The 57,671-nt window shown below is 56.6% G+C and carries 54 protein-coding genes and 1 tRNA gene (2 of these 55 cut by a window edge); 24 read left to right on the top strand and 31 right to left on the bottom strand.

Going from position 1 to position 57,671, the window contains the following annotated elements; genetic code table 11:
* Positions 1 to 479: the 5' portion of a DUF2165 family protein gene (locus OS189_RS10015; protein ID WP_267167176.1), read on the bottom strand. 13 nt of this gene lie to the left of the window's left edge; the window shows 479 of its 492 coding nt (coding positions 1-479); it begins with the start codon at positions 477 to 479; its stop codon lies off the left edge, out of view.
* On the opposite strand from OS189_RS10015, the gene OS189_RS10010 reads away from it, so the two are divergent.
* Positions 478 to 729: a hypothetical protein gene (locus OS189_RS10010; protein ID WP_267167175.1), complete on the top strand. Its 252-nt coding sequence runs from the start codon at positions 478 to 480 to the stop codon at positions 727 to 729. The genes OS189_RS10015 and OS189_RS10010 overlap by 2 nt on opposite strands.
* 8 nt (positions 730 to 737) lie before the next feature.
* Here the strand turns inward: OS189_RS10010 and OS189_RS10005 are convergent, their stop codons facing one another.
* Positions 738 to 1,193, bottom strand: a complete 456-nt coding sequence (locus OS189_RS10005; protein WP_267167174.1) for an Lrp/AsnC family transcriptional regulator — start codon at positions 1,191 to 1,193, stop codon at positions 738 to 740.
* 141 nt (positions 1,194 to 1,334) lie between these two features.
* Between OS189_RS10005 and ald the strand changes: the two genes are divergently transcribed.
* A complete protein-coding gene (gene ald / locus OS189_RS10000; RefSeq protein ID WP_267167173.1) occupies positions 1,335 to 2,450 on the top strand; it encodes an alanine dehydrogenase in 1,116 nt (371 codons plus the stop codon).
* A gap of 57 nt (positions 2,451 to 2,507) precedes the next feature.
* Here ald and mscL read toward each other — a convergent pair whose 3' ends face one another.
* The 7 genes from mscL to rpmI form a co-directional block, all read right to left on the bottom strand.
* Positions 2,508 to 2,939: a large conductance mechanosensitive channel protein MscL gene (gene mscL, locus OS189_RS09995; RefSeq protein ID WP_267167172.1), complete on the bottom strand. Its 432-nt coding sequence runs from the start codon at positions 2,937 to 2,939 to the stop codon at positions 2,508 to 2,510.
* 132 nt (positions 2,940 to 3,071) lie between these two features.
* A complete protein-coding gene (locus OS189_RS09990; protein WP_267167171.1) occupies positions 3,072 to 3,524 on the bottom strand; it encodes a YtoQ family protein in 453 nt (150 codons plus the stop codon).
* Positions 3,525 to 3,619: 95 nt separating this feature from the next.
* Complete coding sequence (gene pheT / locus OS189_RS09985; protein ID WP_267167170.1) at positions 3,620 to 6,019, bottom strand: phenylalanine--tRNA ligase subunit beta; 2,400 nt, start codon at positions 6,017 to 6,019, stop codon at positions 3,620 to 3,622.
* Entirely contained in the window at positions 6,016 to 6,723 is a 708-nt protein-coding gene (locus OS189_RS09980; protein ID WP_267167169.1) for a hypothetical protein, read from the bottom strand. Before OS189_RS09980 ends, pheT begins: the two co-directional genes overlap by 4 nt.
* A complete protein-coding gene (pheS, locus tag OS189_RS09975; RefSeq protein WP_267167168.1) occupies positions 6,720 to 7,793 on the bottom strand; it encodes a phenylalanine--tRNA ligase subunit alpha in 1,074 nt (357 codons plus the stop codon). The genes OS189_RS09980 and pheS overlap by 4 nt, the downstream gene beginning before the upstream one ends.
* A gap of 1,340 nt (positions 7,794 to 9,133) precedes the next feature.
* A complete protein-coding gene (gene rplT, locus OS189_RS09970) occupies positions 9,134 to 9,499 on the bottom strand; it encodes a 50S ribosomal protein L20 (RefSeq protein WP_267167167.1) in 366 nt (121 codons plus the stop codon).
* A gap of 11 nt (positions 9,500 to 9,510) precedes the next feature.
* Positions 9,511 to 9,711 (bottom strand): 50S ribosomal protein L35, encoded by a 201-nt coding sequence (gene rpmI / locus OS189_RS09965; RefSeq protein ID WP_267167166.1) that lies wholly within the window; start codon positions 9,709 to 9,711, stop codon positions 9,511 to 9,513.
* Positions 9,712 to 10,008: 297 nt separating this feature from the next.
* On the opposite strand from rpmI, the gene OS189_RS09960 reads away from it, so the two are divergent.
* Together OS189_RS09960 and OS189_RS09955 are read left to right on the top strand one after the other, a co-directional pair.
* Complete coding sequence (locus OS189_RS09960; RefSeq protein WP_267167165.1) at positions 10,009 to 11,637, top strand: calcium-binding protein; 1,629 nt, start codon at positions 10,009 to 10,011, stop codon at positions 11,635 to 11,637.
* An 18-nt stretch (positions 11,638 to 11,655) separates the two neighbouring features.
* On the top strand, positions 11,656 to 13,278 hold the full coding sequence (locus OS189_RS09955; RefSeq protein WP_267167164.1) for a calcium-binding protein: 1,623 nt from the start codon (positions 11,656 to 11,658) through the stop codon (positions 13,276 to 13,278).
* A gap of 18 nt (positions 13,279 to 13,296) precedes the next feature.
* On the opposite strand, the gene OS189_RS09950 is transcribed toward OS189_RS09955, so the two are convergent.
* The gene (locus OS189_RS09950) at positions 13,297 to 13,521 is read right to left on the bottom strand and encodes a hypothetical protein (RefSeq protein ID WP_267167163.1); all 225 of its coding nucleotides are present in this window, start codon (positions 13,519 to 13,521) and stop codon (positions 13,297 to 13,299) included.
* A 32-nt stretch (positions 13,522 to 13,553) separates the two neighbouring features.
* Complete coding sequence (pyk, locus tag OS189_RS09945) at positions 13,554 to 14,999, bottom strand: pyruvate kinase (RefSeq protein ID WP_267167162.1); 1,446 nt, start codon at positions 14,997 to 14,999, stop codon at positions 13,554 to 13,556.
* Positions 15,000 to 15,195: 196 nt separating this feature from the next.
* Between pyk and OS189_RS09940 the strand changes: the two genes are divergently transcribed.
* Together OS189_RS09940 and OS189_RS09935 are read left to right on the top strand one after the other, a co-directional pair.
* Positions 15,196 to 15,513, top strand: coding sequence for a DUF1244 domain-containing protein (locus OS189_RS09940; RefSeq protein ID WP_267167161.1), 318 nt, complete (start codon positions 15,196 to 15,198; stop codon positions 15,511 to 15,513).
* Between the two features lie 118 nt (positions 15,514 to 15,631).
* Complete coding sequence (locus OS189_RS09935; RefSeq protein WP_267167160.1) at positions 15,632 to 16,510, top strand: calcium-binding protein; 879 nt, start codon at positions 15,632 to 15,634, stop codon at positions 16,508 to 16,510.
* 49 nt (positions 16,511 to 16,559) lie between these two features.
* On the opposite strand, the gene OS189_RS09930 is transcribed toward OS189_RS09935, so the two are convergent.
* From OS189_RS09930 to dgcN, 3 genes are all read right to left on the bottom strand, one after another.
* Positions 16,560 to 17,420, bottom strand: a complete 861-nt coding sequence (locus OS189_RS09930; protein ID WP_267167159.1) for a D-amino-acid transaminase — start codon at positions 17,418 to 17,420, stop codon at positions 16,560 to 16,562.
* Positions 17,421 to 17,424: 4 nt separating this feature from the next.
* Positions 17,425 to 18,390: an N-acetyl-D-Glu racemase DgcA gene (gene dgcA / locus OS189_RS09925; RefSeq protein ID WP_267167158.1), complete on the bottom strand. Its 966-nt coding sequence runs from the start codon at positions 18,388 to 18,390 to the stop codon at positions 17,425 to 17,427.
* Between the two features lie 109 nt (positions 18,391 to 18,499).
* Positions 18,500 to 19,501, bottom strand: coding sequence for an N-acetyltransferase DgcN (gene dgcN / locus OS189_RS09920; protein ID WP_267167157.1), 1,002 nt, complete (start codon positions 19,499 to 19,501; stop codon positions 18,500 to 18,502).
* Positions 19,502 to 19,747: 246 nt separating this feature from the next.
* Between dgcN and OS189_RS09915 the strand changes: the two genes are divergently transcribed.
* Positions 19,748 to 20,707, top strand: coding sequence for an L-malyl-CoA/beta-methylmalyl-CoA lyase (locus tag OS189_RS09915; RefSeq protein WP_267167156.1), 960 nt, complete (start codon positions 19,748 to 19,750; stop codon positions 20,705 to 20,707).
* 32 nt (positions 20,708 to 20,739) lie between these two features.
* Here OS189_RS09915 and OS189_RS09910 read toward each other — a convergent pair whose 3' ends face one another.
* Positions 20,740 to 21,192: an Lrp/AsnC family transcriptional regulator gene (locus tag OS189_RS09910; protein ID WP_267167155.1), complete on the bottom strand. Its 453-nt coding sequence runs from the start codon at positions 21,190 to 21,192 to the stop codon at positions 20,740 to 20,742.
* 72 nt (positions 21,193 to 21,264) lie between these two features.
* Between OS189_RS09910 and OS189_RS09905 the strand changes: the two genes are divergently transcribed.
* Complete coding sequence (locus tag OS189_RS09905) at positions 21,265 to 21,858, top strand: LysE family translocator (RefSeq protein WP_267167154.1); 594 nt, start codon at positions 21,265 to 21,267, stop codon at positions 21,856 to 21,858.
* Here the strand turns inward: OS189_RS09905 and OS189_RS09900 are convergent, their stop codons facing one another.
* Positions 21,859 to 22,296, bottom strand: a complete 438-nt coding sequence (locus OS189_RS09900) for a hypothetical protein (RefSeq protein WP_267167153.1) — start codon at positions 22,294 to 22,296, stop codon at positions 21,859 to 21,861. It lies immediately after the preceding gene.
* Between the two features lie 102 nt (positions 22,297 to 22,398).
* On the opposite strand from OS189_RS09900, the gene OS189_RS09895 reads away from it, so the two are divergent.
* Positions 22,399 to 23,361, top strand: coding sequence for an acetyl-CoA carboxylase carboxyltransferase subunit alpha (locus OS189_RS09895; protein ID WP_267167152.1), 963 nt, complete (start codon positions 22,399 to 22,401; stop codon positions 23,359 to 23,361).
* Positions 23,362 to 23,415: 54 nt separating this feature from the next.
* Here the strand turns inward: OS189_RS09895 and OS189_RS09890 are convergent, their stop codons facing one another.
* Positions 23,416 to 24,066, bottom strand: coding sequence for a GntR family transcriptional regulator (locus OS189_RS09890; protein ID WP_267167151.1), 651 nt, complete (start codon positions 24,064 to 24,066; stop codon positions 23,416 to 23,418).
* A gap of 123 nt (positions 24,067 to 24,189) precedes the next feature.
* Here OS189_RS09890 and OS189_RS09885 point away from each other — a divergent pair, with 123 nt between their 5' ends.
* A complete protein-coding gene (locus OS189_RS09885; protein WP_267167150.1) occupies positions 24,190 to 24,504 on the top strand; it encodes a DMT family transporter in 315 nt (104 codons plus the stop codon).
* Here OS189_RS09885 and OS189_RS09880 read toward each other — a convergent pair.
* Positions 24,501 to 25,187 (bottom strand): M48 family metallopeptidase, encoded by a 687-nt coding sequence (locus OS189_RS09880; protein WP_267167149.1) that lies wholly within the window; start codon positions 25,185 to 25,187, stop codon positions 24,501 to 24,503. The two genes, OS189_RS09885 and OS189_RS09880, sit on opposite strands and share 4 nt — an antisense overlap.
* Positions 25,188 to 25,296: 109 nt before the next feature.
* Here OS189_RS09880 and OS189_RS09875 point away from each other — a divergent pair, with 109 nt between their 5' ends.
* Together OS189_RS09875 and OS189_RS09870 are read left to right on the top strand one after the other, a co-directional pair.
* The gene (locus OS189_RS09875; RefSeq protein WP_267167148.1) at positions 25,297 to 25,626 is read left to right on the top strand and encodes a TIGR02300 family protein; all 330 of its coding nucleotides are present in this window, start codon (positions 25,297 to 25,299) and stop codon (positions 25,624 to 25,626) included.
* A 156-nt stretch (positions 25,627 to 25,782) separates the two neighbouring features.
* A tRNA-Ala gene (locus tag OS189_RS09870) sits at positions 25,783 to 25,858 on the top strand.
* 218 nt (positions 25,859 to 26,076) lie between these two features.
* Here the strand turns inward: OS189_RS09870 and OS189_RS09865 are convergent.
* From OS189_RS09865 to OS189_RS09855, 3 genes are all read right to left on the bottom strand, one after another.
* Positions 26,077 to 27,870 (bottom strand): LuxR C-terminal-related transcriptional regulator, encoded by a 1,794-nt coding sequence (locus tag OS189_RS09865; protein ID WP_267167147.1) that lies wholly within the window; start codon positions 27,868 to 27,870, stop codon positions 26,077 to 26,079.
* Between the two features lie 273 nt (positions 27,871 to 28,143).
* Positions 28,144 to 29,409, bottom strand: coding sequence for a glycerate kinase type-2 family protein (locus tag OS189_RS09860; RefSeq protein ID WP_416237472.1), 1,266 nt, complete (start codon positions 29,407 to 29,409; stop codon positions 28,144 to 28,146).
* Positions 29,406 to 30,902, bottom strand: coding sequence for a malonate--CoA ligase (locus tag OS189_RS09855; RefSeq protein ID WP_267167146.1), 1,497 nt, complete (start codon positions 30,900 to 30,902; stop codon positions 29,406 to 29,408). The genes OS189_RS09860 and OS189_RS09855 overlap by 4 nt, the downstream gene beginning before the upstream one ends.
* A 192-nt stretch (positions 30,903 to 31,094) precedes the next feature.
* On the opposite strand from OS189_RS09855, the gene OS189_RS09850 reads away from it, so the two are divergent.
* Positions 31,095 to 33,218 (top strand): DEAD/DEAH box helicase, encoded by a 2,124-nt coding sequence (locus OS189_RS09850; RefSeq protein WP_267167145.1) that lies wholly within the window; start codon positions 31,095 to 31,097, stop codon positions 33,216 to 33,218.
* 79 nt (positions 33,219 to 33,297) lie between these two features.
* On the opposite strand, the gene OS189_RS09845 is transcribed toward OS189_RS09850, so the two are convergent.
* From OS189_RS09845 to OS189_RS09830, 4 genes are all read right to left on the bottom strand, one after another.
* On the bottom strand, positions 33,298 to 34,557 hold the full coding sequence (locus tag OS189_RS09845; protein WP_267167582.1) for an ABC transporter permease: 1,260 nt from the start codon (positions 34,555 to 34,557) through the stop codon (positions 33,298 to 33,300).
* A gap of 5 nt (positions 34,558 to 34,562) precedes the next feature.
* Positions 34,563 to 35,369, bottom strand: a complete 807-nt coding sequence (locus OS189_RS09840; protein ID WP_267167144.1) for a taurine ABC transporter ATP-binding protein — start codon at positions 35,367 to 35,369, stop codon at positions 34,563 to 34,565.
* A 119-nt stretch (positions 35,370 to 35,488) separates the two neighbouring features.
* Positions 35,489 to 36,487 (bottom strand): taurine ABC transporter substrate-binding protein, encoded by a 999-nt coding sequence (locus OS189_RS09835; RefSeq protein ID WP_416237478.1) that lies wholly within the window; start codon positions 36,485 to 36,487, stop codon positions 35,489 to 35,491.
* Positions 36,488 to 36,814: 327 nt separating this feature from the next.
* Positions 36,815 to 38,101 (bottom strand): NAD(P)/FAD-dependent oxidoreductase, encoded by a 1,287-nt coding sequence (locus tag OS189_RS09830; protein ID WP_267167142.1) that lies wholly within the window; start codon positions 38,099 to 38,101, stop codon positions 36,815 to 36,817.
* A gap of 235 nt (positions 38,102 to 38,336) precedes the next feature.
* Between OS189_RS09830 and OS189_RS09825 the strand changes: the two genes are divergently transcribed.
* The 8 genes from OS189_RS09825 to OS189_RS09790 all read left to right on the top strand — a co-directional run bounded on the left by OS189_RS09825 (position 38,337) and on the right by OS189_RS09790 (position 49,400).
* On the top strand, positions 38,337 to 39,728 hold the full coding sequence (locus OS189_RS09825; RefSeq protein WP_267167141.1) for an aminotransferase family protein: 1,392 nt from the start codon (positions 38,337 to 38,339) through the stop codon (positions 39,726 to 39,728).
* A gap of 212 nt (positions 39,729 to 39,940) precedes the next feature.
* Positions 39,941 to 40,198, top strand: coding sequence for a YMGG-like glycine zipper-containing protein (locus tag OS189_RS09820; protein ID WP_267167140.1), 258 nt, complete (start codon positions 39,941 to 39,943; stop codon positions 40,196 to 40,198).
* A 229-nt stretch (positions 40,199 to 40,427) separates the two neighbouring features.
* The gene (pdxR, locus tag OS189_RS09815) at positions 40,428 to 41,912 is read left to right on the top strand and encodes a MocR-like pyridoxine biosynthesis transcription factor PdxR (RefSeq protein WP_267167139.1); all 1,485 of its coding nucleotides are present in this window, start codon (positions 40,428 to 40,430) and stop codon (positions 41,910 to 41,912) included.
* Between the two features lie 87 nt (positions 41,913 to 41,999).
* Positions 42,000 to 43,778: a sulfoacetaldehyde acetyltransferase gene (gene xsc / locus OS189_RS09810; RefSeq protein ID WP_267167138.1), complete on the top strand. Its 1,779-nt coding sequence runs from the start codon at positions 42,000 to 42,002 to the stop codon at positions 43,776 to 43,778.
* A 41-nt stretch (positions 43,779 to 43,819) separates the two neighbouring features.
* On the top strand, positions 43,820 to 44,818 hold the full coding sequence (gene pta / locus OS189_RS09805) for a phosphate acetyltransferase (protein ID WP_267167137.1): 999 nt from the start codon (positions 43,820 to 43,822) through the stop codon (positions 44,816 to 44,818).
* Positions 44,819 to 44,834: 16 nt separating this feature from the next.
* Positions 44,835 to 47,675 (top strand): molybdopterin oxidoreductase family protein, encoded by a 2,841-nt coding sequence (locus tag OS189_RS09800; protein WP_267167136.1) that lies wholly within the window; start codon positions 44,835 to 44,837, stop codon positions 47,673 to 47,675.
* A gap of 94 nt (positions 47,676 to 47,769) precedes the next feature.
* Positions 47,770 to 48,528, top strand: a complete 759-nt coding sequence (locus tag OS189_RS09795; protein WP_267167135.1) for a 4Fe-4S dicluster domain-containing protein — start codon at positions 47,770 to 47,772, stop codon at positions 48,526 to 48,528.
* Entirely contained in the window at positions 48,528 to 49,400 is an 873-nt protein-coding gene (locus OS189_RS09790; RefSeq protein WP_267167134.1) for a dimethyl sulfoxide reductase anchor subunit family protein, read from the top strand. The genes OS189_RS09795 and OS189_RS09790 overlap by 1 nt, the downstream gene beginning before the upstream one ends.
* A gap of 22 nt (positions 49,401 to 49,422) precedes the next feature.
* Here the strand turns inward: OS189_RS09790 and OS189_RS09785 are convergent, their stop codons facing one another.
* Positions 49,423 to 50,586: a M20 aminoacylase family protein gene (locus OS189_RS09785; protein ID WP_267167133.1), complete on the bottom strand. Its 1,164-nt coding sequence runs from the start codon at positions 50,584 to 50,586 to the stop codon at positions 49,423 to 49,425.
* Positions 50,587 to 50,676: 90 nt separating this feature from the next.
* Complete coding sequence (gene dapA, locus OS189_RS09780) at positions 50,677 to 51,549, bottom strand: 4-hydroxy-tetrahydrodipicolinate synthase (protein ID WP_267167132.1); 873 nt, start codon at positions 51,547 to 51,549, stop codon at positions 50,677 to 50,679.
* 160 nt (positions 51,550 to 51,709) lie between these two features.
* Here dapA and OS189_RS09775 point away from each other — a divergent pair, with 160 nt between their 5' ends.
* Positions 51,710 to 53,683 (top strand): lytic transglycosylase domain-containing protein, encoded by a 1,974-nt coding sequence (locus OS189_RS09775; RefSeq protein ID WP_267167131.1) that lies wholly within the window; start codon positions 51,710 to 51,712, stop codon positions 53,681 to 53,683.
* Here OS189_RS09775 and OS189_RS09770 read toward each other — a convergent pair.
* Both OS189_RS09770 and mnmC2 read right to left on the bottom strand, forming a co-directional pair.
* On the bottom strand, positions 53,648 to 54,517 hold the full coding sequence (locus OS189_RS09770) for a DMT family transporter (protein ID WP_267167130.1): 870 nt from the start codon (positions 54,515 to 54,517) through the stop codon (positions 53,648 to 53,650). The genes OS189_RS09775 and OS189_RS09770 overlap by 36 nt on opposite strands.
* On the bottom strand, positions 54,514 to 55,173 hold the full coding sequence (mnmC2, locus tag OS189_RS09765) for a tRNA (5-methylaminomethyl-2-thiouridine)(34)-methyltransferase MnmC2 (protein ID WP_267167129.1): 660 nt from the start codon (positions 55,171 to 55,173) through the stop codon (positions 54,514 to 54,516). Before mnmC2 ends, OS189_RS09770 begins: the two co-directional genes overlap by 4 nt.
* A gap of 58 nt (positions 55,174 to 55,231) precedes the next feature.
* Between mnmC2 and OS189_RS09760 the strand changes: the two genes are divergently transcribed.
* Positions 55,232 to 56,263: an NAD(P)/FAD-dependent oxidoreductase gene (locus tag OS189_RS09760; RefSeq protein ID WP_267167128.1), complete on the top strand. Its 1,032-nt coding sequence runs from the start codon at positions 55,232 to 55,234 to the stop codon at positions 56,261 to 56,263.
* Positions 56,260 to 56,658, top strand: coding sequence for a VOC family protein (locus OS189_RS09755; RefSeq protein WP_267167127.1), 399 nt, complete (start codon positions 56,260 to 56,262; stop codon positions 56,656 to 56,658). The genes OS189_RS09760 and OS189_RS09755 overlap by 4 nt, the downstream gene beginning before the upstream one ends.
* Here the strand turns inward: OS189_RS09755 and OS189_RS09750 are convergent.
* Together OS189_RS09750 and OS189_RS09745 are read right to left on the bottom strand one after the other, a co-directional pair.
* A complete protein-coding gene (locus OS189_RS09750; RefSeq protein WP_267167126.1) occupies positions 56,655 to 57,197 on the bottom strand; it encodes an NADPH-dependent FMN reductase in 543 nt (180 codons plus the stop codon). The two genes, OS189_RS09755 and OS189_RS09750, sit on opposite strands and share 4 nt — an antisense overlap.
* Before the next feature lie 162 nt (positions 57,198 to 57,359).
* Positions 57,360 to 57,671, bottom strand: the 3' portion of a protein-coding gene (locus OS189_RS09745) for a YiaD family glycine zipper/OmpA-like lipoprotein (RefSeq protein WP_267167125.1). The gene runs 366 nt beyond the window's last position; only the last 312 of its 678 coding nucleotides appear in the window; its start codon lies off the right edge, out of view; the stop codon is at positions 57,360 to 57,362.

Raw genomic sequence — 57,671 nt, 5'->3', positions numbered from 1 at the left:
TCAGGCAGCATCACAAATATCAACACACCCAGAATGGACATATAAAATTTGAACGCCGCATCCTGACCGTTCCATGTGGGTGATTGCCACATCAGGAACCATTCACCGCCGACTACCATAAAGCCGACAAACCAGACCAGAAATCCGGTTGTCGCGCCAACGACGACACCCGTTTTTGAATCCTGAAAAACAATTCCTGCTTCACGCCGCGCCGCGAACATCGCCCACGCGCCGTAGAGCAGCACCAGACAGGTTAGCCCTTCACCCAGAATAATCAGCCAGTACCCTGCATTCCACAATGTCGGACTGGTGATCGCACGGTACATCGCGGCGTTGCCTTCAAACGTTGTGTCCATGCTAAGCACATGTTTGACGAACTGAAAGTTTGAGTCGTAATCGGTGATATTGTTGAAGGTCACCATAAATGCAAAGCTCGCCAAGCTTAACACAAGTACGATCTTACAAAGGCGGATTATCATGGCGGTTTCCTTTCAGGAAGCACAGGTTGGAACAGTTTGCGCATTCATCTGGACCCGTTCGGCACAAGACCGGTGCGACACTCAGGGCATCAATATGGACGACCCAAACGTAAACGCAAGCTCAGCGATGTTGGCGGGCGATCTGGTTGAAATTGGCGGCGAAACATTTCACGTCCTGAAACGCGCCTGGCGGGTCGAGGATACGGGTTTGAACAAATTGATGATCCAGCTTGACTGGCCCGCGCGCTAAAGCAAGCCTTATACCGGCAAAGCTGTCGTCTTGAACACAGTGCGTAAGGCAAAGCTTGACTGCATCTGCCCGACACCGGGCAGACGGGCCAGATGTTGACGGTGGATGCGGGCAAAATCTTCTGTATCTTCTGCCACGACCTTCAACAGGTAGTCGGCTGTTCCCGCCATTAGGTGACACTCCAGCACATCCGGTATCCGTGCCACCGATTTTTCAAAGGCGTCCAGAACTTCATCGGCCTGCCCTTGCAAGGTGATCTCGACGAACACCGTCGTCGGCACGCCAAGCTTGCGGGCATCCAGCAGTGCGACATAGTCGCGGATGTATCCCTCTGCTTCCAGCCGTTGCACCCGGCGGTGACAAGCGGAAGGCGACAAATTTACCTGTTCTGAAAGTTCGGCGTTCGACATCCGCCCCTGCCGCTGCAGGGCCACCAGCAGTTTCTGATCTATACTATCCAGCATGCGCACAATACCTTTGCATCAAACAGGGCTTTCACAAGAGACTATTCGAATAAACTCGCATTTGGCGAGAGAAAATCGCCACCACATGCAGATCACATGATCTATCCTGTGTCATACATTCGGAGGAGGAGAAGAAACGCAATGAAATTAGGTTGCCCGAAAGAGATCAAGCCACAAGAGTTTCGTGTTGGCATAACACCAAATGCCGCCGTTGAAGCGGTCAATCGCGGCCACGATGTCGTCGTTGAAACAAGCGCAGGCACTGGCGCGGGGTTCGAAGACGCCGATTACGTCGCCGCAGGGGCCACGATCGTCGACACCGCTGCCGAGGTTTATGACACCGCAGATATGATCGTGAAAGTGAAAGAACCCCAAGCAGTCGAGCGCAAAATGCTGCGCGAAGGTCAAATTCTGTTTACCTATCTGCATCTGGCCCCTGATCCCGAACAAACCAGAGATCTTATATCTTCCGGTGCGACCTGCATCGCCTATGAAACAGTAACAGATCGCGCAGGCGGGTTACCTCTGCTCGCACCGATGTCCGAAGTCGCAGGTCGCCTTGCGCCACAAGTGGGTGCATGGACGTTGCAAAAAGCCAACGGCGGGCGTGGTGTTTTGATGGGCGGTGTCCCGGGTGTGCGCCCTGCCAATGTCGCCATTATCGGCGGCGGCGTTGTTGGCACGGCGGCGGCGCGTGTTGCTGTCGGCATGGGCGCAAATGTCACCGTGCTGGACCGTTCTGTCGCGCGCCTGTCCTATCTGGATGATGTGTTCATGGGCCGTCTGACAACGCAATACTCCGACGCCGGCGCAATGATCGATCTGTTACCAAAGATGGATATGGTCATCGGCGCTGTGTTGGTTCCCGGTGCTGCGGCCCCGAAACTGATAAGCCGTGAACAACTCGGCCTTATGCAGGCTGGCGCAGTTTTGGTCGATGTTGCCATCGATCAGGGCGGCTGCTTTGAAACATCCCGCGCCACCACACACCAAGACCCGATTTACGAGGTGGACGGCATCATGCATTACTGCGTCGCCAACATGCCCGGTGCCGTTGCGCGCACCTCGACAATCGCGCTGGGGAACGCCACCATGCCCTTCATGCTGGCGTTGGCCGACAAAGGTTGGAAGCAGGCCTGCGCCGATGATCCCCACTTGCTTGCGGGGCTGAACGTCCATGCAGGGCAGCTTACCTATGACGCCGTTGGCAAAGCCTTGGGGATTCACACAATCACACCCGAACAGGCCATCAAATAAACAACAAAGGGGGCCGCATCACTGCAGCCCCCTCCAGACGTCCAAGCCTCTTGCAGCTCAGGCCTTTTTCAGCTCTTTCAAAATATCTGCAAGCAGTTCTTCCTGTGTGGGCCCTGCTGGCGCAAGCTCTTCCGCTTCTTCCTTCTTCGCGGTTGCTTCCTTGATCCGGTTCACCTGCTTGACCAGAACAAACACCACAAACGCAATAATCAGGAAGTTGATCACAGCCATTACAAAGCGCCCGATCGCAAACACGGCAACACCCGCTTCGGTTGCGGCCTCGATTGATGCGTAATCGCTTGCACTGCCACCAATGACGTAAAACCAGCCGGAAAAGTCTATCCCGCCTGTAAACAGGGCTATAATCGGGTTAATCAAGTCACCAACCAGCGACGTCACAATCGCTGTAAACGCAGCACCGATAATAATACCAACGGCCATGTCCATCACATTGCCCTTGGCGATAAAGTCCTTGAATTCATTAAGCATATTTTTTTGTCCCTCAGTTTCATTTCCGGCCGCTGGTTTCCCCACCCGTCGTACCGTTACAAAGGGATTAACATAAGAGCCGAGCACTGAGCAGCCTAAAACTAGGGGGAAAACCGCCCGAACAATAACCCCCTAGGACCTCTGCGGCAATTCGGATGTCAGAACATATCGCAATATATCCACCACCTGTTTTGGCTCCGATGCGACAGCAAGGGCGGCTGCATCAACCTCTTTCAGTGCATGGGCGTGCTCCGTTCCGTGCAGAATGATCAAGGATTTACCCAGCGCTGCAGCATATCCTGCATCAAAGGCCGCATTCCATTGCTTGTATTGCTCCCCGAACCGCACAACAACAACGTCTGCATCCGCAATCCCCTTACGTGTCCGGATCGCGTTTATCTGCGCGCTTTTTCGGTCGTGCCAGAATTTGTCCGCCTCGGCGCCCAGTATCTCGACACCGCAATCATCGCTTGCAGCATGGTCGGTTACAGGCCCCGAAAACACCACATCCAACCCCTGCGCGCCTTGCGTAATCTGCTCACGCCAGTCGGTGTGAATCTCACCTGACAAATACACTTTCAACATCGCAGTCCCCTTCCCGGGCAGACATCAATCACCCGCTTTTTCATTTTTCCAATAAACTCAAATCCCGCGCGCTCAACGCGCGCGACATCTGCTGTTTATCCCCGCAACACACCACCGGTGGCCTTGGTAATCGCCCCGACAACCTTGTTGCTGACGGCGTCGATATCCACGTCCTTCAGCGTTTTATCACGCGGCTGCATGCGAACTGTCAGCGCCAGAGATTTCTTGCCATCTCCCAGACTGCCACCGATGAATTCATCGAACACCCGCACATCCTCGATCAATACTTTGTCCGCACCCATCGCGGCATTCACCAGCGTCAACGCTTCGACATCGGCATCCACAACAAACGCGAAATCCCGCTCCACCGCCTGGAAATCACTGCTGACCAGCGCGGGGCGCGTCGATCCGCTCTTCCGTTTCAGCGGCACCTCTGCCGGCATGATGGTAAAGGCCATGACCGGCCCCTTGACGTCCATCGCCGCCAGAACTTTCGGATGTATCTCGCCGTAAACGCCCAACACTTTCTTCGGGCCAAGGCAGATCATACCATGGCGGCCCGGATGCCACCACGCATCCGCCCCGCGGCGGATTTGCACTTTTGCAGGCGCACCGATTGCGGCCAGAACAGCCTCGGCGTCGGCTTTGACATCAAATACATCTACATCCCGCGCAGCGCCCAGCACGTCCTTGGGGCCGGTACGACCGACCAGAATACCAGTCACCAGCAGATGCTGTTCGCCGGGTTCACCCCCGCTGAACGCAGGGCCAACCTCGAACAGGGCCATATTGGCAAAACCGCGCGCCTGATTGCGCGCCGCGGCCTGCAACAATCCTGGCAGCAGCGCAGGGCGCATGTGGCTCATGTCGTTGCTGATCGGGTTTTCCAGACGCGTGGCGTCGGTGCCGCCACCAAACAGCTCTGCCGATGGCTGGTCGATGAAGCTATAGGTCACACATTCATTATACCCCAGCGCCGCCGCTGTGCGCCGTGCGGCCACTTCGCGCCGCTGTGCGGGTGACATAACGGGGCGTGGCACACCTGCTGTCAGGCGCGGCAACGGGCGGCCTTCCAACTTGGTCAGGGACGCAATCCGCGCGACCTCTTCCACCAGATCGGCCTCGCCCTGCACATCGGGACGCCAGCTTGGCACATGGGCCATATCACCGTCCAAGCGGAAACCAAGCGCGGTCAAGGTTTGGCGCTGCTCGCTTTCGGGAATGTCCATGCCCACCAGCGAAATCACCCGCTTGGCGTTCAAACGGTAGGCGCGGGACGTATCGGGAATCTTACCCGCCACCACCACATCTGATGCCTCCCCACCCGCGTGATCAAGGATCATCCGCGTCGCATGTTCAATGCCGTAGGGCGTCCACTCGGGGTCGATCCCGCGCTCGAAACGATAGCGCGCGTCCGAGTTGATCTTGAGCGCGCGACCCGTGTACGCCGTACGCACCGGATCGAAATACGCCGCCTCAAGGAACACATTCACAGTCTCTTCCGTCACGCCCGAGGGCAAGCCCCCCATCACGCCGCCAATGCTCTCGACACCGTCGGCATCGGAAATCAGCGTCATCCCTTCGGTAAAGGTGTATTCCTTGTCATCCAAGGCCATCAACGTTTCGCCACCCTTGGCGCGATGCACACGCAGCGCATTGCCTGCGACCTTGTCGGCATCGAATACATGCAGCGGGCGGTTGCGATCGTAGGTGAAAAAATTCGTTACATCGACCAGAAAGCTGATCGGGCGTAGGCCGATTGCGCGCAGACGGTCCTGCAACCACTGCGGGCTTGGGCCGTTCTTCACACCGCGAATGACACGGCCAAAGAACACCGGACACTGTTCCAGCGTATCCTCGTCAATGCTGACACTGACGGGGCACGGGAATGTGCCCTCCACCATATCCACATCGCGTTTCTTGAGCTTGCCCAGACCACGCGCCGCCAGATCACGGGCAATGCCGCGCACGCCAAGGGCATCAGGGCGGTTGGGCGTAATCGCAATCTCGATCACGGGGTCCACCTTGGCCGGATCATTTTCGGCCAGCCAGTCAACAAAGCTGTCGCCGACGTTGCCCGAAGGCAGCTCGATAATTCCGTCATGCTCCTCGGACAGCTCCAGCTCGCGTTCGGAGGCCATCATGCCAAAGCTTTCGATCCCGCGGATTTTGCCCACGCCGATGGTGGTATCAATGCCGGGCACATAAACACCGGGCTTGGCGATCACGACAGTAATCCCCTCCCGCGCGTTCGGCGCACCACAGATGATCTGTTGCAGCCCCTCGTCCGTCTCGACCTGACACACCTTGAGGCGGTCCGCATCGGGATGCTTCTCGGCTGATTTCACGAAACCCAGAGTAAAGTCGCGCAGCTTCGCCCCACGGTCCTCAACCCCCTCCACTTCCAGACCCAGATCGGTCAGGGCATAGGTGATCTCATCGACCGAAGCCGTCGTGTCGAGGTGCTCTTTGAGCCAAGAGAGTGTGAATTTCATTTTTTTTCTTCTTCATCCATAGACTGCCGAGGCTCTTTTAATTCTATCTTCGCAAATTGAATCCTAAGCAACTCTGAAACCTTAGCATTAAACAAATCTCGAAATTCGACCATTTCTGCAAAAGCTGTTCGGCGTTTGTCTTGCGCCTCAACATATTCCTTCGGACGCTTAGTCAGCAAGCCGTTATTAAACTCACCTTCCGGAATACCTCGCCGTATTTCCTTTTCGATCTCAAGCATATTTTGATAGTTTTCAATACCATTATTGTAACCCCTAGCTACAGGTTCAATGGCTGACCCGCTATAAGCCCCCGCAATTGCAAGGTGCATTTCCACGTCTATCCGCTCCGTCTCCGTATTAGGCACACAGGCTGTTCGGAGTGGAGATGATAGACGAACTTTAGCCATGTAAGCATCTAAAGCGCCGATTAATTCCGAAAGCGCTTTTCGTTGCTCATCCTCAATTTTCAGAACTCTGTCTTTTTCTTTCTGCCAAGGATAAGCGACAAACGCGATAATAAGTGCAGAAGTACCTGCGACAACTCCCGTTGTCGCGTCCGGAAGTATTATTATCAACAATGCACCAAGTAGTATGAAGAGCGCAAATAAGAGAAAGTTTATCTCTCCAGAAACACTTTTCGCGTCTTCCCAACCTTTATTTACACACTGGCCCAAGTCTTTCAGTCGAATGCGAACTTCACTCACCTACTCAACCCACCATGCAAATTCGGCTGGTCCAAGCTCGCGAAGCCATAGTGCCGCAGCCAACGCAAATCTGAATCAAAGAACGCCCGCAGATCGGGGATGCCGTATTTCAGCATCGCAATCCGGTCGATACCCATGCCAAAGGCAAAGCCTTGGTAAACCTCGGGATCAATCCCGCCAGCGTGCAGCACTTTGGGGTGGACCATGCCGGAGCCGAGGACTTCCATCCAGTCGTCGCCTTCGCCAATGCGCAACTGTCCGTCGATCCATGAACACTGGATATCGACCTCTGCCGAAGGCTCGGTGAAGGGGAAGTGCGAGGCGCGGAAGCGGGTTTTGATGCCGTCGATCTCGAAAAACGCGGCAAAGAACTCCTCCAGCGTCCATTTCAGGTTCGCCATCGAGATGTCTTTATCAATCGCCAACCCTTCAACCTGATGGAACATCGGCGTATGGGTCTGGTCATAGTCAGCGCGGTACACACCGCCGGGGCAGATGATGCGCAGGGGCGCGCCCTCGGCCTCCATCGTGCGAATCTGCACAGGGCTGGTATGGGTGCGCAGCACATGCGGCGGGCGCTCGTCGCCCTCGGCGCGCGCCATATAGAACGTGTCCATCTCGGCACGTGCAGGGTGGTGGCCCGGAATGTTCAGCGCGTCAAAGTTGTACCAATCGGTATCAATGCGCGGCCCCTCGGCCACGGAAAACCCCATTTCGGCAAAAATCGCGGTCAGTTCTTCGGTAACCTGAGACACCGGATGGATTGTCCCCGCAGGGCGCACGCGGGACGGCAGCGTGACATCCAGCCACTCGCTGCGCAAACGCTCGTCCAGCGCGGCATCGCCCAACGCAGCCTTCTTGGCAGCCAGTGCGCTGTTGATCTCGTCCTTCAGCGCGTTCAGCGCGGGGCCTGCGACCTGACGTTCTTCGGGGGTCATCTTGCCCAGTTCGCGCATCTTCAGCGCAACCTCGCCCTTTTTGCCCACAGCGGCCAGACGGATGTTTTCCAATCCGGATTCATCAGATGCATTCGCAATCTGGCTCAGGTACTTTTGCTTGAGATCGTCCATGTCACACGCGTCCTTGAAAATGTGCAATCGTGCTACCAGAACCCCGCGCAAACGCAACCCATAGGGGCACCTGCGCAGCAGCCATAATTGACGTACCCGCATAGCGCGCAAGATATCCTTCAGAACGTGCTGGAACCTGCGTAGCAGCCCAACAATGTCGAACAGTAAAATACCCTAAACCGCAGACGGTCCCGTCGGGTCAATCAGGGCAGATATACTACCGATGATGTATTCACATCGCTTGAAGAGCGTTCTTAAGCATACTGTGGGGGAACAGGGCCTAACCCGGTTATTGACAGATGAAGACTCGCCAATTTTGTTAACCGACCAAGAAGCGATGATCTGACAATCAGCCGCCCTGATGAATATCAAATTTTCGATCACGCATGGTGAAACCGCACCTTATATTTTCTTCACCTACGAACGGGCCTTCGACTGATCTTAGAAAGCATACGCAACAGGTATTTAACAGATCCATGATCGCCTGCATGCAAGGCCTGTGCGCCGCGGGAAAGGCGTGGTCCGGGGGCTGGGAATACTTGCAAGTTCAGCCGCTGCTCTGCTCCTCCGCTTTCGTGTTATCCATTTGGTGATGCTGTCTGCTGGCACTGCAGGCTGTGTTTTGTACTCAGTCGCGCGGAAGAGCATGATGATCCGCGATCGCCTTACTAACATCGGGAATTCAGATAATGCACCATCGATGAATCACGCAGAGGCAGTGGGCCAGCGGACGACAGCGTGATGTCGCCCTGGTAGTGGTCGGGCGCAGTTCGGTGATAAAAAGCGGAAACATTGACACGCCCACCTTCCAGAACCGGCAATAAACGGCCACGATTGCAATGCAACAGACGGGACACGCCCGGCCATCCAATGTTGCGTTGGCATGCTTCTATCAAATCGTCGATATTCAGCATCATAGACGGGTCACATTGGCTATAATCGATCAATCGCGCCAAGTTCATTCAGCTGCTCGTTCTGAAGTTACATCATTTGATATCGAGAATGCAGCTTCGCACCTGCGGATCCCGTTTGCGATACAGCTGCAAGTTGCTACTTTAACGCATGAAGCCGGACGATTTCAAACACCGCCCACTTCCGCGAAATTTACCGCCCCCATCTGGCTGACTCTCCGGTTCATCTGCTCAAGTTCAAGACGCGGGCGAACCCCCGGTGTATACACCGAGCCAAAGATGGAGGTTTTCACCTGCAACAAGCACAATCCCCTGCTTATCGCTGAAGTTTGGCCCAACGCACACAGAGATCATTGCTGACCCACGTCACAAAAGAAAAAGCCGCCCTGAAAGAGCGGCTTTTCTAAATTCGTGTGTCGCTTAACCGTTTCAGGCTGCCAGAGATGCCTGTGCCTGCTTTACGATTGCAGCGAAGGAATCAGGTTCGTTCACAGCCAGATCGGCCAGAACCTTGCGGTCTACTTCGATACCGGCGATGTTCAGGCCATTGATGAAGCGTGAATACGTCAGTTCCGCATCATGCATACGAACCGCAGCGTTGATCCGCTGGATCCACAATGCGCGGAAATTGCGCTTGCGGTTCTTGCGGTCGCGGGTTGCGTACTGGTTGGCCTTATCGACGGCCTGACGTGCAACCTTGAAGGTGTTCTTGCGGCGGCCATAATAACCTTTTGCTGCTTTGACGACCTTGCGGTGACGGGCGTGGGTAACTGTACCACCTTTTGTACGTGACATATCAGCTCTCCTTAGCGGTCATAGGGCATAAAGCCCTTAACGATCTTGGCATCTGCAGCACACAAAACGGTTGTGCCACGTGCGTTGCGCAGAAACTTGTTGCTCCGCTTGATCATGCCGTGCTGTTTGCCAGCCTGGCTCGCGATGACCTTTCCGGTCGCCGACACCTTAAAGCGCTTCTTCGCGCTCGACTTTGTCTTCATCTTGGGCATTTCTGTCTCCTGTCGTCTACAGTGAAAGCGCGACTCGGCATGCCACTCAAGGCCGGCCGCGCAGGGATTGAAACTGGCGTATAGGACGGCATCACCGGTATGGCAAGCCGATTTTGAAGCCACTGGTCAAACGAAATACTCGCAATGGTTGACAAGACCGCAACCCAATGTGTTGAATAATTTATTACAGATGTTAACGATTATTTGCGCGACGGTTGAGGCACTTACCGCCCTGTCGCGCCGCATGAACAAGTGCCCCCGCCATCCACAACGCAACGCCAAGAAAGGACAGACCCGATGGAAAATGAACTCACCTACACCCCTGTTACAGACAACACCCTGCTGGAGTTTGGCGAAACGCGATTTTCTCTGGGTCGGTATCAAGAAACTGCCAATATCGATATCACCGCAGTGTTCGAGGACAATCTGAGCTTCGGTGAAAGCAAAATCGGGTCAATCGCGATAGGTGGTCGCGGATACATAAATCTTATCGGTCCCGCCGGTTTCCATCAAGGAACCCTCGAAGCTATGATGTCAAATCTGTATATGCCGCAGAATCTAGACGCCGACGACGATACCGGCGTGTATTTCGACATTAACGAAGATCGTGACAGCATTGTCGTCACGTGGAACAACCTGATCTACGGCCAGAGTCCGGACGGCCCACGCCAGACTTTTCAAGCTGAAATCATCGACCGAAATGATGACAACGCGGAAATCATCCTGCGTTGGGCTGATACAAATGGCGATACTTACTATAACTCCCAGATTAATTCTTATTACGGCAGCGCCGAACTGAACAATGTGCTTAACGTCAGAAGCAGGGACACCCCGACGTCTGACCTGGATTCGCGGATCGGCAACACCGGCGTTGCCGGGGTGGAGCAGATCCTTCTCGCAAGCGGCGATCCGTTTGGCCTGACTGTGACCGGCACGGACGTGGCTGAGGTGCTGAGAGGCGGAACCTTAGCTGATCTGATCGACGGCGCAGGCGGTGATGACACGATCATCGGCGGCGGCGGGCAGGACACAATCATGGGTGGTGAAGGTAATGACGACATCACCACGTCAAAAAATGATTACTATTATTACTCAAACGACAGAAATGGTGCCTCAATCGATGGTGGCGCGGGCGATGACACCATCCGCACCAGCGACTTGAGCGATACCGTTATCGGTGGTGACGGAGACGACCTGATCAATGGCGGCCACGGCAGCAACGATCTGTCCGGCGGCACAGGTGATGATGTGATCCGCTTCGGCTACAGCGGACAGAGTACTGTCGATGGCGGCAACGGTGATGATTACATTGATGGCAGCTTTCTGGATGATGTGTATCCGGATGTTTACTACTATGGCACGCGGACCTCGGATATTACCGGCGGCCTCGGCAATGACACCATCCTCGGCACACGCTCGGAAGATATAATCGCGGCGCAAGACGGCAACGACAGTGTGCTGGCCGGTGGCGGGCGCGACGAAATCTTTGGCGGCGCAGGTGATGATATCCTGACCGCAGGTTCCGGCAATGACGTAATTGAAGGCGGCGCAGGCGACGATTTTATCTTTGGCGCACTGGGCAATGACACAGCCACCGGCGGCGATGGTGCAGACCGCTTTTTCAACTCGGGCGAACTCCGCGATGAACTGTTCATCACTGATTACAACTATGCCGAAGGGGATGTTTTGGTGATGGATGGTGACATTCACGCGCGCGACGCGTTTGAATTGCGCTATCAGACCGCATTGACCGCCGATGGTATCGCTGTGCGCGGGATCGAACTCGGCATGACCACTGAAGAAGGCCGCTTTCAGAACCTGTTCACCTTCGGCAACGAAAGCGACCTGACGCAGATTCTGCTGCGCCTTCCAGCCGCCGAAGACGGCCCCGTTGCGCCAATCCTTTTCGACCTCACCGAAATCTAGACATATAAGGAGATTCCAATGGCAGACCCCACACTATTCACTTCTGTGACGGACAATTCCCTATTGCCGTTCGGAGAGACGATGGTGCCCCGCGACTTCTATAACCGCGAAGAAGGCCCGTATGATATCACAACGATTTTTGAGGACGGTATCAAGCTGGGTACAGGAACCTACGAGAGTTTGTTTGTAGGCACAAAAGGGAAGGTAAGTTTTGGCTCTGCGCTTGACCAAACGGCGACAGTGAACATCGCCAATTTCAATCTGTTTTCGCGCCCCTCTTACTCTTTCCGTCCCGGCGAACAGGACGCCGTATTTATTGACTTGAACGAAGAACGCGAAAGCGTTGTCATAACATGGAACAACCTGCCCTCCTATCACAGCCGAAGCATCAACCAGCGTTATACGTTCCAGTTGGAAATACTGGATTTAGGCGATGGCGATAGCGAAATGATCTTTCGTTATAATTCGCTGGATGCGCTATCGCACTATATACCTGGGATCGGCATTTTCGGACCCGGAATTGAAGGTTTGGGCCGTTTGAGCGCCGGACTTGGCCGTTTCGACGAACTGGACACAAAAGTTGGAAACACCGGCGTTGAGGGCGTTCTGCAATTCCGTTTTCTCGACGGGCAGGCACAAGCCGCTGTTGATATTGCAGGCGAAACTCTGGTTGGTACGGATCAAGATGATGTGCTGACCGGAACCCCGTTCGGCGACGAGATTTCTTCGGGATCGGGGAACAATACAATCTACGCCCTCGCTGGCAATGACGTAGTCGCTACAGGAGCGGGCGATGACCTGATCGAAGCTTTTGGCGGCAACAACCTCATCACAGCGGGCGAAGGGCACAACACGATCCGCTCCGGTGACGGGAATGACACTATCAGCACCGAAGGTGACGGCAATGATCTGATCAATGCAGGCCACGGCAACAACCTCGTCAACGCCTCCGGCGGGGATGATATCATCCGGTTTGGCGGGACGGGAAAATCCACCATCGACGCGGGGTCCGGTGATGATTACATCGATGGCTCGTTCCTGAACGCAGAGAAACATAACCGGTTTTACGATGGTCCCCGTAGCGCTGGAATCGAAGCCGGTGAGGGCAACGATACCATTCTGGGCACCAACTACGCTGACGTGATTTCCGGACAGGCCGGGAACGATTCTGTGTTGGCTGGTGCGGGACGCGATTACATCTTTGGCGGTGGAGGCGATGACATTCTGACCGGCGGGTTTGGAAGCGATACGATAGATGGTGGCGACGGCGATGATTTCATCTTTGGTGGTGTGGGCCGTGACATCGCAACAGGTGGCGCAGGGCAAGACCGCTTTTTCGTATCAGGTGAATACAATGACGAAATGCACATCACCGATTACAACTACGACGAAGGCGACTTTCTGGTAATCAACGGCGATCTGTTTGATCGCGATGCGTTCGCAATCCGCTACACCATGGAACATACGGCAAATGGCGTTTCAACGCGCGACTTCCAACTTGGCATTACAACGGACGAGGGTTGGTTCCAGAACTTCTTCACCTTTGAAAACCACGCCGATCTTACCAAGATTCTGCTGCGTCTTCCCGCCGAAGAAGACGGCCCCGTTGCGCCGATCCTCTTCGATCTTAGCCCGATCTGATAAATCACCCGTTGCGCGCTATGGCATGTAGCGCGCAACAACATCCACAAACACATCCGGCAACTGTTCCATCTTGTAGCCCCCAGCTTTGCCCTGCATGGCAAAGACAATCAATCCTCCTGCGATCAGGATTGTTATCGCAGATGCGCGCGGCGCGCGGCGATCGGAAAGAGCAGACAGGATCGACGGTATCGATAGAGCCGCGATGATGATGCCCAAAACCAGCGCCAGATCGGTATCCATCGTTGTTCCCTCCAGATCACACTGGTGTGACTTTACTCCGGATCAGAGGCGAAAATCAAACGTTCATCGCAGGGCGCCACACGCAGGATATTGGTGCTGCCGGGCACATTGAACGGCACGCCCGCTATGACCACAACAAAATCTTCCTCTGCGGCAAATCCTTCTCCACGTGCTGCGCGAACGGCACTGACGACCGCCTTTTTGAAACGGTCCATCTCTTCTGTGATCACACAATTTACGCCCCAGCTCAGCGCTAGCCGCCGCGCCGTGCCTTTCAGAGGGGTCAACGCAATGATCGGCACACGCGGTCTTTCCCGCGCAGTCAGCAGGGCAGTTGTGCCGGAATGCGTAAAGCAGCAAATCGCCTTAATGTCGGTTGTTTCCGCAATCTCGCGCGCGGCGGCAACCATGGCATCGGCAATCCCCGAACGTGAGGCTGTGCGCGATGCTTCGATGATCTGGGTGTAGGTCGGATCACGCTCCACCTCGACGGCGACATCGTCCATCGTCTTCACCGCTTCGATCGGATAGCTTCCTGCCGCTGATTCCGCTGACAGCATAACCGCATCCGCGCCTTCATAAATCGCTGTGGCCACATCAGAGACTTCCGCACGGGTCGGCATCGGGCTTTCGATCATGCTTTCCAGCATCTGAGTGGCAACGATCACGGGTTTGCCTACTGCGCGACACCGGCGCACCAGCCGTTTCTGGATTGGTGGTACGGCAGATACAGGCAATTCCACGCCCAGATCACCGCGCGCCACCATGATGCCGTCACTGACCGCCAGAATATCGTCAAACCGCTCTACCGCCGAAGGCTTTTCGATTTTCGACAGGATCGCCGCGCGCCCGTTACACAGCAAGCGCGCATCGTCCACATCCTCGGGCCGCTGCACAAAGCTGAGCGCAAGCCAGTCAACGCCAAGGTCGCAGACAAACTCCAGATCGGCGCGGTCTTTCTCGCTCAGCGCAGCCAAGGGAAGCACCACATCCGGCACGTTCACCCCCTTGCGGTTGGAGATTACACCTCCCGTCACCACCTCACATTCGGCAAAATCGGCACCGCAGGACTTTACCCGCAGCCGGATTTTCCCGTCATTGACCAGCAGCGTCGCGCCCTCCTTCAATACCTCGAAAATTTCCGGGTGTGGCAAGCACACTCGCTCTGATGTTCCCTCGGTCTCATCCAGATCAAGCCGGAAACTGCCCCCTTCGACCAGTTCTTCGCTATCGCCGGAAAACACGCCTACGCGCAGTTTCGGCCCCTGCAAATCGGCCAGTATCCCGATGGTAGAACCCAGTTCTTCCTCTACGGCCCGAATTGCAGCGTGTTTGGCGCGAATTTCATCATGGCTGCCATGGCTCATGTTCAGCCGGAACACATCCGCACCGGCTTGATGCAGTTGCTTGATCATGTCGTGCGTATCCGATGCGGGTCCCAGCGTGGCCAATATCTTTACGTTTCGTTGGCGTCTCATTTCAGGTCGCTCCTTTTGCCACGCGCAGTCCTGCCGGCACTGGCAGTCATACACACCGTTATCAAACGCATACCGTTTGCCTTTCCCGACTTGAACCCGAAAACTGTTTCATTCCCATGACAATCCGACAATTCACAACAGCTTGACCGCCCTCACCTTCGCGCCCATCTATAGTTCAACCAGAAAAGGAGTCGACATGACCGAGCATAGCCAACAAGAGATTGAACTTCAGGCCGCCGCGTTCCGTCGCCTGCAAAAACACCTGATGCAAGACCGCAAAGATGTGCAAAACATCGACATGATGAACCTCGCAGGGTTTTGCCGCAATTGTTTGGCACGCTGGTATCAGGAAGCCGCCGCTGAGCGCGGAGTCGAGCTCGGCAAGATCGAAGCACGCGAATTATTTTACGGCATGACGATGGATGAATGGAAAGACAAATACCAAACCGAAGCAAGCGATGCCCAGAAAGAGGCTTTTACCGTAGCATTTGATGAAAACGTTGGCAAAGCCTGATCAGGCAGACCACCCCAGCATAGCGGAGTGACATCCCAGAATCGCCACAACCCGCTAATATTATTGCCTTAATTCCAAACGATACGTGACCTGAATAATTTTATTGAGGTCATGTATCATGCTACCATTTGTTCTCCTTTCTATTCTTGGCCTCGGCTTGTCGTTCGGCTTGTCCCAGACGGAGGACGATTTTTCAGATACTGAAAATGACGCCACCAATGAAGACAGCGAGATCCCACCACGCGAAACAAACATGCCCGATTTGATTGGCGATGCCGCAGCAAATCTGATGATGGGCGATGAAAGCGACAACACCATGTCTGGCGGTGCGGGTAACGATACCCTGCAGGGACAAGACGGCAACGACACTATCTATGGTGGCGCAGGCGACGATGAACTGTACGGGCAAGAGGGCGATGATCACGTACAGGGCGGCACAGGTGATGATGCCATCCGGCTGGGCGATGGTGACGATATCGCCGATGTTTTGTTCGGCACCACCGAGGATCATGGTGATGATACGATCTGGGGCGGCGCAGGCAATGATGCGATCACCGATGTAACCGGCAGCAACACCCTGTTGGGCGAAGACGGCAACGACACAATTTATGCACTTGATGGCATAGGCGATGACCGCGGCTTTGGCACAATTGCGGAACGCGGCACCTCAGACAGCCTCAGCGGTGGCAATGGTGATGATCGTTTGCTGGGCGACGGCAGCGATACACTGACCGGCGGCGAAGGCGAGGACGACTTCATCCTCAATCACGATCCCGAGGTGATTGGCGGCACCGCAATTCTCACCGATTTCGATGTAAACGATGACGTGTTTACAGTGGTGCAATTGGACGGCACAAACAATCAGCCCGACGTCGACTTCCGCGCAAACGCGGCAGATACTGCCGTGTTCGCCTACGTCAACGGAGAGCCCGTTGCGATGCTTGAAGGGCTCGCTGCCCGCGACATTCCGTTTATCAACACAGCACTAACAGCATAGACGGGATAAGAATGCGCCAGCGTTTTCAACACGCTGGCGCATTGAAATTTCAAACAGCCGTTTTACGCATCTCGTCCAGATAAATCTCGCGCAGACGCATCGCCACCTTCCCGGGCAAGCCTTCTCCCAGTGTAACACCGTCGATCTCGACGACAGGCATTACAAACGCGCTGGCAGAGGTGGTAAATGCCTCATCCGCCTGCTGCGCTTCCTCAATGGTGAAGGAGCGCTCCTCAACCTCCATCTGCGCCTCGCGCGCCATGCGCAACACAGCGGCGCGGGTAATTCCGTGCAGAATTTCATTCCCCAGATGCCGCGTGATAATCCGGTTGCCCTTCACGATATAGGCGTTGTTCGACGTTCCCTCGGTTACAAAACCATCTTCAACCATCCAGGCGTCATCACAACCCGCCTTTTTCGCTATCATCTTACCCATCGACGGATACAACAACTGCACCGTCTTGATATCACGGCGGCCCCAGCGAATGTCGTCAATGCTGATTACCTTCGCGCCACGCTTGGCGGCAGGGCTGTCTGCCATACTCGGCTTGTTCTGCGTGAACAGTACAACCGTAGGCTCGGTCGTTTCGGGGTCGGGAAAGGCAAAATCACGATCTCCGTCAGACCCGCGCGTAATTTGCAGATAAATCAGGCCCTCTTCAATCCCGTTCAACCGCACCAACTCGCGGTGTATCTCCAGCAGGTCGTCCTTGCTGACGGGGTTACGCATTTCCAATTCATCCAGCGAGCGCGCAAGCCGCACAGCGTGACCGTCAAAATCAATCAACTTGCCATCCAGCACCGACGTGACCTCGTAAACGCCATCCGCCATCAGAAACCCGCGATCGAAGATCGATATGCTCGCCTCGTTCTCCGGCAAATACGCGCCGTTTACATATACTGTCCGCATGGTCTTATCCCCAAAGCTCACGGCTGGGTGGATGCACGCCAGCCTCGTCAAAAATCAAAGGTGTCGCGCGGTCTTCGGCCAGCAGAAGCGGCCCGTCAAGGTCAACAATCTTTGCACCTTGCGCAACCAGCATCGCAGGTGCCATCGCCAGCGATGATCCAACCATACAGCCTACCATCACGTCATAGCCTTCCCGCAGCGCCGCGTCGCGCAGGGCCAGCGCTTCGGTCAAACCGCCTGATTTATCCAACTTGATGTTCACAACATCATATTTGCCTTTCAATCCGGCAAGGCTTTCGCGGTCATGACAGCTTTCATCCGCACATACCGGCACCGGACGCTGCATCCCGATCAGGGCATCGTCCTCCCCCGCAGGCAACGGCTGCTCCACCAATGCGACGCCTAACCGCACCAGATGCGGCGCAAGATCGGCGTAAACTTCGGCTGTCCATCCTTCATTCGCGTCCACAATAATAGTGCTATCGGGCGCCCCTGCACGCACCGCTTCCAGACGCGGCATATCATCAGGCGTTCCCAGCTTGATCTTTAACAACGGGCGAAAGGCATGTTCCGCTGCCTGTTCCCGCATCTTTTCCGGCGTATCCAAAGACAGCGTATATGCGGTAATCTGTGGCGTAAGCGGCGCAAGCCCTGCCAATTGCCACGCAGGCGTACCCGTGCGCTTTGCTTCCAGATCCCACAATGCACAATCGACAGCATTGCGCGCCGCCCCTGCCGGCAACAGATCGTGCAGCGTCGCGCGCATCAAATCGCCCTTCAGGCTTTCAATCTGCGCGGTGACAGACTCCAACGTTTCACCATACCGCGTATAGGGCACGCACTCACCCATACCAAACACGCCGCCGTCGGCAATACGCACTGTCAGCACCTTGGCTTCGGTTCGCGACCCGCGCGAAATCGTAAAAACCTGCGCCAAGCGAAATACGTCCGCTTTGACCTCTATCTGCATAACTTTCCCCGCTCCCGTACGGCCCGCGCATTATCCAATGACCCCACGCGGACCTGTTTTCTTCATTTTTTCCTTAAACTCAATCCCGCAGCATTAGCGCGCGCACCGTTCAAAGTTCGGCCAGCGCCTCCGCCAAACGCTCGGCACCGTGGCGGAACGGATCCACCGCAGGCAGTCCCATTTCGCTTTCGACCTTCGTCAGATAAGCCTGCGCCTCATCCTCGGACATATGTTGCGTGTTCACCGCAATGCCGACAACCTTGCAGTCAGGGTTTGCGACACGCGCAAGTGTCAGCGCGACATCACGGATATCTTCCATCCGCGGCACCTTGTAATCGGGCAAGCCCCGCATGTGCGGGCGGGTCGGCTCGTGGCAGATGATCAAAGCGTCCGGCTGTCCGCCATGCACCAACGCCATCGTCACGCCGGAATAACTGACGTGGAACAGACTACCCTGCCCTTCGATCACGTCCCAGTGATCCGGCTCGTTATCGGGCGTCAGGTGCTCGATTGAACCTGCCATGAAATCCGCAACAACCGCATCCAGCGGGACACCTTCTCCGGTGATCAATATCCCTGTCTGGCCTGTTGCGCGAAAGGTGCTTTTCATGCCGCGTGCGCGCATTGCCTGATCCAGCGCCAAGGCGGTGTACATCTTGCCGACAGAGCAATCGGTACCGACAGCCAGCACACGCTTGCCGGTGCGTTTAACACCGCTCGCAATGGGGTATTCCACTGTCGGGATGCGCACATCATGCAGCGCCTGCTTGTGCTGCGCGGCGGCTTTGACCAGATCTTCTTCCTCGCTCAGCAGATTATGCAGCCCAGAGGCCAGATCATACCCCATCTCCAGTGCCGCGATCAAAACATCCTTCCACGCCTGCGAGATATAGCCCCCACGGTTGGCCACACCGATCACCAGCGTTTTCGCCCCCGCCGCTTTTGCCTGTGCCAGCGTCATATCCTCAAGGCCGACATCTGCCTTGCACCCCTCCATACGCAATTGGCCGACAGCGTTATCAGGGCGCCAGTCTTTGATACCTTGCGCAACTTTTGCAGACAGTTGATCAGGCGCATCGCCCAGAAAAAGCAGATATGGGGTTTGGATCATGGGTCGATTCTCCGCATTGGTACAGGTTTTGCACAGATTGACGCAAAACAGACGCAAATCAATCTCGGATTGGCGGCCATGCTGCAATTCTGTGCAAGATTGTCCTGTTAATGACTCGGGATGCGCACATATTTTGCATAACCACCCTTTGCTGCAGTTGCGAAATAAGCTTGCAGATTTGCGCGCAATTTTATAGCTCAGACAGGCAGCTACACGACACTTTATAACCCTAGAGGATCACCTGACATGAGTTTTCGCATCCAACCCACCGCACCGGCCCGCCCCAACCGGTGCCAGTTGTTCGGCCCCGGTTCGAACTGCAAATTGTTCGCCAAAATGGCAGCATCGGAGGCGGATGTCATCAACCTTGATCTCGAAGACAGCGTCGCGCCCAACGACAAAGACATGGCGCGCGCCAACGTGATTGAAGCGATCAACACGGTGGAGTGGGGCAACAAAACCATTTCAGTTCGGATCAACAGCCTCGATACGCCTTACTGGTATCGCGATGTCGTCGACTTGCTTGAGCAGACCTCTGAACGTCTTGACATGATTATGATCCCCAAGGTCGGTTGCGCAGCTGACGTTTACGCCGTTGATGCATTGGTCACCGCGATCGAAGCCGCCAAGGGGCGCAAAAAGCGTATCGCGCTGGAAGTGATCATCGAAAGCGCAGCGGGCATCGCCCACGTTGAGGAAATCGCAGCCTCGTCCCCCCGTCTCGAGGCGATGAGCCTTGGCGCCGCTGATTTCGCCGCCTCCATGGGCATGCAGACCACCGGCATCGGCGGTACGCAGGAAAACTACTACATGCTGCATGAGGGGGCAAAATACTGGTCCGATCCATGGCATTGGGCACAAACCGCGATTGTTGCGGCCTGCCGCACCCATGGCATCCTGCCCGTTGATGGCCCCTTTGGCGACTTCTCTGACGATGAAGGCTGCCGCGCACAGGCACGCCGTTCCGCCACGCTAGGGATGGTTGGCAAATGGGCGATCCACCCCAAACAGATCGCCATCAGCAACGAGGTATTCACACCCTCCGACGAAGCCGTAGCAGAGGCGCGTGAAATTCTGGCCGCGATGGAAACCGCCAAAGCCAACGGTGAGGGCGCAACCGTCTACAAAGGCCGTCTTGTCGATATCGCATCAATCAAGCAAGCCGAAGTGATTGTACGCCAGTCGGATATGATTGCCGCGATGTAAACAATGCCTGACTGTTTCCATTGCGGAGACAGTCAGGCTCGCTCGTCCTTTGGCGAGCCCATCACCACATACGAAGTAATTGTCGCCACTTGCGGCAACGCGCCCAGATGATCTGTGTGAAACCGTTTGTAATCTGGCAGATCTGCACATTCGATCCGCAATAGATATTCAATGGTGCCGGTGATGTTATGGCACTCCCGCACTTCCGGCGCACGCGCGATGGCCCGCTCGAACGCTTCTTGCGATGCTTTGGTGTGATTGCTGAGCCCTACGCCGATGTAGGCGACAAACCCCGCCCCCATCGCGGTGCGGTCCAGTACTGCGCGGTAGCCCTTGATGACGCCGCGCCGCTCCAAATCCTGCACACGCCGCAAACACGCCGAAGGTGACAGGCCCACACGATCCGCCAATTCCAGATTACTGATCCGGCCATCGCGCACAAGTTCACGCAATATCTGCTCGGATTTACTATCAATACCAGTCATAAATTGCTAATCTATTACAATCTCCTCAATATTAGCAATTTCATTCGTCATTATCTAACTAAATATTGCGCCATGAATTTTGAAACACTCACCGCCCTCGCCGTTTTTGCATTCGTCAGCTCCGCCACACCGGGGCCGAATAACCTGATGCTGATGGCATCGGGTGCCAACTTCGGGTTCCTCCGCTCTATCCCGCACATGCTGGGGATTTCCATCGGCTTCATGGTGATGGTGTTTGCGGTGGGCAGCGGATTGGTGCGGATATTTGACAAGTTCCCCGTCATCTATGACGTCCTGAAAATCGCAAGCGTCCTCTATATGCTCTGGCTTGCGTGGAAAATTGCAAACGCCGCACCTGTCACAAAAAGCGCGGAGTCCGGGACGCCAATGACGTTCCTACAGGCGGCTGCATTCCAGTGGGTCAATCCAAAAGCATGGGCAATGGCCCTGACAGCAATCACTGTCTACGTTGGCGATTCCGCGATGGTCTGGCTTGCCGTTGCCGCTCTGCTGTTCGCGCTCGTCAATCTGCCCTCGGTGTCTATGTGGACAGTCGCAGGTCAACAGATGCAGCGCATCCTGACCAATCCGCGCCGCCTGCGTATCTATAATTGGACAATGGCCGCGCTACTGGTTGCATCACTATATCCGGTGCTGCAAATCTGATCAGTAGTCACGCAGCGCAATCTTGCCGGCATTGCAGAGCTTGCGGCAGTCCGTTGCGTCGTGGCCGATATCCGATTTCAGAACCACGCTGTCCGCACCCGGCCCTTCAAAACGGTAATCGTCACACATTCCGTCCCTTGGCCAATCCGATTTATCATCGCCAAAGTTGATCTTGTCACATTGCGTCGCGGCACGCGCCTGTTTGAAATTCCAAACCTTCAATTCACCCAGATTATAGCTGCTTTTACAATCTGTTGCGTCATGGCCTGTATCGTCTTTATCCAGTCCCGATGCCATCATGGAGCCGCGAAACCGTCTATCGTCACATTCGCCGTCATCCGCCCATTCACTGGTGTCATCGCCAAACCGGACCGATTGGGCCATGACAATCTGCGGCACCAGCAAAAGCATCAAAAGTGTCAGGCAAATTTTCTTCATTACAGCGCTCCTTGTTGCGTGACACGGTTAACGCTGTTGCGATGCGTTGCAAACCTGCGAATTGACAGCCATATAAGGGCGATAATCAGTGCGGAGCATGCAATGACCCAGTATATGGACTTCGAAAAACCCCTTGCCGAAATAGAGGGTAAGGCCGAAGAACTACGCGCAATGGCGCGGCGCGATCCCGGAACCGATATGACAGCCGAGGCAAAGGCGCTCGACGTAAAAGCGGCCAAAATGCTGGATGATTTATACAAAAACCTGACACCGTGGCGCAAATGTCAGGTTGCGCGCCACCCCGACCGCCCCCACTGCAAAGACTACATCGAAGCGCTGTTTACAGAATATACCCCGTTGGCCGGTGACAGAAATTTCGCCGATGATCACGCGGTCATGGGTGGTCTTGCACGGTTCAACGACATGCCTGTGATGGTGATCGGCCATGAAAAAGGCAACGACACCAAATCACGGATCGAGCGGAATTTCGGCATGGCCCGCCCTGAGGGCTATCGCAAGGCCGTTCGTCTGATGGATATGGCCCACCGCTTTGGCTTGCCGGTAATCACCTTAGTCGACACCCCCGGCGCCTACCCCGGCAAAGGCGCAGAAGAGCGCGGCCAGTCCGAAGCAATTGCGCGCGCAACCCAGAAATGTCTGGAAATCGGTGTACCGTTGGTCAGCGTGATCATTGGCGAAGGTGGCTCTGGCGGTGCTGTGGCGTTTGCAACAGCAAACCGCGTGGCGATGCTGGAGCACTCTGTCTATTCGGTCATCTCTCCCGAAGGCTGTGCATCCATTCTGTGGAAAGATGCGGAGAAAATGCGCGAAGCGGCCGAGGCATTGCGCCTGACCGCACAAGACCTGACACAACTGGGCGTAAACGACCGCATCATTCCCGAACCCAAAGGCGGCGCGCACCGCGACCCCCAGTCGGCCATCGCCGCTGTTTCGGATGCAATTGCGGAATTGCTAAAATCCCTCGAAGGCAAAAGCCCTAAGGAACTGGTGAAAGACCGCCGCGAGAAATATCTGGATATGGGCGACAGAGGCTTGGCAGCCTAACGGCACACGGCAGCAGGCGTGGCGGTATGTGAAATCTATTGCCGCGCCTCGCGTTCAGCTTGCCAGCATCCGCAACCCTTGCGTTACGTCAGACCGCACCGCCAGCCGCAATCCCGGCTCGTCGCCTGCACGCAGGGCGGCAATGATCAGCCTGTGAAACTGCGGTGGCTCGGTTCGTCGCAGGCGGCCGTAAAGTGCGCTCATCGTCGGGCCCATTTGCAGCCAGACCGTTTCTGCCATCGCCAGCATCGCAGGGGCCTGGGCGCGCAGATACAACGTGCGGTGGAACTCCAGATTTGTGCGGATGTAGCTCACAGCATCCCGCTGGGCGACGGCATCTGCCACCTTTGCGTTGATGTTCTGCAACCGCTCGATCAGCGCCAGATGCGCACGCGGCAGGGCGCGTGATGCAAGCTCGACCTCGATCAGCGCGCGCAACGCCGCAAGTTCTTCGATCCGGTCATTGCTAAGTGCAGGCGTTGCGATGCGGCCGGAATTGGACATCGTCAACGCACCTTCGGCCACCAGCCGCCGCGCCGCCTCTCGCGCTGGCGTCATTGAAACGCGGTACTCTGCACCGATACCACGCAAGGTTAGCGCATGTCCGGGAGGCATATCACCATGCATAATGCGCAGTCGAAGCTGGCGATAGACACGGTCATGCGCCAATGGGGCGGGGTCAATTGGGCGTGCGGTAAGGGTCATACGAACTTGTGATCACAAAAATCGGGCGCGTCAAGGCAGGATAAAAGTGGGACGCCTCGCCAAACCATAAAAACCTGACGTATCAATAAGCCCAGCTGTATCGCCCCGCTGAAAGGACACAAAATGAATGCATGGATTCTTTTAGTCATCGCCGGTCTGTTCGAAGTGGTTTGGGCAGGCGCAATGAAAGCATCCGACGGGTTTTCAAATACCGGCCCCAGCATCGTGACAGGTGTGGCCGCATTCATCAGCTTCTGGCTGCTGGCCCTTGCCATGAAAGACCTGCCGCTGGGCACAGCCTACGTTGTCTGGGTCGGGATCGGTGCGATCGGCGCGGCGCTGCTGGGGATTGCGATGTTCGGGGACGAAATCACACCGCTGCGCCTTGCTGGCATCGCACTTGTCGCGGCGGGAATTGCCGCATTGAAATTCGCCTAGAACTTGTAGCGGTGCAGCGTGCTGCCGTGGCTGCGCAACCAACTGCGCGGCGCAGCATAATCGCCATAAATGCGGGTGACTTCGGCCCAGAATGCGGAAGAATGATTCATCTGCACCAGATGCGCTACCTCGTGGGCGGCGACGTAATCCAGCACCTCGGGCGGTGCCATGATCAGCCGCCATGAATACATCAACCCGCCATCAGACGTGCATGACCCCCACCGCGAGCGTGTATCCCGCAGCGACAACCGTGCATAGCTGCGTCCGAGCCGTGCTGCGTAATCATCACTGGCCCCTGCCAATCTGTCGCGCGCCAATTCCTTAAGATGGGCACACAGCCGTTTGCCGATCCGCTCTGTCGGTCCGGGCACAAAGATACCATCGGGTGTTATTTGCACCCGTTTGCCAACGCCAGCAGAAACCCGGTACATCCGGCCACCCAGCGGCAGTTCGGTCCCCTCCCCTACCACGACATCCTCCCCACGGGCTTCAAGGTGTTTGCGAATCCATGATTCCTTGCTGCGGGCAAAATCCATCGCTTCACGCTCTGCCAGGCGTTTCGGCATGGTGAGCGTGACGCGTCCATCCAACTGGCTGATGCGCAGCGAAATCCGCTTTGCCCGTGCAGATCGCCGCAGGATCAGGGGAATAGGCGGATTTCCAAGTATATGGGGATCAGACATGGGGCGCTCTTGAGATCAGGGAAGGGGCTTTGGGCTGGACAGCATCCTTTGCATATGGCAATTGACCTGAATCATCTAGACACAACACCAAGTATCAAAGGGGAAATACATGCCCAACGAAGAATGGGGAACCAAGCGCCTGTGCCCCACCACGGGCAAGCGTTTCTACGATCTTAACAAGTCGCCGATCATCAGCCCGTACACGGGCGAAGAAGTGACGGTTGACGATTCTAAATCGCGTATGATCGCTGCTGACGAAGCCGATGCAGCGACAACAAAAGCCAAGGTCGCCGAGGTCAAGGATGACGATGATCTGGTCGATGACGATGATGTAGACGTAGATCTGGACGACGATTTGCTAGACGACGATGAAGACGATGATGATACAGTGCCGCTCGAAGAGATTGCGGACGTCGCGTCTGAAGACGACGACAGCTAATGCGCGAACGGCGGGTGATGCATTTTTCGCTTGATCCCGCCGTCGCTTGTGCCTAGTACACGGCGCATCGCCCCCCTCAACAGGGCGCAACTACCGGCCTCTTTTCAGGCCACACCTCAGGTCCCTAACGGGATACCATTTACGCTTGCGTAATATGGGGCATTAGCTCAGCTGGGAGAGCGCCTGCATGGCATGCAGGAGGTCAGCGGTTCGATCCCGCTATGCTCCACCAAACCTCATACGCAGTGGAAGTTTTTTAGATGACAGTCCGCTGGCTGTTCGTCTTTCGCCCAGCACTTTTTTTCACCAGTCGATTTTTGGATGCCCGTCAATTCGGTGTGATCCTAGTCCGTCATCTACAAGATTTCGCACGATTGAACCTTTATGAAATATTATTTGTACCGCGTGAAGCGGTGCCACCTGCTGGCAACATGTCTTCCCTAACAGGTTTCAATTCAAAGCCGCTCTTTGAGCCGCCTGTGCAAATATCGGAATTAACATTTCGTATTTCTGATAAATCAACATCTGGCCGCCGTCTGGCAGAACGTTAAATTCTATCCAGGGGTATCTTTGCCTGTAAAGTTCCAGCGTGCTAACATTCACAGACGGATCTTCCGCCCCGTTATAAGAACGGACCGGAATATGTCTGCATTGGTCAATCATATGCGACCAGTCATTCTCGGTCACCAGAACCTCCATCACGAAAATCTGTGTGATATCAGTATCCTTACCTGTCATAAGTTGCGAATTTGCAAAAAGCACCTCGTACATTTCGGGCCGCGCAAGCAACGCAACATCGGCGGGTGAACTGCCGTTCAACTTGCGCAACATTTTTTCGACACCGACGCGGCGGGCCATCGCAATCGCCGCCTTTACGGTAAAATACAGAAGATGCGGTGCATATTGCGCGGTCGACAGGAAGAAACTGTGCCATTTCGACATACCTCGATAATGCGCGCTGCCCTCCAGAAACGGACGCATCCCGATTCCGATAATCTCGCTCACGCGGTCAGGATGATGGTTGGCCAAATCAACAGCCCAGATAAAATCATTTCCCTGGGGCACATACGGCAAACGCGCGATGCCAAGGTGATCCAGTAGAAACACCGTATCCCCGCGAATTGCCTCGATGACATCTGCATCAGGTGCCAGATCGTCGCTTTGGCCGTAACCTGCACGAATAGGGCAAATAATCCGCAAGTTGTGCTTGTACGCGAGACGCAACATATCCGCTGTCCAGCGCGCCTGAACGTATCCCATGTGACTGTAAAGAACCGGCGTGCCATCAACAGGCCCCTGATCATGATAGTCCATCAAACGCCCATCTGGCAGGACCACCGTTTTGAACGGCTTCCACACTTCGGCCTCCAGCCAGTTGGCAGATACGGCAACCGGCGCACGTGGCAGACGGGCGCGATCCTCTGTTGGCGTGGCGATGACATCACGCAGCGACATCACCAGCCGGATTACCTCCGTCTGGGAGTGTGCATTCATCTTTGACAGGATTGATTTAATCTGGCTGCGCACTGTTCCTTCAGAAGTGCCGCGTGCGGTTGCAATTGCCTTTGTATCTGCGCCTTCAATAAGTGCACGAACCACGCCTTGCTCGGCACCGGTGAGGCCAAATGCCTCTTCCAGCGTCTCTCCCAAGGCAGGCTGCCAGTGAAACAGGGTTGTCACCACCAGCAGCATCGGGCCGCCATCCGCATCACGCCGATGCAATCGTCGGATATGTATCAATACGGGTCGCTGCGCGGCCCCCATCTCAAGGCTCAGCAATTTGTCAGGACGGGTCGCGCCCTCAAGCAACTGACGAAGTGACCCCTGAAACTGCACCAGCATATCTTGCGTCAACGCGAGCGCTGCCAGCGTGCCGCCTTCGCTCACGTTCAACTGTTCACGCGCACCTGCGTTGCAGGTCACAATCGTTAGGTTTTCATCCAGCACCATCGCCGCCGATGTTTCAAATGGCTCCAGTGCGCTGCGCAATGCTGCCCCCAAAGCGACAGGTTCATCATCTGCAATGTTCCGGCTTAGAAACGTTTCTGCACGTGCCAGATGGGCGGCAAAACTTTCATCAAAAGAATTTATCCTCTCCAGTTGCCGTCTGACATCCTGATCTTCAAATCCGGCATCCATCCAGACTTCGATAAACCGGTCGAGCGAGCCCGGATCAAGTGCGATATCATAAAGCTGCTCCACGATTTCCGCAGAGCTGAGGCCGGGGCGCGTGTCGTCACTCATAAAACATCCACCCTTTGTAGAGCCCAGCGTAACCGTCAGACTGTCGTCGGGTCAACAAGCGGACGTATGGAGAATTTGAAAAGGAAGATCTTGTCTGAAATCAAACCCAAAGTGCTGCTAATTTCCCTTTACACCTCGATATGGAATACAGTTTCAAATAACTTTCCCTAAAACCTCAATTGGCTCAGAGTGGGTGACAGTGAGTGTTTGTTTACGCTGCCATTTCAGCCATTAATTTAGATCCTCAAAACGGTATGTCTTGCCGCGTGCATATCAGTCGGTTGGTTCAATCAAAATCGCACGGAAGTCATTTACGTTTGTCCCTGTAGGCCCGGTTACAAAAAGTGCGTTTACCGCATCAAACGCGCCCCACGCATTGTTGCGCTGCAACGCATCGGCTGGGTCAACACCCGCACCGCGCATCAAAGCAGCTGTATTTGTATCCGCGAATCCACCTGCGTTATCCTCTGATCCGTCGATCCCGTCTGTATCCGCAGCAAGTGCCGTGATGCCTGTGACGTCTTCAATTGCCTGCGCAAAGGCCAGCAGAAAGGCCGTGTTGCGTCCGCCACGGCCATCTTTGTGGCGCAAGGTAACTGTTGTCTCACCACCCGACAGGATCACAACCGGCGCTTTGAAGGGCCGTCCATGCGCTACAACTTCGCGTGCTATTGCGCCGTGCATCTGGCCGATCACCTCGGCCTCCCCCTCAATCGCGTCTGACAGGATCACCGCAGGAATACCCGCCGATTGGGCCTTTTGCGCGGCAGCCTCCAGCGATATCCGCGCAGAGGCGATTACATTTACCTCGTTGCCTGCAAAGACCGGATCGTCAGGCATCGGCGCATTCGTCATGCGAGAGACAATTTGAGGCGGCAAATCCAGTCCGCGCAATTTGATCAGACGCCGGGCATCTTCCAATGTCACGCCGTCCGGCACCGTCGGACCGGATGCGACCTGCGCCGGATCATCTCCGGGCACATCAGACACAACCAGGCTGACCACTTTTGCCGGATGCGCGGCAGCAGCCAACCGCCCCCCTTTGATACCGCTTGCATGTTTGCGGATCGCATTCATTACACCAATCGGCGCACCGGATGCCAACAACGCTTCGTTCAGGGCCTGTTCATCTGCCAATGTCATCCCCTCCGGCGGGGAGGGCAACAGGGATGACCCGCCACCACAGATCAACGCGACCACCAGATCATCCGGCCCCAATCCGGCCACAGCCGCAAACAGCGCCTCGCTCGCCGCCAGACCTGCGGCATCGGGCACCGGATGCGCGGCCTCCATCACCCTGATGTGGCGCGTCGGGCAGCTATACCCATAGCGGGTGACGACCACCCCCTCGACCGGCCCGTCCCACAAATCCTCAAACGCGGCGGCCAGTTGGGCGGCACCTTTGCCTGCGCCCACGACCACGGTGCGTCCTTCGGGACGTTCGGGCAAATTCGGCGCAAGCGCTGCACGCGCATCGGCTGCGGTTACCGCCGCATCAAAAAGCGATGTAAGAAACGCCTGTTTAACCGGATCAATCACGATCCGAATTCAGCGCGCAACGCTACCTTCTGCACCTTGCCCATGGTGTTGCGCGGCAATTCGTCAATCACGCGGTATTCGCGTGGTTGCTTGTAGCGGGCCAGCCCCTCGGCCATGGCCGTCTTTATTGCCTCAAGGTCAATCTGCGCGCCTGACTGCGGCACCAGAACCGCTAGCGGCACCTCTCCCAAGTCAGCATGCGGCACACCGATCACAGCACTTTCCAGCACGCCATTCTGCCCGTCCAACAACAGCTCAAGTTCTTTGGGGTAAATGTTGTATCCACCTGAAATGATCAGATCCTTGCCCCGACCCACGATTGTCACGTACCCTTGCGTATCCTGCACGCCCAGATCACCGGTGATGAAAAAACCGTCTGCGCGCATTTCCTCTGCCGTTTTCTCCGGCATGTTCCAATATCCGGCAAAAACATTGGGACCGCGCACTTCAACTACCCCCGTTTCGCCGCGCGGCAGCTCTGCTCCGTTCGCATCGGCAATCCGCAGTTTTACGTCAGGCAGGGGCAGACCCACAGTTCCCGCAATCCGCGCCCCGGCATACGGGTTGGATGTGTTCATATTTGTTTCGGTCATGCCGTAGCGTTCCAGTATGCGGTGTCCGGTGCGTTCTTCAAACGCCACATGCGTATCAGCCAGCAATGGCGCCGAACCGGAAATAAACAGCCGCATATTCGCGGCCAGATCACTGTCAAACCGCGCATCGTCCAGCAAACGCGTATAGAATGTCGGCACACCCATCATCGACGTGGCGCGCGGCATCCAGTTTATCAACTGGTCGATGTCCAGCTTGGGCAAAAACACCATTGCACCCCCTGCGACCAGCATCACATTGGTTGCGACAAACAGACCGTGGGTGTGAAAAATAGGCAAGGCGTGCAGCAGCACGTCATCTTTAGTGAAATGCCACAGCTCGGTCAGGGTCACCGCATTACTGATCAGGTTTTTCTGCGTCAGCATTGCCCCCTTGGAACGCCCTGTTGTGCCCGAGGTATACAGAAACGCGGCAAGATCATCCTCGCTGCGCGCCACAGTCTCGAACACATGCGGCCTGGCGTCTGCGTCATCGCTCAGGCTGCCACCGCTTGCGCTCAATGTCGCAAATGCCGCGCCGGCGGCATCCGCTACAGGGGCCAACTCCTCTGTACGCGCAGGGTCAGCGACCAGCAGGACCGCACCGCTGTCTTCGACAAAATACGATAGCTCCGCAGCGGTGTAGGCCGTGTTGAGCGGCAGGAAAATTGCACCCAACTGCACGCATGCAGCATACAGCGCCAGCATATCGGGGCATTTTTCAACCTGCACTGCCACCCGCTCTCCGGTCTGAACGCCGTAGGCGCACAAGCTGTGCGCCAGTTGCGCCGCGCGACGCACAAAGGCAGCATGGGTTATGACACCACCATCAGGCAGGTGTAAAAATGTTGTGTCCTTATCTGCGTAGGGCGCAAACATCGTATCATAAAGCGGGTTATTCATGGGTGGACCTTTGTATCGTTTCACGCACCGTAACGCAGCAAAACGCCCGTGAAAATAACCAGTTGTCAGATCGCGCGCGCAACTGCCCTGCGCACAGCACAGACCGGCCTGCGCTAAATCGCCCGTGTACAAACACCCCGCGACCCTTTAGGGGCAGGCGAACTCCATCTTTTATCCGCTCAGGAATACCCCTTGATTCAAACGATCGCAGACGCACTGGCCGCCCAAGGCTATGATACAATGACACCCGTTCAGGAGGCTGTAATTGCACCTGAACTCGATGGCGCAGACCTGTTGGTTTCCGCGCAAACCGGCTCGGGTAAAACCGTTGCATTCGGCCTTGCTATTGCGCCGACATTGCTGGGAGACCTAACCCATTTCGGCCGCGCCGCAGCGCCGCTGGCCCTGATCATCGCGCCCACACGTGAACTGGCGATGCAGGTTAGTCGTGAATTGACATGGCTTTACGGCAAAGCAGGCGCGGTTGTTACCACATGCGTTGGCGGTATGGACACCCGTACCGAGCGGCGCGCGCTGGACCGTGGTGCGCATGTTGTTGTCGCCACGCCGGGCCGTCTATGTGACCACATCAAGCGCAACAACATCGACCTGACCGATCTGCGCGCTGTGGTGCTGGATGAAGCCGACGAAATGCTTGATCTGGGTTTCCGCGAAGACCTTGAATTCATCCTCAGCGAATCCCCCACCGAGCGCCGGACACTGATGTTCTCGGCCACTGTTCCGGCGGCAATTGCAAAGCTGGCGAAAAGCTATCAACGCGATGCGCAGCGTGTAACTGTTGTTGCCGATGGCAAGCAGCACTCCGATATCGAATACCGCGCGTTGACCGTTAATCCGCGTGACACTGAAAACGCGATCCTGAACATCCTGCGGTTTTACGAAGCCAAGAATGCGATTGTGTTCTGCAACACCCGCGCCGCGGTGGCCCGCCTGACTGCGCGCCTGACCAACCGCAACTTTTCGGTCGTGGCGCTGTCGGGGGAATTGTCCCAGCAAGAACGGACAAATGCCCTGCAATCCTTGCGCGATGGTCGCGCACGCGTCTGCGTGGCGACAGACGTTGCGGCGCGCGGCATTGATCTGCCCAATCTGGAACTGGTCATTCACGCCGATCTACCCACCAACGCCGATACGCTTCTGCACCGCTCTGGGCGTACGGGGCGCGCGGGACGCAAAGGTGTATCCGCGCTGATCGTGCCACCCAAGATGCGCTCCAAGGCAACCCGATTGATGGGCTGGGCCAAGCTGGACGCAGAATGGGCGCTGCCGCCCTCTGCTGCCGAGGTAAACGCAGCAGATCAGGAACGCCTGCTGAACGACGACGCATGGACAACACCGGCGCCCGAAGATGCCGTAGAATTTGTGGGCACATTGGTCGAACGCTACACGTCCGAACAACTTGCCACCGCATTCGTAAACCTGCACCGCTCGCGCGGATCAGCCCCCGAGGAGCTTTCCACCCCCGGAGAAGGCAAGGACAGCGCGCCGCGCGCAGAATTTGGAAAATCCGTCTGGTTCAGCGTATCCACAGGCCGCAATGACGGGGCAGAGCCGCGCACATTGCTGCCGATGCTGTGCCGTGTCGGTGACATGACCCGCGATGACATCGGCGCAATCCGTGTGCAGCCGCGCCATTCCTATGTCGAAGTGGCCGAAGGCGCGGTGAGCAAGCTGGTAAACGCTCTTGGTGCCGATATGAAAGCCGAGGACGGTGTGACCCTCACCCGCCTTGATGGTGTACCCGATTTTGGCCCCCGCACCGGCCGCCCCGATAATAAGGGCAGTGGACCAAGAGGCGGAAACGACCGCGGCCCGAAACCCGCGTGGAAGGACAAACCGGCCCAGCGCAGCAAGCCTGCCTATGATCCGGATGCGCCCAAACCCGCGCGCAAGCCAAAGCCGCCCCGCGACGACACCGCCGCAGCCGATTACAAGCCGCGCAACGATAAACCACGTAGCGCCCCCGCCAAGTCAAAGCGTGACGCCACACGTCCGCCAAAATCACACAAGACCGAGCGGACACCATTGAAGGCAGGCGACAAGCCCAAAGCCAAACCGGTCTGGAAAGACAAAGCCGGCGATGCAGGTGCCGCAAAGCCTTCAGGGAAGGCTAAGTCAGGCGCGAAAGCAGTCTGGAAGAAGCCATCCGGCGAAGCCGCCGCCAGCCGTGATGCCAAACCATCTGGTGGGTACAACCGCGCGGCTGACGCTTCCAAACGCTTCACCCCTCCGGGCAAAGCCAAGAAGGCAGGCGGCGATGCACGGCCCAGCCGTCCGAAAGGACCGAAGAAGTAATTTCACTACCAAGTGATCTAAATGAAAAGGCCGGAGCATTTGCTCCGGCCTTTTCATTTGGTTTACTCCGACAACAGGATCAGCCTTTGCCCTTCCACGGCACCAATATCCGCTCGGCTCCGCGCATCAGCATATCAATGCCAAAACCGATTACGCCGATCAGGATGATACCCAGAATGACAATGTCGGTATTCTGGAATTTCGATGCGACCATGATCATCATGCCCGCCCCTTTTTCAGCGGCGACCAGTTCAGCGGCAACAACAGTTCCCCAGCAGACCCCCATCGCCACACGCGCGCCGGTAAATATCTCGGGCAGGCTGTTGGGGATGATCACATAGCGCATGATCTGCCATTTGCTGGCCCCCAACGAATACGCCGCATGAACCTTGGAGATTTTGACACCCGACACGCCAGAACGCGCGGCAATTGCCATAATCCACAGCGCAGCAAGGAACAGCAGGATAATTTTACCTGTTTCTCCGATGCCTGCCCATATAATTACCAGCGGGATCAGCGCAAGCGGTGGCACAGGGCGCATGAATTCGACGATCGGGTCAAACCAGCCACGAAACCAGTTGCTGAGCCCCATCGCGTACCCCAACGGGATGCCCACAATCGCGCCGCATAGGAAACCGGCGATCACACGAAACAGCGACCAGCCCAAATGCCCCAGCAGCGATGTCCCACGGAACCCTTCCTGCAATACCTTGCCTGTCCGCTCGATCACGGCTTCGGGTGAAGGCAGGTAAAGCGGCTCCATTTGCAGACCATTGTCGGGGGAAAAATTGGGCGTGCCTTTGTCGGATATCGTCACCGACCCGCCTTCGATGTTCACACGCGATCCCGGTTTTACCTTCTTGCCGTTGATCGCAATGATTTTCGCGCCATCGCTTTTCTTGATGTCGTCGTTCTTGTCAAACGGCACCAGTTTGCTGCGGTATTGCGCCACCTTGATGCTATCATTTTTGGCGATACCATCACCGTCATCTACCACAGGCAGATCAGGGTTTTCCTCACGGTCATGCACCAGCACTGTCACTGTGGCAGTGTCTTGTTGGCCGCTCGCCGCTACCGTGTATTCAAACGAGGTTAGCCCCACAAAGGGTGCAGGCGCGTGTAAAAAGCGCGGGATCAGCGATGATCCGGTAAACATACCCCACAGCAAAAATAGCGTCAGGATCGAAATGATGCCAGCCGCCCGGTTGGGGCGCACCGCACTTTCATCCCCGAAGGTCACAGTCTTTAGCGATGTATAATCCCGTATGCTGGCACCGATACGCGTGAAAATCACCATGGAGGCGACAAAGATGCCGACGTAAACGGCCAGTACAATCAGTCCTGTCATGCGTCTGCCTCCGCTGTGCCCATAATTTCTTCTTCCATGTCCCAGATCATGTTCAGAATCTCTTCACGCTTCGGCCCGAAATCGGGGTGGGTTTTCACTTCACGCAAATCCGAATTCACACCGAGTTCCGCAAAAGGCAGGCGGTATTCTTTGTGGATACGGCCCGGACGCGGCGCCATCACGATCAACCGCTCGCCCAGCAGCAGCGCTTCCTCGACCGAGTGGGTGATCAGAATGATCGTCTTGCCCGTCTCTTTCCACAGCTTCAGAACCAGCGATTGCATCTTTTCGCGCGTCAGCGCATCCAGCGCGCCCAGCGGTTCGTCCATCAGGATCACATCGGGGTCGTTGGCCAGACAACGGGCCAGTGCCACGCGCTGCTGCATGCCGCCGGACAGTTCGTAAACCGCTTTTTCCTTGAAATCCTGCAAACCGACAACATCAAGAAGGTGGTTCACGATCTCGGCTTTGTCATTTTTCGGCATTCCCTTCATGGAAGGACCAAAACCGACGTTTTCACGCACGCTCATCCACTCGAACAGCGCGCCTTGCTGAAACACCATACCGCGTTCGGCATCAGGCCCCTTAATCGTGTGGCCGTTCAGGGTCATCACGCCCTCGGTCGGCGCCAGAAACCCCGCGACAATATTCAAAAGCGTTGTCTTGCCGCAGCCCGATGGCCCCAGCACGCTCAACAATTCGCCTTCTTTCAGGTCCAGCGAGACGTCTTTGAGCGCCTGCACCGACCCGCCACCTGGCAAATCAAACCGCATCGAAAGTTTTTCAATGGAAAGTCCGGACATGTCCCTGCTTTCTGGTCGTCAGTACGACCCGCAATGGGCGGAGTTGACCCCGCCTCGTTTGAGAAGAAGCAACAGCCCGGCGCACAATTGCACGCCGGGCCGTCATCATCCCGCCGGGATCACATGTCTTTGGCTGCTGCCAGTGGACCTGTGTTTACCGCACCTGAATAGTCGTCCAGCGCAGCATCAATAGAGCCGGCTTCAACGAATACATCCGCAACACCCTTCATGAATGTCGCAGCGTTGCCGCCCAGCCATGTTTCGGACAACTGCTCTTCGATTGTCGGAAACTTCATTGTGGCGATCGCGGACCGCGCCGCTTCAATGTCCATACCGGCCTCTTGGGCAATCACGGCCATATGCGCATCCGAAGGATCAGCCGCCCATTGTGCGTTCGCATCAGCTGTGACTTTCAGAAACTTCGCGACGGTTTCGCCGTTTTCCGCAACATAGCCGGCAGGGCCGGAAGTTACGTCAAACACCAGAATGCCCAACGCTTCTTTTTCGTCGCCGGTCAACAGGACGTTGCCGAATTCCTTCATGCGGCCCAGACCGCCACCGTACCCGCAGGCAAAATCAACAGCGCCCTGGCCCAGTGCAGCGGCACCTTCCGGCGGAGCCATATCCACAACCGACAGTGTGCTGACATCAATCCCGAAATGATCCATCTGGCGCAAGAAGCCATAGTGCGCAGCCGTTCCCAGCGGCACAGCAACCTTTTTACCTGCCAGTTCTCCGGCCGAATCCTTGTCAATTTCCAGACCGGACGCAACCACGCAGTTATCGTTGTCCGAATATGAAACCGCGACATCCAGAACCTGAATGTCCTGACCGCCGGACGCGGCTACAACAAACGGCGGCACACCTTGGGACACGGACAGTTGAACATCACCAGATGCCATCGCCGCTGACATGGCTGTACCGGTTTCGAACGATACCCAATTCACCTTCATGCCCAGCGCGTCATCATATGCGCCAGAGTTTTTGGCGATCATCATCGGCATCGGCCACTCAAGAAAATATCCTACCGTGATCTCGCCGTGCCCTTCTGCAAAAGCAGATGTTGCCGCAATCGACATCACCGCACCGGCGACAAATGCACCCACTGTTTTCTTCATCATGTTGTTAAACTCCCAGTTGTTTTGCCCGGCTCCTTTAGCGGAACTCGGTATCTTTGTATTGCGACTTGTGCCGCTTAGAGGTTTTACCCTAGAGATGCGCCCGTCACATGCAATATATTTTCGCGCACTTTTGAGACAATTAGAACCAATTTGAGACCGCCGTTATCACCCCCGTCCGGCTGTTAAAAGTATTTTCAAAACTACCCAAGGGGTTACATTATTTCGGGTTGCCGATCAATTCTGTAATACAATCACGATTTTTTCAGCCTACTTTGGCAGGACAGCCCAAAAATTGATAACTTCCCCCGTCGGACGACGATGGGCTCACTTTCCCGACCCTTGAAATGTCTCTCTCTGGTCACGCCAGCGCATTGCGGCCATTGCCAGTCCGGCACCCAATACCTGAGGTGTCCGGAATTTATAGCGCGGTATTTTCGTGACCGGGATCGGGATCTGCGAAGGATCAACTCCCAGCGCCATACGGGCCATTTCGCGGCCCATCACATGGCTCATCGCGACACCGCGACCGTTATAACCCAGACCTGCAATCAATCCGGGCTGCGGGGCGTGCAAATGCGGTACTCCGTCCGAAGTGAGCGCGATGCGACCACCCCAGCGGTATTTCCATTTGGCATTTTTCAGACTTGGAAAGATTCGCACAGCATCTTCTAGCATCCAGGAAAATCCACCGATCCCACCCAAGGGTTTGCGATATCCCGTACTGCCGAACAAAAATTGTCCTCCAGGTTCGCGGCGGCAATACATGATCAATCGGCGTGTGTCGGATATAGTATGGCCTTGCGGCAGCAACGGGCCGATTTCGCTGTCGTCCAGCCCTTCTGCCGCCATTTGCAGCGGCGTCAGCGGCAACACCGATCCCCGCAAACCTTTGAGCAGTCCATCCGTATATCCATTGGTTGCAAAAATCACTTGCTCTGCATCGACCCTGTGGTCGCCAATGCGCAAGTGCCAGCGGCCCTCTTTTCGCTCCAGCGCTTTCACGGGTGAAAAGCTGAACACGTCCGCGCCGATCGCACGGGCGGCCACCTCCAGCCCCCGTGTCAGGGCAAGCGGCTGGATCGCGCCGCCTTTGGGTGCAATCACGCCTCCGACATAACCCACCGCTCCGCTGAGGCGGGTTACTTCGTCCGCGTCAACAAACTCGAAACCGGCACCGGCTTCATTCCAAAGGTGTGCATTTGCATTTGCTTCACGGCGCGCGCTGTCGCAATGCTGCGCCCTGATCCAGCCATGTTGGCGTGCCTCACATCTGATCTGGTACTTTCGCACCAGATCAAACACATCATCAGCAGACCGGAACGACGTTTCCGCCATCCGCTCGAAATACCGATCACCCACTGCGCGACGCAACTCTTGCGGCTTTTTGGCGGGTAGCATCGGATTCACCTGACCACCCGAACGCCCCGATGCCCCGTGCGCAACCGGGCCCGCGTCAAACACGGCCACCTTTACACCCGCCTCTGCAAGGTGGAGTGCGGCGTTCAATCCGGTAAATCCGGCTCCGACCACCGCAACATCATAGCTGGCATCACCTTCCAGCCGTTGCGCTTGGGCCCCATCGGGCGCGGTTTGCTGCCAAAAAATATCCATGTCATCCATGACTATGCCTACCTGCATTTTTCGAATTGCGCCTACCGCCAACAGGTCAAATCTGCGCGCGCCGCCTCTCAAAAAGCAAGAAATAATACATCCGTCCCAATCTGGCCTCATTCCTCTGCACGTTCTGGCCCTATTTTTTATCCGCAATAGACTGTCAGATATGGTATCATAGCCCGGTTGGGTTTCCCGTTTCCCGAACTTAAAGCACACTCGAAAGGTCGCCATCATGGACGGTACATTTAGCGAAAATGACATCTCCCGCATTGTTGAGGCCGACCGTGCCCACGTGTGGCACCATCTAAGCCAACATAAACAATATGAAACAACCGATCCGCGCATCATCGTAGAGGGCAAAGGCCTGCGTGTCTGGGACCAGCACGGAAAAGAGCATATAGATGCCGTATCAGGTGGCGTCTGGACAGTGAACGTAGGCTACGGGCGCGAATCAATCGCTAACGCCGTACGGGACCAATTGGTGAAACTGAACTTCTTCGGTGGCACCGCCGGATCGATCCCAAGCTCCATCTTCTCTGAAATGCTGATCGACAAAATGCCCGGGATGAGCCGCGTGTATTTCGCGTCTTCCGGCTCGGAGGCGAACGAAAAGGGGTTCAAGATGGTACGCCAGATCGCGCACAAGCGGTACGGCGGCAAAAAACACAAAATCCTGTATCGTGACCGCGACTATCACGGCGGCACAATCGGAACCATGGCCGCTGGCGGCCAGGACGAACGCAACGTGCAGTACGGCCCCTTCCCCGACGGATTTATTCGCGTGCCGCATTGCCTTGAGTATCGTAAACACGAACAGGACGGCGCCCCCGATGAAAACTACGGCGTTTGGGCCGCAAACGAGATCGAGAAGGTCATCCTGCGCGAAGGGCCGGACACGGTCGGCGCCCTGTGTTTGGAACCGGTGACAGCGGGCGGGGGCGTGATCACCCCGCCGGACGGCTACTGGGAGCGTATTCGCGAAATCTGTGACCAGTACGATATCCTGCTGCACATCGACGAAGTTGTCTGCGGCGTAGGTCGCACGGGTACGTGGTTCGGCTACCAACAGTACGGCATCAAGCCCGATATGGTCAGCATGGCGAAAGGCGTGGCATCGGGTTACGCCGCAATTTCCTGTCTGGTCACAACCGAAGCTGTGTTCGACATGTTCAAGGATGATCCGTCCGACCATCTGAGCTATTTCCGCGATATTTCAACGTTTGGCGGTTGCACTGCCGGTCCGGCAGCCGCGATTGAAAACATGAAGATCATCGAGCGCGAAAACCTGTTGGAAAACACTACTGTCATGGGCGATTATATGCTGGATCAGCTTGCAGCCCTGCAAGATAAACACATGGCAATCGGCCACGTGCGCGGCAAGGGCTTGTTCCTCGGCGCGGAACTGGTGGAAGACCGTGACAGCAAAGCCCCCCTGCCTGAAAAGGTCGTCGGCGCGATTGTCGCGGACTGTATGCAGCAGGGCATCATCATCGGCGCCACAAACCGCTCCCTGCCGGGTAAGAACAACACACTTTGTTTCTCGCCTGCGATGATCTGCACTAAAGACGATATCAACCAGATCATCACAGCCGTTGATGGCGCCATGTCGCGCGTTCTTGGCTAAAACACCCAGTACAGTAGCAATAGTATCAGGCCTTCCCTTATGGGAGGGCCATTTTTTGCGACTTGCCGCCGTTCCCGATTTATTCGCCTGAATTGATCTGGCGCAATCCGCTGTTGGCTGTGTACGATAGCATAGTCGGACCAAAAGCGCACACAGCAGGGAACCTTTCGAGGGCCCTGTGCGTTAACTTGTGAAATAGCAGGAGACTAAAAGTGAAGAATTTTCTTATTGCAATCTCGATGACCGCCTCGCTGGCTGCTTGTGATACGCCCGATGGCAATTTGGCGGCATCGACGCTAGCTGGCGCCGCAATCGGCGCAACCGTGTCAGGTAGCGATGACAAAGCCAAAGGTGCCATCATTGGCGGCGCGGCAGGTCTGGCAGCAGGCACGCTGATCAACCGCCATCAGAACGGCAACTGCACCTACCAGCGTCCGAATGGATCAACCTACATTGCAGCCTGCCCGTAAGCTTCACACTACGACGACCTAGACAGAGACCCCGCCAGACAGGCGGGGTCTTTTTGCGACTGATGCTTCGCCGGCCATCTGTCGAACTTACCGCATTTTGAAACTGCAGGTTTCACTGGCGAAATGAAAAGTCAGCCCATGAAAATCGTTCGGTTTGTGGAAATGTTCTGATTTCACCCAAGGATATATCCAGATTGATTTCCAATTAGGTCCAGCGTAATCTCTAGCAATGGCCCTTCCCGTCGAAACCTTCTTTCTCCTGCCCGAAGCGCAAGGAACACTGCAGTCACAAATCCAGCAGATGATTGCACAAGGCATCCTGTCGGGCCGGTTCCGCTGTGGAGAGAAGCTTCCCTCTACACGCAAACTGGCATTACATCTTGGTGTCAGCCGCATTACCGTCACCATCGCCTACACCGAGTTGCTGGCCAATGATTACCTCACCTCGCGGGGGCGTTCGGGGTATTTCGTCTCCGAAAACGCGCCCAGCCCGCCATCTTTCACCCCCGGCCCCGACCCACAAGACGCTGTTGATTGGAATCGTGCCATCGGACGTCGTTTTAGCGGCGGCGTAACCCCCAGCAAGCCGCAGGACTGGGCGAAATACCGCTATCCGTTTGTGTACGGACAAGCAGATCAATCGTTATTTGATCACGCCAACTGGCGGCTGTGCGCGCTGCAAGCACTGGGGCAGCGCGACTTTACATCAATGACCAGCGACTATTACGATCAGGACGACCCGAACCTGATCGATTTTATCGCCCGCCATACGTTGCCACGGCGGGGCATCACCGCCGCGCCAGAGCAAATCCTTATAACGCTGGGTGCGCAAAATGCGCTTTGGCTGACAGCTCAGGTTCTACTTACGCAGCGCCGCCGCGCCGCCCTGGAAGATCCCTGCTATCCCGCATTGCGCGATATCCTGATCCAGTCACGTTGCCACGTGGCACCTGTGCGCGTCGATCATGACGGCTTGCCGCCTGATGCGGTTCCGCCAGATACAAATGTAATTTTCACAACCCCCAGCCACCAATGCCCCACCAATGCAACGATGCCGATGGAACGCCGCCGTGCGCTGCTGGCCAAGGCAAAAGAAATCGACGCGATAATCGTCGAGGATGACTACGAATTTGAAACCTCGTTTTTGCGCGCCCCCTCGCCTGCGCTCAAATCGCTCGATACTGACGGGCGGGTGATCTATGTTGGCAGCTTCTCCAAATCCCTGTTTCCAGGTTTGCGTCTTGGCTATCTTGTCGGGTCGGAGCAGTTCATTCGAGAGGCCCGCGCCCTGCGCGCATCCGTGTTACGACATCCACCAGGCCACATCCAGCGCACCGCGTCCTACTTCCTTTCGCTCGGTCACTACGATGCGCTTGTCCGCCGCATGGGCAACGCCCTGCACGAGCGGCGGTCTGTGATGGAGGGTGCTATCAGTCAGCTTGGCATGCATATTGCCGGACAGGGCGCGCATGGTGGATCCTCTTTCTGGATGCGCGCACCCGAGGGGATCGATACAAAAATACTCGCTGCCCACCTGCGTCACAAGGGGGTGTTGATCGAGCCGGGGCATTCGTTTTTCGGTGGCGATACCCAGCCACAGAACTTTTACCGTCTCGGCTATTCCTCTATCCCGTCCTCACGCATTCCCGACGGGTTGAAAATTCTGGCGTCAGAGATTGATGCGATGTCCGCTTCTGGCCCTATCCCGACCTGATAACTGGCCCTAACCCTTTCCACATCCGGACCGTAAATTGCGCACAAGCCAGATTCGTACTCACTCAACATCAAGGATCACCTCATCATGAAGATGACTACCGAAGAAGCCTTCGTCAAAACGCTCCAGCGCCATGGTATCCAACACGCCTTTGGCATCATCGGCTCTGCCATGATGCCGATTTCGGATATTTTCCCGAAAGCCGGGATTACATTCTGGGACTGCGCACACGAAGGTTCTGCCGGTATGATGTCAGATGGTTACACCCGCGCCACCGGCAAGATGTCGATGATGATCGCACAAAACGGCCCCGGCATCACAAACTTTGTCACCGCCGTGAAAACCGCCTACTGGAACCACACACCATTGCTGCTTGTCACACCGCAAGCCGCCAACAAGACCATCGGCCAGGGTGGCTTTCAGGAAATGGAGCAGATGAACCTGTTCGCCGATTGCGTGGCCTATCAGGAAGAAGTACGCGACCCTTCGCGCATTGCCGAAACGCTGAACCGCGTCATCATGCAGGCCAAACGCGCTTCCGCTCCGGCACAGATCAACGTACCACGTGATTTCTGGACGCAGGTGATTGACATCGAAATCCCCGAGGTGGTTGATTTTGAATTGCCGCAGGGTGGCGAAAACGCTGTGGCAAAAGCTGCCGAAATGCTGTCCGAGGCCAAGTTTCCTGTGATCCTTAATGGTGCTGGCGTTGTGCTTGCTAAGGGCGGCATCGATGCCTCCCGCGTGTTGGCAGAAAAACTGGATGCGCCTGTCTGTGTCGGTTACCAGCACAATGATGCCTTCCCTGGAAATCATCCGCTGTTTGCTGGCCCCCTTGGATACAACGGCTCTAAAGCTGGGATGGAGCTTATCTCCAAAGCGGACGTTGTGCTGTGCCTTGGCACCCGCCTGAACCCGTTTTCCACACTGCCCGGCTACGGGATCGATTATTGGCCAACAGATGCGAAAATCATTCAGGTAGATATCAACCCTGATCGTATCGGCCTGACCAAAAAGGTAACTGTGGGTATCGTTGGTGATGCGACCAAGGTTGCGCAGGCAATCACGGACAAGCTGGCGGACACCGCAGGCGATGCGGGGCGCGAGGAGCGCAAGAACCTCATCGCGCAGACCAAATCCGCTTGGGCGCAAGAACTGACCTCGATGACCGACGAAGCCGATGATCCGGGCACGGACTGGAACGTGCGCGCCCGCGCGGCCAAGCCTGACTGGATGTCGCCCCGCATGGCATGGCGCGCGATCCAGTCCGCGCTGCCGGAAGAGGCGATCATCAGTTCCGACATCGGCAACAACTGCGCGATCGGTAACGCATACCCTTCCTTCACCACGGGACGTAAATATCTGGCCCCCGGCCTGTTCGGCCCTTGCGGCTATGGCCTGCCTGCTATTGTGGGTGCCAAGATCGGCCAGCCAGATGTGCCGGTTGTGGGCTTCGCCGGTGACGGCGCGTTCGGCATCGCGGTAAACGAACTGACGGCGATCGGGCGCGGCGACTGGCCTGCGATCACCCAGATCGTTTTCCGCAACTACCAGTGGGGTGCGGAAAAGCGCAATTCGACCCTGTGGTTCGATGACAACTTTGTCGGCACCGAACTGGATACAGACGTATCCTATGCAGGCATTGCGCAGGCTTGTGGCTTGCAAGGTGTTGTGGCCCGCACACAGGAAGAGCTGACAGCCGCACTTGCCAAAGCGCTGGACGACCAGATGAACCATGGCAAAACGACGCTGATCGAAGCGATGATCAACCAGGAGCTGGGCGACCCCTTCCGCCGCGACGCAATGAAGAAGCCTGTCGAGGTTGCAGGCATCAACGCTGCTGACATGCGTGAGCCAACTGTCTAAGCTGTGCTGAACAACGCACTGCAAGAAAAGGGTAGGCCGATATGAGTTTTCTGCGCGATCTTCGAAAACGCGCGGCCGCTCGGCCTGCCCATATCGTACTAAGCGAGGGCCACGATCCACGGATTGTGGCCGGCGCACTCGCAGCACTTGACGCAGGGATGGGCCCGATCACGCTTGTTGGGCCGGAAGGCGAAATAACCGCGCGCCTCTCCGATGCGGGGGCACAAAACCGCGAAGGGCTGCGCATACAAGACCCTGAAACATCCGATCTGACAGAAACATACGCCGCCCTGTATAGCGAGTTGCGAAAGCACAAAGCGGTCAGCCCCGAGATTGCCGCGGCCCAGGCACGTGACCCGATGATCTTTTCCGCCCTAATGGTGCGCAACGGCGATGCCGATGGCACAGTAGGCGGGGCTGTGACCACGTCATCGGAAACCATCCGCGCAGCTCTCACGATGATTGGCAAGGCTCCTGATGCGGCGTTGGTGTCATCCTTCTTTTTAATGATCCTCCCCGACAGCCATCTTTCAGGCCGCACCGCTATGGTGTTCGGCGATTGTGGTATGGTTGTTGATCCGGATCAGGATGAACTGGCAGCCATTGCCGTACAATCTGCCGCCTCCTGCGCACAGTTGCTGGGCGATCCGCCTGCCGTTGCGTTGCTCAGCTTTTCCACCAAAGGATCAGCACGCCACGCCAGCGTCACCAAGGTCACCGGTGCACTGGACATCTTGCGTGCCGAACACCCCCACCTTCCCGTTGATGGCGAGCTACAGTTTGACGCGGCTTTTGTGCCGGAAATCGGTGCGTCCAAAGCACCGCTTTCAACTGTCGCAGGCAAAGCAAATGTATTTATCTTTCCTGATCTTAACTCGGGGAACATCGGCTACAAAATTGCCCAGCGTATCGGTGGATGTGATGCCATCGGTCCCGTCCTTCAGGGGCTCAACAGCCCGGCAAACGATCTGTCACGCGGATGCACCGCCGCGGATGTGACCAATATGATTGCGGTGACCACACTACAGGCCGCAAAATGACCCGTCAGGAGATAACATGACCCACAAACAACCGGTGCTGGACCTTAGCCCCAAAGTCTCCGACGAAATCCGCAAAACCACCTGTTATATGTGCGCCTGCCGCTGCGGCATCAACGTGCATATGAAAAAAGACCCGCTAGGCGATCTGAAGGTTGCCTACATAGAGGGCAACCGCGACCATCCCGTGAACAAGGGCGTGCTGTGCGCCAAGGGCTCAGCTGGCATCATGCAGCACAATGCCCCGTCGCGCTTGCGCGCGCCGATGAAACGGGTGGGCGAACGCGGATCGGGCGAGTTTGAGGAAATCAGCTGGGACGAGGCCTATGACATCGCGGCAAGCTGGCTAAAGCCGATCCGTGAAACCGCGCCCGAAAAGCTGGCGTTCTTCACAGGCCGCGACCAGTCACAATCCTTTACATCTCTCTGGGCGCAGTCATTCGGCACGCCAAACTACGCCGCACACGGTGGGTTCTGCTCTGTCAACATGGCCGCCGCCGGTATCTACACCATGGGCGGCGCTTTTTGGGAGTTCGGCCAACCCGACTGGGACCACACCAAGCTGTTCATGCTGTTCGGCGTGGCCGAGGATCACGACAGCAATCCTATCAAAATGGGCATCGGCAAAATCAAGAAACGCGGTGCGCGGATAATTGGCGTAAACCCCATCCGCACCGGTTATAACGCAGTGGCCGATGACTGGGTCGGCATCACACCCGGAACAGACGGCTTGTTCATCCTGTCGATGATTCATTGCCTGATGAAAGCGGGCAAGATCGACCTGCACTATCTCGCGCAATACACAGACGCCGCCGTGCTGATCAACGGGGATGAAAAATCCCCTGAATATGGTCTGAAACTGCGCGACGAAGGCGGCAAGGAACTGGTGATTGACCGCAAGACGGGCAAACAGACGCCCTATGATCAAAAGGGCGTTAAACCCGATCTGGCCGCGACCCTGCGCGTAGCGGGTGTCACGCACCGCCCAGTCTTCCACCAGATGGCCGAGATGTATCTGGACGAGAAGTACGCCCCCGAAGCCGTGGCCGAACGCTGCGGCATCTCGGCCCAGCGCATCCGCACACTAGCCGCCGAACTGGCGCGGGTTGCCTTCGAAGAAGCCTTTGAGCTGGAGCAGGAGTGGACCGATTTCCGCGGCGAGCATCACAAAACCATGACCGGGCGACCGGTCTCTTTCCACGCCATGCGCGGAATTTCGGCCCATGCCAACGGCTTCCAGACCTGCCGCGCATTGCACACGCTGCAAATCCTCCTTGGCACTGTCGAAGTGCCGGGCGGGTTCCGGTTCAAGCCTCCTTATCCCAAACCCGCAACCGCCCATCCCAAACCGCATTGCAAGGTCACGCCAAACGCACCGCTTGATGGCCCGCACCTCGGGTTTGTGCATGGCCCCGATGATCTGGCGCTCAAAGACGATGGCACCCCCGCCCGCATCGACAAAGCCTTCACATGGGAAAATCCGATGTCGGCGCACGGGCTGATGCATATGGTCATTTCCAATGCCCACGCCGGTGATCCGTACAAAATCGATACGCTGTTCATGTACATGGCGAATATGTCGTGGAACTCCTCCATGAACACCTCTGGCGTCACACAGATGCTGACAGACAAGGACGAAAGCGGCGAATATGTGATCCCCCGCATTATCTACTCGGATGCTTACAGTTCCGAAATGGTCGCCTACGCCGATCTGATCCTGCCTGACACCACCTATCTTGAACGCCACGATTGCATCTCGCTGCTCGACCGCCCCATTTGCGAGGCAGATGCCGTGGCAGATGCAATCCGCTGGCCTGTTGTTGAACCTGACCGCAATGTAAAAGGCTTCCAATCCGCCTTATGTGACCTGGGCGCGCGCCTCGGCCTTCCTGCCTTCACCAACGATGACGGCTCGCAAAAATACGCGGATTACGCAGACTATATCGTCAATCATGAACGCCGCCCCGGCGTTGGTCCGCTCGCCGGTTGGCGCATGGGCGATCATGGCCCCCAGGCAGGGCGGGGCGGCGTGAACGAAAGCCAGATCGATAACTACATCGAAAATGGCGGCTTCTTTGTCGAACACATCCCCGATGGTTCGAACTATTACAAACCTTGGAATGCAGCCTACCAGGACTGGGCGGTCAAAATGGGCCTCTATGATTCGCCCCAGCCCTACCTCTTTTCCCTCTATGCAGAGCCGATGCGCAAATTCCAGCTCGCGGCGGAAGGCCATGGAAAACGCCAACCGCCTGATCACCTGCGCGCACGGATCAAACACACCATGTCGCCCCTTCCCATCTGGTACGACACCGATCAGCAGGGCAACGAAGGCTTTACTGTAACGGCCCTAACTCAAAGACCGATGGCAATGTACCACTCATGGGGAAGCCAGAACGCATGGTTGCGCCAGCTCCATGGTCGCAACCCGATGTATGTACCAACCAAACTGATGCGCGCACGCGGTCTCGCCGATGGCGACTGGGCACAAATCACCTCTCCCCACGGCGCCATCACTGTGCCGGTTATGGAAATGGCGGCGCTCAACGAAAATACCATCTGGACATGGAACGCCATAGGCAAACGCAAAGGTGCTTGGGCTCTGGACAAGGACGCACCGGAGGCCACCAAAGGGTTCTTGCTCAACCATCTCATCCATGAACTGATGCCCCCCAAAGGCGATGGCTTGCGTTGGGCCAATTCCGATCCCGTCACGGGACAGGCCGCATGGTTCGACCTCAAAGTCGCGATCAAAAAGGTAAACCCTCCACCAGATGCAGAATCACAACCCTCGATGCCTCCGCTGAAATCTCCCGTTGGCCAAGGTCCCTCGGAATTGAAATGGAAGGTTGGCAAATGATGTCTACTTCTTTTGGCCAAAAGTATCCCGGGGGAATCGGCAGCATGCCGATGGGGGCTGGCCCCCTCATCCCGTCAAAACAGGAGCAGACCATATGACACAACTGCCCACCAGTACCGAGAAGAAGCTCGGCCTTGTCATTGATCTGGACACCTGCGTAGGCTGCCACGCCTGCGTGATCTCCTGCAAAGGCTGGAACACTGAAAACTACGGTGCCCCCCTGTCAGATCAGGACCCTTACGGCGCTGATCCGTCCGGCACCTTCCTCAACCGCGTGCACAGCTACGAGGTCCAGCCAAGCCAAGGCGATGCCCAGCTGATCCACTTTCCCAAATCCTGCCTGCACTGCGATGACGCACCCTGCGTCACCGTCTGTCCCACAGGGGCCAGTTATAAACGTGTCGAGGATGGCATCGTACTGGTGAACGAAAGTGACTGCATCGGCTGTGGTCTTTGCGCATGGGCCTGCCCCTACGGCGCACGTGAAATGGACGCAGCCGCAGGTGTGATGAAAAAGTGCACCCTCTGCGTTGATCGTATATATAACGAAAACCTGCCAGAGGTGGATCGCACCCCGTCTTGCGTCCGCACCTGCCCCGCAAACGCGCGCCATTTCGGCGATTTAGGGGATCCGAATTCAGATGTGTCCAAACTGGTGGCAGAGCGGGGCGGTATTGATCTGATGCCTGAACAAGGCACCAAACCGGTGAACAAATATCTGCCCCCGCGCCCCAAAGACCAGCTTGCCCGACAGGACGAACAGCTCGACATCCTCGCCCCCTTCCTCGAACCTGTCGCAACAGAGAGCAAAGGCTTCCTGAGCTGGCTCGACAAAACGCTGGAGAAAATCTGATGCATCCCGCACCATCTGTCATCTTCTTCTCCACTTTCTCGGGTTTGGGTTTCGGCCTGCTGATCTTTCTCGGCCTCGGCATGCCCGCCACAACAGGGTGGAGCGCATTTGCCTTCTTCACCATCGCCTATCTTCTGGCGGTTGGCGGGCTCATCTCTTCCACCTTCCACCTTGGCCATCCCGAACGCGCGCTCAAGGCGTTCACCCAATGGCGCACGAGCTGGCTTTCACGGGAAGCTTGGTGCGCGGTTGCCGCCCTGACACTCATGGCGATCTACGGCGCAGGTCTGGTGTTTTTTGAACAGCGCTGGGTTTTTCTGGGCTGGCTCGGCGCGATCGCATCGCTCGGCACAGTCTTCACCACCTCGATGATCTACGGCCAGCTAAAAACCGTACCGCGCTGGAACAGTCTTTTGACACCCGCGAACTTCATTTCCCTTTGCATCGCCGGTGGCGCGCTGTTGTCCGGTCAGACCACATGGGCGGTAATCCTGCTCGCGTTGGCAGGTGCCATTCAGGTTTTCACCTGGATGCATGGCGACAGCGCATTGGCAAACAGCGGCACAGATATGGCAACTGCAACCGGCTTGGGCAGTATCGGAACCGTACGCGCATTTGAACCGCCACACACTGGCACCAATTATCTGCTGCGCGAATTTGTCTATGTTATCGGGCGCAAACACGCGCAAAAGCTGCGGATCATCGCAATTGGCCTAATGACAATTCTTCCCCTTATCCTGCTCCTGCTCCCGTTCAACCACTGGATCGCCCTGATTGCGGTCGCCGCCCATGTTGGTGGCGTTCTTGCCGCACGCTGGCTGTTCTTTGCGCAAGCCGAGCACGTCGTCGGCCTTTACTATGGCAAGCGCTAACCGCCTCCCAAGCGCTGCCCCCTTAAAGCGGCAGACGCTTTTCCACCACGCGCGCCATGACAGACGCGCCCACCGGCAGAATTTCAGGGTCCAGCAAAAAGGATGGATTGTGCAAGGGCACTGTCCCCGCATGCCCGATGATACAATATGCCCCCGGCACAACTTTCAGCATATCGGCAAAATCTTCCGATCCCGTAGCAGGCTCGGCCTTGTCAAATGTATTCTCGAGCCCGACGATATCCGCCGCCGCCTCCATATAGGCGTCTGAAAGATCATTATCGTTGATCAACACATCAAACACATTTCGCAACGCACAAGTGATCTGCACGTCATGGGCCAGTGCAAAACCGTCACAAATTGCCTGCATCCGCCCCGCGGCGAGTTCGTAAATCTCGTCCTTGAAATAACGGATCGTGCCGGCCAGTGTCGCGATCTCAGGCACCACATTATAGGCAGCCCCTGCATGCAGCTGGGTCACGGACAGCACGCAGGTATCCAGCGGCGGCACGTTCCGGCTCGCGATTGTCTGAAGCTCGCTCGTAAGGCTTGCCGCGATGATCAGCGCATCCTTTCCATCAGAGGGACGCGCCGCATGGCTGCCTTTGCCAGTCACCGTGATGTCAAAAAATGCAGCACCTGCCATGGCGACACCCTTGCAGATACCCACTTTCCCCGCCTGACCGCTCGGCCAGTTGTGCATGCCGTAAATTTCATCACAGGGAAATTGCTCAAACAGACCATCCGCAATCATCTGCCGTGCGCCGCCCAGGCCCTCTTCGGCGGGCTGAAACACCAACACAACGGTACCGTCAAAATCACGGGTCGCCGCCAGATGCTTGGCCGCCCCCAGCAGCATTGTTGTGTGCCCGTCATGGCCACAGGCGTGCATCACACCGTCATTGGTCGATGCATATTCCAGCCCTGTAATTTCTTGGATCGGCAGAGCATCCATATCGGCGCGCAAGCCCACGCGGCGGTTGCCGTGTTTCTTGCCGTGGATTAGCCCGACAACGCCAGTCTTGCCCAGCCCTGTATGCACCTCGTCCACACCGTATTCGCGCAGCTTGTCTGCGACGATGCCGCTGGTGCGGTCTTCGGTGAAGCCGATTTCGGGATGCGCGTGCAGATCACGAAAAATCGCGGTCAGTTCATCGATGCTTTCGGCAATGAGGGGAAGGATGTTCATCAGGCAGACTCCGGACACTAGAGGGTTTGCGCCACTTTATGACCGAAAATCTGCGATGGATAGGGCGGGGCCGCGCCCCACCCCGATAACTTACAGCAGGCCTGCGTGCTTCAGCCCGTCATCAATCAGCTTGCGGGTGCTGTCCAATAGTCCCGTCAAAGGCAAACGGACTTCTTCGGAACACAGATCAAGTTGCGACATGGCATATTTGACACCCACAACCCCCGGCTCGGTAAAGATCGCCTGATGCAGGGGCATCAGTTTGTCCTGAATTTCCAGCGCCTTGGCATAATCACCCGCCTTGCAGGCCGCTTGCAACTGCGACGACAGCTTCGGCGCGACATTGGCCGTGACCGAAATGCAGCCGACACCGCCTTGCGCGTTAAAGCCATGTGCGGTCCCGTCTTCGCCCGAAAGCTGGATGAAATCCTTGCCGCAGGTGATCCGCTGCGCGCTGACGCGCGACAGATCGGCGGTGGCGTCTTTGACGCCCACAATGCGCGGCAGTTTGGCCAGCTCGCCCATCGTTGCGGGCGTCATATCAATGACAGAACGTGGTGGGATATTGTAGATGATGATCGGCAATTCACAGCAATCATGCACAGCCGTGAAATGCGCAATCAAACCGCGCTGTGTGGGTTTGTTGTAATACGGGGTTACAACCAGAACGCCATTCGCCCCGACCTTTTCGGCATGTTGGGCAAGACGGATCGATTCAAGTGTATTGTTGCTTCCCGCGCCCGCAATCACGGGAATACGGCCAGCGGCGGCTTTGACCACTTCCTCAACCACCGCCTCATGTTCGCGGTGTGTCAGGGTTGGTGATTCGCCCGTTGTGCCGACAGGAACCAGACCGTTCGAACCTTCGCCGACGTGCCATTCCACGAGTTTTTTCAGCGTTTCAATATCCAGCTCGCCGTTGCGAAACGGCGTGACGAGGGCAGGCATAGAACCTGAAAACATGTGCACGCTCCTTATGTGCTGGAGACCGGAAAGGCCGCCGGGGATGAAAGCGCCCCACAAGCAGGTGCGCAAGAGAAACACAGCCCACACGCGTACACGTGAATTGAACACGCGCACAGATAGGCTATGCTATAAGGCTCTACTGTGAGCGAGATAGGAAATGCAAGCCATGACCCGCCATCTGACGGCCCTGTTGCTGCTGTGTGCCATGGCTTTGCCCGCCAATGCCGAACGCCCCCGCCCGTTGGGCTGGGGTCTGGATGCCATGCGCAGCGGCGATTTTACAGCTGCAGAAAAAATCGCCGCCCGTGACGGCGAAGTGGCCCGTGATGTGATTATCTGGCACCGTTTGCGCGCTGCGGTAGGCAGTTACGACGAAATCGTCGATTTCATCAAACGCCGCCCCGACTGGCCGGGAATGGATTACTTGCGCCGCCGCTCTGAACCCGAAGTGATCAAACAAAACGACGAAGCGATCATCGCATTTTTTGAGGAAACACCGGCACAGACCCCGCTCGGTGTTCTGGCCCACGCAGCCGCACTAACGGCCAAGGGCCTGACCGGCACTGCGCAGGCCAATCTGGTTATTGCGTGGCGCACAATGCCAATGAACGCCACATCACAAGAGGCGTTCCTTGACGCTCATGAAGCACTGTTAAAGCCGCATCATGATGCGCGGCTGGATGCAATGGTCTGGCAGCGCGAATATGACGAAGCACGTCAGATGTACGGCCTTGCCAGCAAAAGCGCAGAGCAGGCCGCCGAAGCGCGCATCGCGTTTTACCGCCGCACCGGCAACGCGGCGTCTATCTATGATAAACTGCCTGCGTCGCTGAAAGCTACAGGCGGCGTAAATCACGCCCTGTTTGAATGGCGGATCCGCAAGGGACGTGTGGGCGATGCCAAGGATCTTCTGGTAGAAGCCTCGAAAAGCTTCGATACCTTGGGCAATCCCGCCGCATGGGGCAACCGCCGTCGCGCGCTCGCACGGGGGGAAATGCGCTCGGGTGATCCGGCCCGCGCCTATGCCATGGCATCGCAGCATTTTCTTACCGAAGGGTCGGATTACGCTGATCTGGAATGGCTTGCTGGTTATATCGCCTTGCGGTTTCTGGATGATCCGCTGCGCGCGCATCAGCACTTCCTTAACCACGATTCTGCCGTCGAATCCCCCATCAGCCAAGGCCGTGCTGGTTACTGGCAGGGCCGCGCACTCGAAGCCGCGGGCGATAACGAAGGCGCGACTGCTGCTTATCGCATGGGGGCGAACTTCCAGACATCTTTTTACGGCCTTCTCGCCGCCGAACGTGCGCGCATCCCTTTCCCTGACAAGCTGAAAGGCCTGCCACCGGCACAAGACTGGCGCACAAGCGCCTTGGCAAAAGCCCCCTTGTTCGAAGCGGGTTTGTTGCTGCAAGCTTCGGGTGATTTGAACCTTGCCGAGCGGTTCTGGACCCATCTCGCAGAGCAACTGATGGAACCCGACCTTGAACTGTTGGGCCAGGCCGCGATTGATGTAGGCCAGCCTCATATCGCGGTGATGATCGGCAAACGTGCAGCGCAGCGCGGTCTGGAAATCGCCGCGCCCTATTATGCCCTGCACCCCGCAGGTGAGGCAGATCTGCCCATGGCGCCGGAAATGACACTGGCAATCGCGCGCCGCGAAAGCGAGTTCGACCCCGTTGTGCAATCCCATGTCGGCGCACGCGGCCTGATGCAACTGATGCCTGCGACAGCATTGGAAGTGGCGCAAGGGTTGGGTATCAAGGCGCAACACACGACAGACCGGTTGACCGCTGATCCGGTCTATAATGCCCGATTGGGCGCGCAGTATTTGGCAGAGCTTGCAGGGCGGTTTGACGGCAATGTTGTGATGATGGCCGCAGGATATAACGCCGGACCCAGCCGCCCGATCCGCTGGATGAACGATTATGGCGATCCGCGTGAGGGCGACATCTATATCGTTGACTGGGTTGAGATGGTTCCGTTCCGCGAAACGCAAAACTACATCATGCGGGTCACGGAAAGCCTGCCAATCTATCGCGCCCGTCTAGGCCGTGATCCGTTACCCATCTCCTTTTACGACGAGCTTACAGGCTCAACGCTGAAGGCGTTCGCGCCAAAAGGTGAATAGCCCCGCCGCCACAATGATCAAACAGCCAATAGCAACGTTGGTGCTGATTGTCTCTCCGAACACCGAGATACCGATGACCGCGACAAATGCCAGTTGCAGATACGCGAAAGGCTGCACTGCGCTGGCCTCTGCTACTTCGTAACAGCGGATCAACAGCCAGTGCCCCGTCACGCCGGTAATGCACAAACACCCCATCCACAGCCAGTCACGCGCACTCATCGGTTCCCAGAACCACATGCCCAGCAGGGTCATCGCCAACGCGCCGACAACGCCTGTCCAGAAAAAGCTGGTGGCGGTGCTGTCTCGCCGGGAGGCGTAACGTGTCAGCAATCCGTAAACGGCAAACATGGTAGCCGCCAATAGAGGGATCAGCGCGCGTACATCGAAGACCGATGCGCCGGGCTGCAAGATTATCAATACACCGATAAATCCCACCCCGATCGCCGCCCAGCGCCGCCAGCCGACACTTTCGCCTAAAACAGGACCGGACAGCGCCGCCACCAGCAGCGGATAACAGGTAAAAACAGCATGACTTTCCACCAGTCCCAGAATGGTGAAGGCGGCAACCATAACACACACCTCAAGAGCCAGCAAAAGCCCGCGCGCAATCTGGATCAGCGGTTGCGATGTCTGCGCAGCGGCACGGATGCCCCCCGCGCGCCGTTTGGCAATGGTGATCACAAAGGCCGCAAAGAACCAATACCGGATCATCACCACCATCAGCACGTTGTATTCACCCGCCAGATGTCGCGAAAGGCCATCCTGAACAGCAAACACAAACGTTGTGGCGATCATCAACGCGATTCCCAGCGGGATATTGTTGCTTTGGGTCATGGCATTACCGCGCGGGTCATATGGCGTTTACGGCCATAGCCCTGCTCGCGGGTTACGCTAAACCCCGCATCCTCCAGCCCCCTGCGTACAAATCCCGCCGCCGTGTAGGTGGCTGCCGTCCCGCTTTCAGCCGTATGCGTAGCGACCTGCGCCATCAACTCCGGCGACCAGAGCTCGGGGTTTTTTGCAGGCGAAAACCCGTCCAGAAACCACGCATCCGCACGGCCTTCCCACTTCGGCAAGGTGGCGCGCGCATCGCCTGTGATCACACGCAAGGTAAAATCAGGGCCGACCAGATGCTCGGGGAATTTGGTTTGCTGCGCCAGATCGTCAGGCAGGCCGTCAAATGCCTGCAAGGCAGCGCGCAAATCATTCATAGCCATCGGATAAGCCTCAAAGCTGGTGAATTGCAGCTTTCCTGTGCAGCCACTGGCGCGAAACGCCTGTAATGTCACCAAAAAATTCAATCCTGTACCGAAACCAAGCTCGGCCACGTGAAAACCATCCAAAAACCGTGCAGGCAGATCGTTACCAGCCAAGAACACATGACGCGTTTCATCCATCCCGTTTTCAAGGCTGAAATATGGGTCATCAAAACGGGTAGAAACAGGCACACGCCCGTCACGCCATTCAATTTGTGCTGTCTGGTCCTGCACGTGCTTGCCCTGTAATAGTTACTTTGGCGTAATCTGCGCGCAAAGCGAGGCCGGAGCAATGACCGATATCACAATCCGCGGCGCAGGCATCTTTGGCCTGTCGATTGCATGGGCCTGCGTACAGCGCGGCGCAACTGTTCAAATCATCGATCCGCACGGTGCGGGTGCAGGCAGCAGCGGCGGGCTTGTCGGTGCGCTCGCCCCGCATGTGCCAGAAAACTGGAATCCGAAAAAAGCGTTTCAGCTTGAAAGCCTGCTGATGGCCCAGACGTTCTGGCGCGAAGTTAAAGATGCAGGAGGAATAGACGCCGGCTATGCGCGCACAGGTCGCCTGCAACCCATCACAGATGGATCAGCACGTGCATTGGCCCAGCGCCGTGAGGAAACTGCGCTTGAGTTATGGCAGGACAATGCGATCTGGAAGGTAATCCCCGCCCCGCCAACCGAATGGCAACCGGTCAGCGTGGATAAGCACCTGATCTACGATACGTTAAGCGCGCACATGCATCCGCGCCGCGCCTGCGGCGCACTGGTTGCAGCACTTGCCGCAAACGGAGTGGATGTGCAGGCGGAGGCACCCGACAAAGGCGTCGTGCTGTGGGCAACGGGTGTGGCGGGGTTGCAGACCCTGAATGCCAAACACAGCCGCGCCATGGGCAACGGAGTGAAGGGACAAGCGGCTCTGTTAGCATATGACGCGCGCGGTTTGCCGCAAATTTTTGCAAGCGGTGTTCATATCATTCCCCATCTCGACGGGACTGTTGCAATCGGCTCAACCTCGGAGCGGGAATACGACAACCCCACCAGTACGGACGCGCAACTTGACGATGTGATTGTCGCTGCCCGCGCCGCTGTTCCGGTGCTGGCGGATGCCCCTGTCATTGCGCGCTGGGCGGGCGTGCGCCCGCGCGCACGATCCCGTGCGCCAATGCTGGGCGCTTGGCCGGATCGCGAAGGGCATTACATTGCCAATGGGGGATTCAAAATCGGTTTTGGCATGGCACCTAAAATCGCGCAGGTCATGTCAGACATTTTGCTCGATGGCGTGGACAATATTCCCCAAGGATTCAAAGTGGAGGATAACCTTTGACCCCATCTCTCACATCACTGGATCATCTGGTGCTGACCGTTTCAGACATCACCGAAACACTTGCGTTCTATACCGATGTATTGGGCATGACCCATACGCCATTTATCGTGGCAGACGGTACCACCCGTCATGCACTGACAATCGGCGCGATGAAAATCAACCTCCACCAGCAGGGTGCGGAATTCGAACCAAAAGCGGGACACGTGCAATGTGGCTCTGCCGATTTGTGTTTTCTCACATCCACACCGCTGGACAAATGGCAGACGCATCTTGCGGCCCATGGCGTCGACATCAAGGACGGTCCGGTTCCGCGCAGCGGCGCAGCCGGACCGATCATCTCGATCTACCTAAGGGACCCCGATAGCAACCTGATCGAGATCAGCGTGCCGGCCTAGGCCGGAATTTCAGCGCGCAACGCTTCCATCAGTTGCGTCAATTCCTTGATATAGATTTCGCCTGTGAGCTGGCCATTTTCGTCAAACGCGGCATGGCTGGACGCAACATGGATCTCAGGCCCTTGCAGGATACGCGGGCGGAACGGCACCATAAAGCTACGCAGAACAAGCTGCGCACGCTCTCCGCCTGCCCGGCCACCGGTCGCAGACATCACCGCGACCGGTTTGTTGTTCCACGGTTTTGCCGGCGTACGGCTAACCCAATCCAGCGCATTCTTCAGCGCACCTGACGGGCCTTTGTTATACTCTGTCGTCGAAATCAGCACCGCATCCGCATCCGCAATCTGCTGTGCCAGCTTTTCAACCGACTCTGGTGCGCCATGCGCCTGCTCGTCATCTTCGTTAAACAACGGCAGGTTAATATCTGCCAAAGTATATTCAGCATCACCGAACAAACGCGCAGCTTCTGCCAGCAACAGTGTGTTGTGGCTGTGTTTGCGAAGCGAGCCTGAAATGCCAAGCAGTTTTGGAGTGGTCATGGGTGGTTCCTTGTTTGAAATGCGTTGAGCGTAAAATGAGGCAATTTACCATCTTCTCAAGTATCGCTGCATACACAGGTTCTGTGCGTGTTTGCGCAAGCTAAATGAAAACGGCCCCGACACATTGCTGCATCGGGGCCGAAAATGGTATTTCGTGAAGGATCAAGCCGCGTTTGGCAGGATCACAATTTCAACACGGCGGTTTTGTGCTTTGCCTTGCGGGTTCAGGTTGCTGGCAACCGGTTGCGATTCACCGCGACCATAGCTTTGGATGCGCGCGCGCGACACACCGTTGTTGATCAGAACAGATGCAACCGCGTTTGCACGGCTTTCGGACAACTGCTGGTTAAACGCCGCTTCGCCGTCACTGTCAGTGTGACCGACAATTTGCACAGTCGAGTCAGGATAAGCCTGAAGGTTTCCGGCCACAGCACCCAAATCGCGTTGCAAATCAGGGCGTACCGCGCTGGATCC

Origin of the sequence: Sulfitobacter sp. F26169L, assembly GCF_026410285.1 — a bacterium.
Taxonomy (GTDB): Bacteria; Pseudomonadota; Alphaproteobacteria; order Rhodobacterales; family Rhodobacteraceae; genus Sulfitobacter.
Note: the sequence above shows the minus strand (reverse complement) of the source record. Positions and strands in the feature narration are given on the sequence as shown.

Bases quoted from the DNA above. Each gene is read 5' to 3' on its own strand.
- OS189_RS09830 (WP_267167142.1), bottom strand. From the start codon at position 38,101: ATGGATATTTTTTGGCAGCAAACCGCGCCCGATGGGGCCCAAGCGCAA.
- OS189_RS09785 (WP_267167133.1), bottom strand. From the start codon at position 50,586: ATGAACATCCTTCCCCTCATTGCCGAAAGCATCGATGAACTGACCGCG.
- OS189_RS09905 (WP_267167154.1), top strand. From the start codon at position 21,265: ATGAATTTTGAAACACTCACCGCCCTCGCCGTTTTTGCATTCGTCAGC.
- dapA (WP_267167132.1), bottom strand. From the start codon at position 51,549: ATGTTTTCAGGTTCTATGCCTGCCCTCGTCACGCCGTTTCGCAACGGC.
- OS189_RS09935 (WP_267167160.1), top strand. From the start codon at position 15,632: ATGCTACCATTTGTTCTCCTTTCTATTCTTGGCCTCGGCTTGTCGTTC.
- OS189_RS09910 (WP_267167155.1), bottom strand. From the start codon at position 21,192: ATGACTGGTATTGATAGTAAATCCGAGCAGATATTGCGTGAACTTGTG.
- OS189_RS10010 (WP_267167175.1), top strand. From the start codon at position 478: ATGGCGGTTTCCTTTCAGGAAGCACAGGTTGGAACAGTTTGCGCATTC.
- OS189_RS09795 (WP_267167135.1), top strand. From the start codon at position 47,770: ATGACACAACTGCCCACCAGTACCGAGAAGAAGCTCGGCCTTGTCATT.
- OS189_RS09915 (WP_267167156.1), top strand. From the start codon at position 19,748: ATGAGTTTTCGCATCCAACCCACCGCACCGGCCCGCCCCAACCGGTGC.
- OS189_RS09800 (WP_267167136.1), top strand. From the start codon at position 44,835: ATGACCCACAAACAACCGGTGCTGGACCTTAGCCCCAAAGTCTCCGAC.
- OS189_RS09760 (WP_267167128.1), top strand. From the start codon at position 55,232: ATGACCGATATCACAATCCGCGGCGCAGGCATCTTTGGCCTGTCGATT.
- pyk (WP_267167162.1), bottom strand. From the start codon at position 14,999: ATGAGACGCCAACGAAACGTAAAGATATTGGCCACGCTGGGACCCGCA.
- OS189_RS09775 (WP_267167131.1), top strand. From the start codon at position 51,710: ATGCAAGCCATGACCCGCCATCTGACGGCCCTGTTGCTGCTGTGTGCC.
- OS189_RS09990 (WP_267167171.1), bottom strand. From the start codon at position 3,524: ATGTTGAAAGTGTATTTGTCAGGTGAGATTCACACCGACTGGCGTGAG.
- OS189_RS09890 (WP_267167151.1), bottom strand. From the start codon at position 24,066: ATGACCCTTACCGCACGCCCAATTGACCCCGCCCCATTGGCGCATGAC.
- OS189_RS09790 (WP_267167134.1), top strand. From the start codon at position 48,528: ATGCATCCCGCACCATCTGTCATCTTCTTCTCCACTTTCTCGGGTTTG.
- pheS (WP_267167168.1), bottom strand. From the start codon at position 7,793: ATGGACGATCTCAAGCAAAAGTACCTGAGCCAGATTGCGAATGCATCT.
- OS189_RS09940 (WP_267167161.1), top strand. From the start codon at position 15,196: ATGACCGAGCATAGCCAACAAGAGATTGAACTTCAGGCCGCCGCGTTC.
- ald (WP_267167173.1), top strand. From the start codon at position 1,335: ATGAAATTAGGTTGCCCGAAAGAGATCAAGCCACAAGAGTTTCGTGTT.
- OS189_RS09960 (WP_267167165.1), top strand. From the start codon at position 10,009: ATGGAAAATGAACTCACCTACACCCCTGTTACAGACAACACCCTGCTG.
- OS189_RS09955 (WP_267167164.1), top strand. From the start codon at position 11,656: ATGGCAGACCCCACACTATTCACTTCTGTGACGGACAATTCCCTATTG.
- OS189_RS09950 (WP_267167163.1), bottom strand. From the start codon at position 13,521: ATGGATACCGATCTGGCGCTGGTTTTGGGCATCATCATCGCGGCTCTA.
- OS189_RS09895 (WP_267167152.1), top strand. From the start codon at position 22,399: ATGACCCAGTATATGGACTTCGAAAAACCCCTTGCCGAAATAGAGGGT.
- pta (WP_267167137.1), top strand. From the start codon at position 43,820: ATGAGTTTTCTGCGCGATCTTCGAAAACGCGCGGCCGCTCGGCCTGCC.
- OS189_RS09825 (WP_267167141.1), top strand. From the start codon at position 38,337: ATGGACGGTACATTTAGCGAAAATGACATCTCCCGCATTGTTGAGGCC.
- OS189_RS09835 (WP_416237478.1), bottom strand. From the start codon at position 36,487: ATGAAGAAAACAGTGGGTGCATTTGTCGCCGGTGCGGTGATGTCGATT.
- pdxR (WP_267167139.1), top strand. From the start codon at position 40,428: ATGGCCCTTCCCGTCGAAACCTTCTTTCTCCTGCCCGAAGCGCAAGGA.
- mscL (WP_267167172.1), bottom strand. From the start codon at position 2,939: ATGCTTAATGAATTCAAGGACTTTATCGCCAAGGGCAATGTGATGGAC.
- OS189_RS09885 (WP_267167150.1), top strand. From the start codon at position 24,190: ATGAATGCATGGATTCTTTTAGTCATCGCCGGTCTGTTCGAAGTGGTT.
- xsc (WP_267167138.1), top strand. From the start codon at position 42,000: ATGAAGATGACTACCGAAGAAGCCTTCGTCAAAACGCTCCAGCGCCAT.
- rpmI (WP_267167166.1), bottom strand. From the start codon at position 9,711: ATGCCCAAGATGAAGACAAAGTCGAGCGCGAAGAAGCGCTTTAAGGTG.
- dgcA (WP_267167158.1), bottom strand. From the start codon at position 18,390: ATGCAGATAGAGGTCAAAGCGGACGTATTTCGCTTGGCGCAGGTTTTT.
- OS189_RS09865 (WP_267167147.1), bottom strand. From the start codon at position 27,870: ATGAGTGACGACACGCGCCCCGGCCTCAGCTCTGCGGAAATCGTGGAG.
- OS189_RS09770 (WP_267167130.1), bottom strand. From the start codon at position 54,517: ATGACCCAAAGCAACAATATCCCGCTGGGAATCGCGTTGATGATCGCC.
- OS189_RS09900 (WP_267167153.1), bottom strand. From the start codon at position 22,296: ATGAAGAAAATTTGCCTGACACTTTTGATGCTTTTGCTGGTGCCGCAG.
- OS189_RS09840 (WP_267167144.1), bottom strand. From the start codon at position 35,369: ATGTCCGGACTTTCCATTGAAAAACTTTCGATGCGGTTTGATTTGCCA.
- dgcN (WP_267167157.1), bottom strand. From the start codon at position 19,501: ATGATCCAAACCCCATATCTGCTTTTTCTGGGCGATGCGCCTGATCAA.
- OS189_RS09750 (WP_267167126.1), bottom strand. From the start codon at position 57,197: ATGACCACTCCAAAACTGCTTGGCATTTCAGGCTCGCTTCGCAAACAC.
- OS189_RS09875 (WP_267167148.1), top strand. From the start codon at position 25,297: ATGCCCAACGAAGAATGGGGAACCAAGCGCCTGTGCCCCACCACGGGC.
- OS189_RS09930 (WP_267167159.1), bottom strand. From the start codon at position 17,420: ATGCGGACAGTATATGTAAACGGCGCGTATTTGCCGGAGAACGAGGCG.
- OS189_RS09880 (WP_267167149.1), bottom strand. From the start codon at position 25,187: ATGTCTGATCCCCATATACTTGGAAATCCGCCTATTCCCCTGATCCTG.
- OS189_RS10005 (WP_267167174.1), bottom strand. From the start codon at position 1,193: ATGCTGGATAGTATAGATCAGAAACTGCTGGTGGCCCTGCAGCGGCAG.
- pheT (WP_267167170.1), bottom strand. From the start codon at position 6,019: ATGAAATTCACACTCTCTTGGCTCAAAGAGCACCTCGACACGACGGCT.
- OS189_RS09855 (WP_267167146.1), bottom strand. From the start codon at position 30,902: ATGAATAACCCGCTTTATGATACGATGTTTGCGCCCTACGCAGATAAG.
- rplT (WP_267167167.1), bottom strand. From the start codon at position 9,499: ATGTCACGTACAAAAGGTGGTACAGTTACCCACGCCCGTCACCGCAAG.